The sequence below is a fragment of the Streptomyces arenae genome (assembly GCF_022343545.1).
Classification (GTDB): domain Bacteria; phylum Actinomycetota; class Actinomycetes; order Streptomycetales; family Streptomycetaceae; genus Streptomyces; species Streptomyces humi.
This window is the reverse complement of sequence record NZ_JAKQYH010000055.1, coordinates 1-57,123: the sequence shown is the minus strand read 5'-3', so window position 1 is coordinate 57,123 and position 57,123 is coordinate 1. Positions and strand designations below refer to the sequence as shown.

The 57,123-nt window shown below is 70.4% G+C and carries 47 protein-coding genes and 1 pseudogene (1 of these 48 only partly in view); 22 read left to right on the top strand and 26 right to left on the bottom strand.

The features are described 5' to 3' along the window. Both MB828_RS24725 and MB828_RS24720 read left to right on the top strand, forming a co-directional pair. Positions 1 to 299: the end of an ABC transporter ATP-binding protein gene (locus MB828_RS24725; RefSeq protein ID WP_301650151.1), read on the top strand. It extends 661 nt beyond the left edge of the window; the window shows 299 of its 960 coding nt (coding positions 662-960); its start codon lies beyond the left edge, outside the window; the stop codon is at positions 297 to 299. A 32-nt stretch (positions 300 to 331) separates the two neighbouring features. After that, entirely contained in the window at positions 332 to 1,102 is a 771-nt protein-coding gene (locus MB828_RS24720) for a DUF1707 SHOCT-like domain-containing protein (protein WP_301650150.1), read from the top strand. A 202-nt stretch (positions 1,103 to 1,304) separates the two neighbouring features. Here MB828_RS24720 and MB828_RS24715 read toward each other — a convergent pair whose 3' ends face one another. Beyond that, the gene (locus MB828_RS24715; protein ID WP_301650149.1) at positions 1,305 to 2,630 is read right to left on the bottom strand and encodes an SGNH/GDSL hydrolase family protein; all 1,326 of its coding nucleotides are present in this window, start codon (positions 2,628 to 2,630) and stop codon (positions 1,305 to 1,307) included. A 122-nt stretch (positions 2,631 to 2,752) separates the two neighbouring features. Between MB828_RS24715 and MB828_RS24710 the strand changes: the two genes are divergently transcribed. Both MB828_RS24710 and MB828_RS24705 read left to right on the top strand, forming a co-directional pair. Next, the gene (locus MB828_RS24710; RefSeq protein ID WP_133021668.1) at positions 2,753 to 4,135 is read left to right on the top strand and encodes a DUF445 domain-containing protein; all 1,383 of its coding nucleotides are present in this window, start codon (positions 2,753 to 2,755) and stop codon (positions 4,133 to 4,135) included. Between the two features lie 84 nt (positions 4,136 to 4,219). Beyond that, the gene (locus tag MB828_RS24705) at positions 4,220 to 5,686 is read left to right on the top strand and encodes an MFS transporter (protein WP_301650147.1); all 1,467 of its coding nucleotides are present in this window, start codon (positions 4,220 to 4,222) and stop codon (positions 5,684 to 5,686) included. A 92-nt stretch (positions 5,687 to 5,778) separates the two neighbouring features. Here the strand turns inward: MB828_RS24705 and MB828_RS24700 are convergent, their stop codons facing one another. Beyond that, positions 5,779 to 6,720, bottom strand: coding sequence for an AraC family transcriptional regulator (locus tag MB828_RS24700; RefSeq protein WP_301650146.1), 942 nt, complete (start codon positions 6,718 to 6,720; stop codon positions 5,779 to 5,781). Positions 6,721 to 6,820: 100 nt separating this feature from the next. Between MB828_RS24700 and MB828_RS24695 the strand changes: the two genes are divergently transcribed. After that, complete coding sequence (locus tag MB828_RS24695) at positions 6,821 to 7,732, top strand: MBL fold metallo-hydrolase (RefSeq protein WP_301650145.1); 912 nt, start codon at positions 6,821 to 6,823, stop codon at positions 7,730 to 7,732. 26 nt (positions 7,733 to 7,758) lie between these two features. Here MB828_RS24695 and MB828_RS24690 read toward each other — a convergent pair whose 3' ends face one another. Together MB828_RS24690 and MB828_RS24685 are read right to left on the bottom strand one after the other, a co-directional pair. Next, a complete protein-coding gene (locus MB828_RS24690) occupies positions 7,759 to 9,240 on the bottom strand; it encodes an alginate lyase family protein (protein ID WP_301650144.1) in 1,482 nt (493 codons plus the stop codon). A gap of 60 nt (positions 9,241 to 9,300) precedes the next feature. Then, entirely contained in the window at positions 9,301 to 9,795 is a 495-nt protein-coding gene (locus MB828_RS24685) for a hypothetical protein (protein ID WP_301650143.1), read from the bottom strand. 144 nt (positions 9,796 to 9,939) lie between these two features. On the opposite strand from MB828_RS24685, the gene MB828_RS24680 reads away from it, so the two are divergent. Beyond that, on the top strand, positions 9,940 to 10,896 hold the full coding sequence (locus MB828_RS24680) for a GlxA family transcriptional regulator (protein ID WP_301650142.1): 957 nt from the start codon (positions 9,940 to 9,942) through the stop codon (positions 10,894 to 10,896). Positions 10,897 to 11,037: 141 nt separating this feature from the next. Here the strand turns inward: MB828_RS24680 and MB828_RS24675 are convergent, their stop codons facing one another. From MB828_RS24675 to MB828_RS24650, 6 genes are all read right to left on the bottom strand, one after another. Further along, positions 11,038 to 11,340, bottom strand: a complete 303-nt coding sequence (locus MB828_RS24675) for a hypothetical protein (protein ID WP_133022321.1) — start codon at positions 11,338 to 11,340, stop codon at positions 11,038 to 11,040. 92 nt (positions 11,341 to 11,432) lie between these two features. Continuing rightward, a complete protein-coding gene (locus MB828_RS24670) occupies positions 11,433 to 12,701 on the bottom strand; it encodes a hypothetical protein (protein WP_301650141.1) in 1,269 nt (422 codons plus the stop codon). A gap of 29 nt (positions 12,702 to 12,730) precedes the next feature. Then, entirely contained in the window at positions 12,731 to 13,237 is a 507-nt protein-coding gene (locus tag MB828_RS24665) for a SigE family RNA polymerase sigma factor (RefSeq protein WP_133021675.1), read from the bottom strand. Between the two features lie 229 nt (positions 13,238 to 13,466). Further along, positions 13,467 to 14,009 (bottom strand): MOSC domain-containing protein, encoded by a 543-nt coding sequence (locus tag MB828_RS24660; protein ID WP_301650140.1) that lies wholly within the window; start codon positions 14,007 to 14,009, stop codon positions 13,467 to 13,469. 110 nt (positions 14,010 to 14,119) lie between these two features. Then, complete coding sequence (locus tag MB828_RS24655; protein WP_301650139.1) at positions 14,120 to 15,292, bottom strand: serine hydrolase domain-containing protein; 1,173 nt, start codon at positions 15,290 to 15,292, stop codon at positions 14,120 to 14,122. 81 nt (positions 15,293 to 15,373) lie between these two features. Then, positions 15,374 to 16,111, bottom strand: a complete 738-nt coding sequence (locus tag MB828_RS24650) for an SDR family oxidoreductase (RefSeq protein WP_301650138.1) — start codon at positions 16,109 to 16,111, stop codon at positions 15,374 to 15,376. A 104-nt stretch (positions 16,112 to 16,215) separates the two neighbouring features. Here MB828_RS24650 and MB828_RS24645 point away from each other — a divergent pair, with 104 nt between their 5' ends. Further along, positions 16,216 to 17,064, top strand: a complete 849-nt coding sequence (locus MB828_RS24645; RefSeq protein WP_301650137.1) for a LysR family transcriptional regulator — start codon at positions 16,216 to 16,218, stop codon at positions 17,062 to 17,064. A gap of 133 nt (positions 17,065 to 17,197) precedes the next feature. On the opposite strand, the gene MB828_RS24640 is transcribed toward MB828_RS24645, so the two are convergent. After that, positions 17,198 to 19,126 carry an N-acetylmuramoyl-L-alanine amidase gene (locus MB828_RS24640; protein WP_301650136.1) on the bottom strand — a complete coding sequence of 643 codons (1,929 nt, stop codon included), beginning with the start codon at positions 19,124 to 19,126 and terminating at the stop codon, positions 17,198 to 17,200. 411 nt (positions 19,127 to 19,537) lie between these two features. Here MB828_RS24640 and MB828_RS24635 point away from each other — a divergent pair, with 411 nt between their 5' ends. The 3 genes from MB828_RS24635 to MB828_RS24625 all read left to right on the top strand — a co-directional run bounded on the left by MB828_RS24635 (position 19,538) and on the right by MB828_RS24625 (position 21,893). After that, a complete protein-coding gene (locus MB828_RS24635) occupies positions 19,538 to 20,374 on the top strand; it encodes an alpha/beta fold hydrolase (RefSeq protein WP_301650135.1) in 837 nt (278 codons plus the stop codon). 187 nt (positions 20,375 to 20,561) lie between these two features. Then, positions 20,562 to 21,260, top strand: a complete 699-nt coding sequence (locus MB828_RS24630) for a hypothetical protein (protein ID WP_301650134.1) — start codon at positions 20,562 to 20,564, stop codon at positions 21,258 to 21,260. Positions 21,261 to 21,443: 183 nt separating this feature from the next. Further along, entirely contained in the window at positions 21,444 to 21,893 is a 450-nt protein-coding gene (locus MB828_RS24625; RefSeq protein ID WP_301650133.1) for a hypothetical protein, read from the top strand. Between the two features lie 5 nt (positions 21,894 to 21,898). On the opposite strand, the pseudogene MB828_RS24620 reads toward MB828_RS24625, so the two are convergent. From MB828_RS24620 to MB828_RS24610, 3 genes and pseudogenes are all read right to left on the bottom strand, one after another. Next, a pseudogene (locus MB828_RS24620) lies at positions 21,899 to 22,057 on the bottom strand (transposase); the annotation flags it as partial. A 199-nt stretch (positions 22,058 to 22,256) separates the two neighbouring features. After that, positions 22,257 to 22,451 carry a hypothetical protein gene (locus MB828_RS24615; RefSeq protein WP_301650132.1) on the bottom strand — a complete coding sequence of 65 codons (195 nt, stop codon included), beginning with the start codon at positions 22,449 to 22,451 and terminating at the stop codon, positions 22,257 to 22,259. An 8-nt stretch (positions 22,452 to 22,459) separates the two neighbouring features. Next, a complete protein-coding gene (locus tag MB828_RS24610) occupies positions 22,460 to 23,311 on the bottom strand; it encodes a helix-turn-helix domain-containing protein (RefSeq protein ID WP_301650131.1) in 852 nt (283 codons plus the stop codon). A 264-nt stretch (positions 23,312 to 23,575) separates the two neighbouring features. Between MB828_RS24610 and MB828_RS24605 the strand changes: the two genes are divergently transcribed. Next, positions 23,576 to 24,232: an ATP-binding protein gene (locus MB828_RS24605; RefSeq protein ID WP_301650130.1), complete on the top strand. Its 657-nt coding sequence runs from the start codon at positions 23,576 to 23,578 to the stop codon at positions 24,230 to 24,232. A 78-nt stretch (positions 24,233 to 24,310) separates the two neighbouring features. Here the strand turns inward: MB828_RS24605 and drmB are convergent, their stop codons facing one another. Genes drmB through MB828_RS24585 form a run of 4 tightly spaced genes read right to left on the bottom strand, consistent with a single transcriptional unit; the run spans position 24,311 to position 36,085 of the window. Continuing rightward, on the bottom strand, positions 24,311 to 26,176 hold the full coding sequence (drmB, locus tag MB828_RS24600) for a DUF1998 domain-containing protein (protein WP_301650129.1): 1,866 nt from the start codon (positions 26,174 to 26,176) through the stop codon (positions 24,311 to 24,313). Then, positions 26,173 to 29,427, bottom strand: a complete 3,255-nt coding sequence (locus MB828_RS24595) for a helicase-related protein (RefSeq protein ID WP_301650128.1) — start codon at positions 29,425 to 29,427, stop codon at positions 26,173 to 26,175. Before MB828_RS24595 ends, drmB begins: the two co-directional genes overlap by 4 nt. Continuing rightward, on the bottom strand, positions 29,424 to 31,328 hold the full coding sequence (locus MB828_RS24590) for a UvrD-helicase domain-containing protein (RefSeq protein ID WP_301650127.1): 1,905 nt from the start codon (positions 31,326 to 31,328) through the stop codon (positions 29,424 to 29,426). The genes MB828_RS24595 and MB828_RS24590 overlap by 4 nt, the downstream gene beginning before the upstream one ends. Further along, a complete protein-coding gene (locus tag MB828_RS24585) occupies positions 31,325 to 36,085 on the bottom strand; it encodes a DEAD/DEAH box helicase (RefSeq protein WP_301650126.1) in 4,761 nt (1,586 codons plus the stop codon). Before MB828_RS24585 ends, MB828_RS24590 begins: the two co-directional genes overlap by 4 nt. 976 nt (positions 36,086 to 37,061) lie before the next feature. Here MB828_RS24585 and MB828_RS24580 point away from each other — a divergent pair. Genes MB828_RS24580 through MB828_RS24570 form a run of 3 tightly spaced genes read left to right on the top strand, consistent with a single transcriptional unit; the run spans position 37,062 to position 41,089 of the window. Further along, positions 37,062 to 39,215, top strand: coding sequence for a helix-turn-helix transcriptional regulator (locus MB828_RS24580; protein WP_301650125.1), 2,154 nt, complete (start codon positions 37,062 to 37,064; stop codon positions 39,213 to 39,215). A 3-nt stretch (positions 39,216 to 39,218) separates the two neighbouring features. Then, positions 39,219 to 40,214 carry a hypothetical protein gene (locus MB828_RS24575; RefSeq protein WP_301650124.1) on the top strand — a complete coding sequence of 332 codons (996 nt, stop codon included), beginning with the start codon at positions 39,219 to 39,221 and terminating at the stop codon, positions 40,212 to 40,214. Next, complete coding sequence (locus MB828_RS24570) at positions 40,211 to 41,089, top strand: DUF6339 family protein (protein WP_301650123.1); 879 nt, start codon at positions 40,211 to 40,213, stop codon at positions 41,087 to 41,089. The genes MB828_RS24575 and MB828_RS24570 overlap by 4 nt, the downstream gene beginning before the upstream one ends. 18 nt (positions 41,090 to 41,107) lie before the next feature. On the opposite strand, the gene MB828_RS24565 is transcribed toward MB828_RS24570, so the two are convergent. The 4 genes from MB828_RS24565 to MB828_RS24550 form a co-directional block, all read right to left on the bottom strand. After that, positions 41,108 to 42,454, bottom strand: a complete 1,347-nt coding sequence (locus MB828_RS24565) for a DNA cytosine methyltransferase (protein ID WP_301650122.1) — start codon at positions 42,452 to 42,454, stop codon at positions 41,108 to 41,110. A gap of 11 nt (positions 42,455 to 42,465) precedes the next feature. Further along, positions 42,466 to 43,461 carry a DNA cytosine methyltransferase gene (locus MB828_RS24560; protein ID WP_301650121.1) on the bottom strand — a complete coding sequence of 332 codons (996 nt, stop codon included), beginning with the start codon at positions 43,459 to 43,461 and terminating at the stop codon, positions 42,466 to 42,468. Beyond that, positions 43,458 to 43,859: a very short patch repair endonuclease gene (locus MB828_RS24555; RefSeq protein ID WP_301650120.1), complete on the bottom strand. Its 402-nt coding sequence runs from the start codon at positions 43,857 to 43,859 to the stop codon at positions 43,458 to 43,460. The genes MB828_RS24560 and MB828_RS24555 overlap by 4 nt, the downstream gene beginning before the upstream one ends. Before the next feature lie 404 nt (positions 43,860 to 44,263). Next, a complete protein-coding gene (locus MB828_RS24550) occupies positions 44,264 to 45,286 on the bottom strand; it encodes a hypothetical protein (protein ID WP_301650119.1) in 1,023 nt (340 codons plus the stop codon). Between the two features lie 86 nt (positions 45,287 to 45,372). Here MB828_RS24550 and MB828_RS24545 point away from each other — a divergent pair, with 86 nt between their 5' ends. Then, a complete protein-coding gene (locus MB828_RS24545) occupies positions 45,373 to 45,663 on the top strand; it encodes a DUF1905 domain-containing protein (protein WP_301650118.1) in 291 nt (96 codons plus the stop codon). A gap of 84 nt (positions 45,664 to 45,747) precedes the next feature. Here the strand turns inward: MB828_RS24545 and MB828_RS24540 are convergent, their stop codons facing one another. Beyond that, positions 45,748 to 47,220 (bottom strand): beta-1,6-galactanase, encoded by a 1,473-nt coding sequence (locus MB828_RS24540; RefSeq protein ID WP_301650117.1) that lies wholly within the window; start codon positions 47,218 to 47,220, stop codon positions 45,748 to 45,750. 398 nt (positions 47,221 to 47,618) lie between these two features. On the opposite strand from MB828_RS24540, the gene MB828_RS24535 reads away from it, so the two are divergent. After that, complete coding sequence (locus MB828_RS24535; RefSeq protein WP_301650167.1) at positions 47,619 to 48,395, top strand: class E sortase; 777 nt, start codon at positions 47,619 to 47,621, stop codon at positions 48,393 to 48,395. Positions 48,396 to 48,846: 451 nt separating this feature from the next. After that, complete coding sequence (locus MB828_RS24530) at positions 48,847 to 49,452, top strand: hypothetical protein (RefSeq protein ID WP_301650116.1); 606 nt, start codon at positions 48,847 to 48,849, stop codon at positions 49,450 to 49,452. 135 nt (positions 49,453 to 49,587) lie between these two features. On the opposite strand, the gene MB828_RS24525 is transcribed toward MB828_RS24530, so the two are convergent. Then, positions 49,588 to 51,000, bottom strand: coding sequence for an MFS transporter (locus MB828_RS24525; RefSeq protein ID WP_301650115.1), 1,413 nt, complete (start codon positions 50,998 to 51,000; stop codon positions 49,588 to 49,590). 68 nt (positions 51,001 to 51,068) lie between these two features. Here MB828_RS24525 and MB828_RS24520 point away from each other — a divergent pair, with 68 nt between their 5' ends. From MB828_RS24520 to MB828_RS24505, 4 genes are all read left to right on the top strand, one after another. Beyond that, complete coding sequence (locus tag MB828_RS24520; RefSeq protein WP_207920457.1) at positions 51,069 to 51,596, top strand: winged helix-turn-helix transcriptional regulator; 528 nt, start codon at positions 51,069 to 51,071, stop codon at positions 51,594 to 51,596. An 88-nt stretch (positions 51,597 to 51,684) separates the two neighbouring features. Beyond that, the gene (locus tag MB828_RS24515) at positions 51,685 to 52,005 is read left to right on the top strand and encodes a DUF6412 domain-containing protein (RefSeq protein WP_301650114.1); all 321 of its coding nucleotides are present in this window, start codon (positions 51,685 to 51,687) and stop codon (positions 52,003 to 52,005) included. Between the two features lie 97 nt (positions 52,006 to 52,102). Next, positions 52,103 to 52,858, top strand: a complete 756-nt coding sequence (locus MB828_RS24510) for a YidC/Oxa1 family membrane protein insertase (RefSeq protein ID WP_301650113.1) — start codon at positions 52,103 to 52,105, stop codon at positions 52,856 to 52,858. 206 nt (positions 52,859 to 53,064) lie between these two features. Continuing rightward, a complete protein-coding gene (locus MB828_RS24505) occupies positions 53,065 to 53,922 on the top strand; it encodes a fumarylacetoacetate hydrolase family protein (RefSeq protein ID WP_301650112.1) in 858 nt (285 codons plus the stop codon). A gap of 94 nt (positions 53,923 to 54,016) precedes the next feature. Here the strand turns inward: MB828_RS24505 and MB828_RS24500 are convergent, their stop codons facing one another. Together MB828_RS24500 and MB828_RS24495 are read right to left on the bottom strand one after the other, a co-directional pair. Then, positions 54,017 to 54,517: a heme-degrading domain-containing protein gene (locus tag MB828_RS24500; RefSeq protein WP_301650111.1), complete on the bottom strand. Its 501-nt coding sequence runs from the start codon at positions 54,515 to 54,517 to the stop codon at positions 54,017 to 54,019. Next, on the bottom strand, positions 54,517 to 55,593 hold the full coding sequence (locus MB828_RS24495) for a Gfo/Idh/MocA family protein (protein ID WP_301650110.1): 1,077 nt from the start codon (positions 55,591 to 55,593) through the stop codon (positions 54,517 to 54,519). Before MB828_RS24495 ends, MB828_RS24500 begins: the two co-directional genes overlap by 1 nt. Positions 55,594 to 55,641: 48 nt before the next feature. On the opposite strand from MB828_RS24495, the gene MB828_RS24490 reads away from it, so the two are divergent. Further along, the gene (locus tag MB828_RS24490) at positions 55,642 to 56,793 is read left to right on the top strand and encodes an ROK family transcriptional regulator (RefSeq protein WP_430381421.1); all 1,152 of its coding nucleotides are present in this window, start codon (positions 55,642 to 55,644) and stop codon (positions 56,791 to 56,793) included. The last annotated feature ends 330 nt before the right edge of the window (positions 56,794 to 57,123 follow it).

Sequence of the window (57,123 nt, the reverse complement as noted above, 5' to 3'; positions counted from 1 at the left end):
TCGACCACGGGCGGCTGATGTACGACGGTCCGCTTGCCGGGCTGCACGAGGTGGGGGAGAGCGAACGGACCCTGGTGGTCGACCTGGAGCGGGAGCTCCCGCCGATCGAGGCGGGCGGGTCGGCGCGGGTGGTGCGGGTGGAGGGGCCGCGGCAGTGGCTGGCGTTCCCGGCGTCGGAGTCGGCGGCCCCTCTGGTGGCGCGGATCGCGGCGGAGTACCCGCTGGTGGACCTGTCCGTGCGGGAGCCGGACATCGAGTCGGTGATCGCGACGATCTACGCGGAGCGTACGACCGCGTAGTCCCGGCCGCCGGGAACTCGTAGTCTGCTGTCATGACCGACGATGCCCCGGAGTTGCGTGCCTCCGACGCCGATCGTGAACGAGTCGCCGAGATCCTCAGGGACGCCCTCGCGGAGGGGCGGCTCGACATGGCGGAGTTCGAGGAGCGGCTGGAGGCGACGTACCAGGCCCGTACGTACGGGGAGCTGGCGCCGATCACGAGGGATCTGCCGGCGACCGGCGCTCCCACGGTGTCGCTGACCAAGCCCCCGCTGGACGACGGCAGTTGGCGGAGCCGGATCGTGGGCGGCGAGGGCACCTCGTCCTGGGCGGTGGCCCTGCTCTCCGGTTTCCAGCGCAAGGGCCGCTGGACGGTGCCCCGGCGTTTCACCTGCTTCGCGCTCATGGGCGGCGGCGAGATCGACCTGCGCGAGGCGAACTTCGCGGACCGCGAGGTGGAGATCAACTGCGTGGCGGTGATGGGCGGGGTGAGCGTGATCGTGCCGCCGGGCGTCGAGGTGGTGATGCGGGGCATCGGCATCATGGGCGGCTTCGACCACCACGAGGAGGAGACGCTGCCGGATCCGGGCGCCCCCAGGGTGATCGTGACCGGCCTGGCGTTCTGGGGTGGCGTCGAGGTGGAGCACAAGGTGACGAAGGCAGAACGCCGCCGCCTCAAGGAAGAACGCCGCCAGGACAGACTGGCCCGCAGAGAGAACCGCCGAGAACTCCACGAGTCCCGCCACGACCTCCGCGAGCAACGCCGCGAACTCCGCGACGAACGCCGCGAAAACCGCCACCACCGCAGACACGACGACTACTGAGCAACGCCGATATCACCCCCACCACCGGCGGACCGAGGCGGAGCGGTTGTCTCACCGTCCGCGGCGACCGTTGGTGCGGTGACTGTCGACCAACACCAGGGCAGCCGACCCAGGGGCGCGGGGAACTGCGCGCTCAGCCCCCACGACCCCGCACCCGCCTTCACCGCTGTGGCGGATGGAGGGGGCGGTGGATCGACAGTCTCTACAGTGCCGCTGAGCTGCCGGCGGTCAGGTCGGGGAGGTTGAGGGTGGTGGCCATTTTTGTGAAGCCCTGGTTGTTGGGGTGGAGGTGGTCGCCGGAGTCGTAGTAGGGGCGAAGGCGGTCGGGGGCGTACGGGTCGCGCAGCGCCTTGTCGAAGTCGGTGACCGCGTCGTACACCCGGCCCGACCTGATCCGTTCGTTGATCTCCTGGCGCACCCGTTCCCTGGCCGGGGTCCAGCCCCGGTGGCCCCGGAACGGCATCAGGGTCGCCCCGACGACCCGGATCCCGTGGGCGTGGGCCGAGCGGACGAGCGCACGCAGCCCGCCGGTGACCGCGTCGGCGTCGGCGAGACCGGGGTTGCGGAGGATGTCGTTGATGCCGAGGTCGACGACGACCACCCTGACGTCGGGGCGGCCCAGCACGTCCCGGCTGAAGCGGCCGACGCCCCGCTCGTTCTCGGCGGGCCGCCCGAGCCCGTCCGCGAGGACCTGGTTGCCGCTGATCCCCTCGTTGACCACGCCGTAGCGCGGCACGCCCCCGCTGCCGCGCAGCCGTCCCGCCAGCACGTCGGGCCAGCGCCGGTTCGCGCCCGTCGTGGAGGTGACCCCGTCCGTCAGCGAGTCCCCGAACGCCACCAGCGTCCCGTCGGAGTCGTCGCTCAGCACGTCGAGGGCGGTGACGTAACGCCAGTACGGCGTCTGCCCGGTGTACGCGCCGCCGCCCGCGTCCTCCGTGCGGTCACCCGCCGCCGTGTACGAGATCTGACGGGCCCGCGGGTGGTAGGTGACAGGGCCGGACGCGGTGGGGGAGTAGGTGGTGACCAGCAGGTCCGCGCCGCGCGGCACCCGCAGCGCCACCGCGTCGCTGACGGCCTGCCCGCCCGCCGGTATGACCACGGAGACGGCCCCGCCGAAGGTGAGCCGCCGCATCGTCGCCGCGTCGGCCGCCGCCGTGCCGCGCCCCGCGGCGAGCGCGACGGACGCGTGGGTGAGGGTGAGCGCGGACTGCCCGTACAGGTTGGACAGGGTGACCCGGGCGCGCGTACCGGACATGCTGGTGTGGACGACGTTGCGCACGGAGCGGCCCGCGAGGCCGGTCCTCCCGGTGCCCGGTTCGCCGCCCACCGGGGCCGCGGCCCAGGAGCCGACCCAGGTGCCGGCGGAGACCGGCGCGGCCGAGGCGCCGTGCGGGCCGCCGCCCGGCACGGTGGTGGCCGTGGGCGTCCCGTCGTCGGCGGCCACGACGGCGTAGAGGGTGGCCGACAGGGCCACGATCAGGGCGACGACCGCTCCGAGCAGGGCGTACCCGTGGTGACGCCGGGTCATGCTGATGTGGCTCTCCTCGACCTGTGGGCGGCTCCGACCAACGGCGCCTGCCGCAATTTTCCCGAACATACAGACGACGGGAACTCTTGTTCCGTTCCGGGAGTAGGTCAGCAAGGGACAATATGTGCGGGATCACCGTGAGGGTGACCGGCTGCGGACGGGTGGAGCGGATGGCGGAACCTACGGAGACGGCGGACGGCGGGCCGGGCGGCCGGGCGGGCGCCGTACCGTCGTACAAGTCGATGAACGCCTTCACGCCCGCCGACGAGGAGCGTCAGCGAGGCGTGCGGCGGATGAAGACCACGGCGACCGGCCTGCTGCTGTTCGTCGCCCTGGTGTACGCGCTGGCGAAATGGGCGTCCGGTGCGGGCGCCGGCGCCTGGGCGGACTACGTGGCGGCGGCGGCCGAGGCGGGCATGGTCGGCGCGCTGGCCGACTGGTTCGCGGTGACCGCCCTGTTCCGGCACCCCCTCGGCCTGCCCATCCCGCACACCGCGATCATCCCCACGAAGAAGGATCAGCTGGGCGTCTCGCTGGGCGAGTTCGTCGGCGAGAACTTCCTCTCCCAGGACGTCGTACGGCAGCGGCTGCACGCCGTCGGCATCGGCAGCCGGCTCGGTGCGTGGCTCGCCGAGCCGAAGAACGCCGACCGGGTGACGGCCGAGCTGGCGACCGCGCTGCGCGGCGCCCTGACCGTGATGCGGGACTCGGACGTCCAGGCCGTGGTCGGCGAGGCGATCACCCGCCGGGCCGACGCCCAGGAGATCGGCCCCGGCATCGGCAAGATGCTGGAGCGGATCGTCGCCGACCAGGGCCACAAGCGGGTCGTGGACCTGGTCGTCAGCCGGGCCCACGACTGGCTGGTCACGCACGGCGACTCGGTGATGGACGCCGTGCAGGGCGGCGCGCCCGGCTGGACACCCCGGTTCGTGGACCGGCGGGTCGGCGAGCGCGTCTACAAGGAACTGCTGCGGTTCTGCGCCGAGATGCGGGACATGCCGTCCCACCCGGCGCGCGGTGCCCTGGACCGCTTCCTCACGGACTTCGCGAACGACCTCCAGTCCGACACCGACACCCGGGCCCGGGTCGAACGCCTCAAGGGCGAGGTCCTCGGCCGCGGCGAGGTGCAGGACCTGATCGCGTCCGCCTGGACGGCCGTACGGTCCATGATCGTCTCGGCGGCCGAGGACGAGCGCAGCGAACTGCGGCTGCGGGTGCGCGCCTCGCTGATCTCCCTGGGCGCCCGGATGGCCACGGAGCCCAAGGTCCAGGAGAAGGTCGACAGCTGGGTCGAGGGCGCGGCCGTGCACGTGGTGACCACGTACCGGAAGGAGATCACCTCGCTGATCACCGACACGGTGGCCGGCTGGGACGCCGAGCACACCACCCGGAAGATCGAGGCGCACATCGGGCGCGACCTCCAGTTCATCCGGATCAACGGCACGGTGGTCGGATCGCTGGCCGGCGTACTGATCTTCACCGTGTCACGGGCGCTGGGGGCGTAGCCGGCGCTCCGCGGGGCACTCGATCGGGCGGCTTTCGGTCATGGAGTCCCGGTCGAGGAGGCGTGTGTGGGTACGGCTACGGCTATGGGCGCGGATGAACACGGCGGACGGACGATCACCTCCCGTATCCCGGCCCGACTGGACCGGCTCCCGTGGTCCCGCTGGCACTGGACGATCGTCATCGGCCTGGGCACGGTCTGGATCCTGGACGGCCTGGAGGTCACGGTCGTCGGCAACATCGCGAGCCGTCTGTCGGAGCCGGGCAGCGGCCTGCCGATCTCCTCTTCGCAGGTCACCGGCACGGCCGCGGCTCTCTACGTGGCCGGTGCCTGTATCGGGGCGCTGTTCTGGGGGCGTCTGACCGACCGGTTCGGCCGCAAGAGACTCTTCATGATCACCCTGGCGGTGTACCTGGCCGCCACCGCCCTCACCTCCCTCTCCTTCGCCCCCTGGTGGTTCTTCCTCTTCCGGTTCCTGACCGGGTTCGGCATCGGCGGCGAGTACGCGGCGATCAACTCCGCGATCGACGAACTGATCCCGGCGCAGTACCGCGGCCGGGTGGACCTCGTCATCAACGGCAGTTTCTGGCTCGGCGCGATCGGCGGCTCGCTGCTGTCGATCGTCGCGCTGAACACGGACTTCCTGGCCAAGGACGTGGGCTGGCGGCTGACGTTCGCCCTCGGTGTCGTCCTCGGCCTGGTCATCCTCCTGGTACGGCGCAACGTCCCGGAGAGCCCGCGCTGGCTGCTGATCCACGGCCGGGACAAGGAGGCGGAGGACGTCGTCTCCTCGATCGAGCGGCGGATCGAGGCGGAGACGGGTGAGTCGCTCCCGGAGCCGGAGGGCGAGCTGGTGATCCACCAGCGCGGCAGCGTCACGTTCGCGGAGATCGCCCGCACGGTCTTCGGCAACTACCGGCGGCGGGCCGCCCTCGGCTTCTCCCTCTTCATAGGGCAGGCGTTCCTCTACAACGCGATCACCTTCGGCTTCGGCGCGATCCTCACGACGTTCTTCGACGTGCCGACGGGCGACACGGGTTACTACTTCGTGGTCATCGCGGTGGGCAACTTCCTCGGGCCGCTGCTGCTGGGCAAGCTGTTCGACACGGTCGGCAGGCGGGTGATGATCTCGTCGACGTACCTGCTGTCGGGGGTGCTGCTGTTCGTGACCGCGTGGCTGTTCGGCCGGGGGTCGCTGTCCGCGGGGACGCTCACGGCCTGCTGGTGCGTGGTGCTGTTCTTCGCGTCGGCGGGGGCGTCCAGCGCGTACCTCACGGTCTCCGAGATCTTCCCGATGGAGACCCGCGCGATGTCGATCGCGTTCTTCTACGCGCTGGGCACGGCTGCGGGCGGCATCAGCGGGCCGCTGCTGTTCGCCGACCTGACCGGGACCGGGAAGGTGTCGGACACGGTGCTGGCCTTCCAGATCGGCGCGGGCCTGATGTGTGCGGCGGGGCTGGTGGCGGCGCTGCTCGCGGTGAACGCGGAACGGCGGTCGCTGGAGGACGTGGCGACACCGCTGTCGGCTGCGCCGGGCCGGGCGCAGGCGTAGGAGGTGCGTCGCTGCGGGCGGGTGGGGGCCTGTCGCGCAGTTCCTCCCCCAGCCTTCGGCCGGGGGCACCCCCAGCGCCCCTTTCGGGGCCTTTACAGCCGTCCGTTTTCAAGGGTGCGGTTCGCTGACTCTGCTCGGTAGCGGCCCGGGGTGGTGCCGAACTCTCGTTGGAAGGCGTGGGAGAGGGCGTAGGGGCTGCCGTAGCCGACGCGGTCGGCGATCGTGGCCAGGGTGTCGGGGGTGTCCCTGAGCAGCCCGGCCGCGAGGATCAGCCGCCACCAGGTGAGGTAGGCCATCGGCGGGCGGCCCACCAGCGCGGTGAACCGGCGTGCCAGGGTGGGGCGGGAGACGCCCGTCTCCGCCGCCAGCCGGTCGTTGCTCCACGGCGCCGCCGGGTCGGAGTGCAGCGCCCGCAGGCCCGCGGCCGTCACCGGGTCGCCCAGCGCGGCGGGCCACACACCCGTGGTCGTCTCGCTCATCCAGGAGCGGATCATGTAGACGAGGAGCAGGTCGAGCAGGTTCGGCAGCGCGACGGCGGAACCGGGCCGCCGCTCGTCCAGCTCACCGGCGAGCAGCTCGATCGCCGCCCGTAGTTCGGGGTGGCTGCCCACCCGGTTGGGCAGGTGCACCACCTCGGGAAGCTCCGTCATCAGCGGATGCATCCGGCTGCAGTCGAGCCAGTACTTGCCGCACAGCATGTCCGTGCCGTCCCGGCCGCCGGGTGGCCGGGACCGCGGCCCGCTCTCCTCGATCCACCGCTCGAACGGCACCGCCCGCGCCGCGGCCCCCGCGTCCACCGGGGCGTCCGCGATCACGTGACCGGTGCCGTGCGGCAGCAGGATCGCGTCACCCGTCCCGAGGGACACCGGTTCGCCGCCGTCGGGCAGCAGCCAGCAGCCGCCCTGGAGGACGACGTGGAAGCCCGCGCCCTCGTACGCCTCCAGCCGCGTGCACCAGCTGCCCCCGATCCGCAGCCGGCGGGAGGAGGGGTGCCCGAGATGGACGACGGAGATCGCGTCGCTCACCACATCCATGGGCTCAGCGTACCTTCCGTGCACACCCGTGAGACGGACGCGTATCCCGCTGAGTCGTGGGCGCATTGAGATGCTCGAAACGGCTTCATAAGGTCGGGGTATGACGAATGAGACCGAGGGTGTGCGGCGCATGATGCTGGGAGACGTCGAGGTCGTCCGGGTGGTCGAGTGGCACCGGCCGTTCGTGCCCGCCGCCGACATGTTCCCGGACCTCCCCGCAGAGGCGTGGAAGGACAACGAGGACTGGCTGGCCCCGGACCACTGGGAGCCGGACGGCGGCCGGGCGGTGCTCGCCCTGGCGACCTGGGTGCTGCGCAGCGCGGGGAAGACCGTCCTCGTCGACACCGGAGTGGGCGCCGGACGCGACCGGCCGGGCATGGCGCCGTTCCACCGGCGCCAGGGCGATCTGCTCGGCCGGCTGGCGCGGGCCGGCGTGCACCCGCTGGACGTCGACGTCGTCGTCAACACCCACCTCCACGTCGACCACGTCGGCTGGAACACCGTTGACGCGGACGGGGAATGGGTGCCGACGTTCCCCAGGGCCCAGTACCTCGTCCCGGCCGCCGACGACTTCCACTTCGGCCCGGACAACGCCTACGCGAACGGCGAGCGGGAGGTCGACCGTCTCATCTACGAGGACAGCGTCGCGCCCGTCCACCGGGCCGGACTGTCCGTGCTGTGGGACGGCGCCCACCGCATCGACGAACACCTCACCCTGGAGTCCGCGCCCGGCCACACCCCCGGCTCGGCCGTGCTCCGGCTCGCCTCCGGCGGCGACCGGGCGGTCTTCGCCGGCGACCTGCTGCACAGCCCCCTGCAGATCCTCCACCCCTGCTGCAACAGCAACGGGTGCGCGGACCCGGAACAGGCGGTGGCCAGCCGGCGCCGGATCCTCGCACGGGCCGCCGACGAATGGGAACTGCTCCTCCCCGCGCACTTCGGCGGCGCGGGCGCCCTGGAGGTCCGGCGGGCCGGCGACGGCTTCGCCCTCGGCCCGTGGGCCGCCTGCTGACCGGGCCGTCCCCCCGATCCGGCCGCCTACTGACGGGCCCGGGTCCGCCTGCGCAGCAACAGCAGCCCGCCGGCCAGGGCGGTGATCCCGGTGGCCGCGGTCCAGGCGACGACGTCACCGGACCCGGTGGCGGCGAGGTCACCGCGCTCACCCTGGGCCGACGGCGCGGAGGAGGCCGACGCGGACGCGGACGTGGGTGCCGACGCTGACGCGGACCCCGCCGCCGAGGCCGACGCCGTCGGACCGGGCGCCGCCGACGTGGCCGTCACACCGCCTGCCGTGCTCGCCCGGTCCCGGGTGAACGCCAGGGTTCCGAAGCCCAGTTGGTCGTAGCCGCCGCTGTTCGGGCCGTAGTCCCCGCCGCCGCCCTCCGGTGCGGCCCGCCCCGCGATCCGGGTGACGTACGTCGCCGGCAGCCCCCGCCGCCTGGTGTAGTGGTTGGCGATCATCGCCCAGATGGGGCGGGTCATGGCCGGGTCGACGGCCGCCGCGGCGCTCACCGTCTCGCTGCCCGACCAGCCTCCGACCGCGCCCTTGCGCCGGGTGCTCGCGGTGAACGGCACCTGGCCGCCCATGCTCCACTTGGCCACGTACTGCGCCCCCTTGAGGAAGCGGCTGTCGTCGTAGCCGTACAGGTCGATGCCCTGGTTCCAGGCCATCTCGCAGAACGTGCCCATCAGGCCGACGCCGAGCAGCGCGTGCCCCTGGTCGCGGCCCGCCTCCAGCCACTCGGCCAGCCCGTCGTCGTACACCACGGGGATCGCGTTCCTGACCGCCCCGAGACCGGCGCCGTTCTTGAAGTAGTCGACGGCGCGGGCGATCTGGGCGCGGTCGTCGCAGAGGATGCCGGTGGCGAGGACGCAGGCCATGTTGGCGAGGTCCCAGTTGGTCCAGTAGTTGGAGACGACCGCGTTGTTGTGCCGGACCAGGAAGTCGTCGCTCATCGCCCCGAACCGCTTGCCGAGCATCTCCTGGAACCGGGCCAGCTCGAAGTCGCCGTGGTCGCGGACGAGTTCGGCGGCGTTCGCGAACTGGTAGCCGTACAGGCCTGCGGCCAGGAACCGGTCGGCGGAGCCGCTGACCGCGGTGAGCGTGGACGACCAGGCGTTCAGGATGGCGACGGCGGTGTCCGCGTGGGCGCTCTCGCCGGTGACGTGGTAGCGCAGGGCGTTCTGGTACGCGGCGTGGATGTCGTTGTAGAGGAGGGAGTAGTTCTCCGGGGTGCCCGAGCCCCGGTACACGACGGCCTGCGGCCGCGGCTGCCAGCCGCTCTGCGCGTGCCGGTTGGCGGTCAGCCTGGCGAACCCGGCCGTGTAGGGGGCGGCGCCCGCCTTCACCTTGGCGGCCATGCGGTCGAGATCGGTACGGGTGTGCAGCAGGCCGGGGTGGACGAGGGACGCGGACCCGGCGGCGGACACGGGACCGCCCGCCGCGGCGATCCCCGCGGCGGCCCCCACCGCCACTCCCGAGGCCTTCAGCATGGTCCGGCGGCTGATCTGTCGAGTCATGTGCATGCCCCGGGAGACGGACGGGCCCGCCCTCCGATAACAGAAACCCCGGAAGTCGCCTCAGGCGCCCGTGGTGGACCCCGGCCGGACGATCATCAGTACCGTCACGACGGCCCACAGAAGGTTGAACAGACCGGTGAACATGGCCAGTTGCACGGTCGCCTGCCGGGTCACGGCCCCGCTTCCGGCTGTGGTCCCGGTTCCGGTTCCGGCTCCGCTCCCGGCCTCGACCAGTGCGGTCTGCTGGGGCAGGACCAGTGCGACGAGGACGAGCGCCGCGAGGGCCGTGAGCGCGATCGACGTGATCAGCCAGGCGCTGCCCAGCACGTGCATGTTGCTCGCCGTGGCGAACCCGAACACCGGGACGACGACGCCGACGAGCGCGTACGCCCGGCAGATCCGGTGCAGCAGCCTCAGAGTCTCGGCGGCCCGGAGGTCGTCCGGCGCCTCCAGGGCACGCCGGGCGGCGGGCGGGAACATGCTGGCGGCCACGGTGACGGGACCGATCGCGACGATCGCGGCGAGGACGTGGACGGCGAGGAGGAACTTGGTCACGGCCCCGACCGTAGGCGGCGGGCTGATCTTGCAGAAGCGGCGATACTGCCATGGTTCGACGGATTCCCGCCAGGGACGGACGGCTGGGCCGTGGCAGCCGGATCCCTCGTTGGCGGCAATCCGTCGGACAGCTATGTTCCTGCCATGCACACCGTCGCCGTCCTCGTCCTGGACCAGGTCATCCCCTCCGACTTCACCGTGCCGATCGACACCTTCGGCTGGGCCCGGCTGCCCGACGGACGGGACGCCTACCGGGTACGGGTGTGCGGGCCCGCGGCCGAGGTGACCGCGGCGGGCGGCGCGTTCACGGTCAGGGCGCCGTACGGGCTGGACGCGCTGGCCGACGCGGACACGATCATCGTGCCGGGGGTCGCGGACCCCGCCGTCGCGCCGCCCGCCGAGGTCGCCGACGCCCTGCGCACGGCCGCGGCGAACGGCACGCGGATCGCGTCGGTCTGCGTCGGGGCGTTCGTCCTCGCCGCCACCGGTCTGCTCGACGGCCTGCGCGCGACCACGCACTGGGCCGCGGCCGACACCCTGGCCGCCCTGTACCCGGGGATCGAGGTGGACCCGAACGTGCTCTACGTGGACAACGGCCAGTTCCTGACCTCGGCGGGCGCGGCGGCCGCCATGGACATGTGCCTGCACCTGGTGCGCAGGGACTACGGCTCGGCGGTCGCCGCGCACACCGCGCGGATGTCGGTGATGCCGCTGGAACGAGAGGGCGGCCAGGCCCAGTTCATCGTCCACGACCAGCCGCCGGCGCCCGCCGGGGCCGGCCTGGAGCCGCTGCTGAACTGGCTGGAGGACAACTGCGACCGGGACCTGACCCTGGAGGAGGTCGCGGCACGGGCCGGCATGAGCACCCGCACCCTCAACCGCCGCTTCCGCGAGCAGGCCGGCACCACGCCGTTGCAGTGGCTGCACCGGGCCCGGGTGCGCCGGGCCCAGCACCTGCTGGAGACCACCGGCCACCCCGTCGAGCGCATCGCGGCCCAGTCGGGCTTCGGCTCCCCGACGGCCTTCCGGGAACGCTTCCGCAGGGTGGTCGGCACGAGCCCGCAGGCCTACCGACGGTCGTTCCGCAGCCCGGCCGGCTAGCCGCCGGCCACCGACACGGGGCCTCGGCCCGGCGGTCGTCGCGGAGGGTCAGGCGCGGCGGTCGTCGCGGGGGGTCAGGCGCGGCGGTCGTCGTGGGCGGCGGTCGTCTTGGGTGGTCAGCCCGGCCTTCGTCGCGGGTGGTCAGGCGCGGCGGTCGGCGACGGCCCAGGACGCCAGTGCCACCGCGCCCGCCACGCCGAACACGGACGGCCAGGCGCCGACCTTCTTCGCCAGCGGATGCGACCCGGCGAACGCGGCGACGTACGCGGCGGACAACGCCCCCGCCGCCTTGCCGCCCGCCCGCTGCCGCCACTGCTGCGCGGCCGCGGCCCCGGCGACGGCCAGCACGGCTCCGCCCAGTGGCCGCTGCTTCGTCCAACGGGCCACGCCGTACCCTCCGACGAGCCCACCCGCGGCGATCACCGAACTGGGAACCCTGGCCATTGCGCTCTCCCTCATGTCTGGATCTCCCGAGGCTAACCCGGCGACGACCCCACCGGGCGGACCTGAGTCGACCCGTGTCAACCCCCGTGACGTCAGGCCCTCCACCGCGGGCTGAGGGCGATCGCCCGGAGCTGCTTCATGGTCAGGGCCGGAGCGGTGCGGGTGGCGGCGGTCCGCTGGGACCCCGAGTTGAAGGCGCTGATCACCACGCGGAACCCGTCCGTGCGCAGGGTGTCGGCGGTCCACATGACGACCCCGGCACCCCCCTTCTCGCCGGGCGCCTTCCGCTCCGCGACCAGGGTCCCGTCGGGCAGGGTCTCGGACCCGGAGCCGAACAGCTGACCCGCGACGTCCGACATGTCCGGCTGCACGTTGATCTGCACGAGGCTCCTGCCGTGCCCGTCGTCGACGACCACGTACGTGAACTGGTCGTCGTCGCTGCCGCGCGCCACCACCTTCAGCCCCTTGGGAATCAGCGAGGCGAGGGTCTGCCGGATCCCCTTGGCGCCCTGCCCGGCGGTGGGGGGCTCCTGGGTCTGCCGGGGGTCCTCGGGGATGGCGTCGACGACCCCCCGCCACTCCTTCGCGGCCGCCAGTACCTTCAACTGCGCCGCGGACAGCGGCGGTTCCTGCCGGCTGATCGGCGCGTCCTTCTCCGCCGCCGCGTTCCACTCGCTGACGGAGACGTGATGGCCGTCCGGGGTGACCAGGTTCGCCGTCCAGAGCTTCGTGTCCACGCGCCGGTCCGGGTACTCGTACCCCTTCACGACGGTGACGACGGAGGCGTCGGGCAGATGGCTGGTGACGCAACTGTCGTACGGGATGTAGATCTTGTCGGGGCACTGGGTGACCTGCCGGGCGTCGGTCCCGCCGGGCAGCACCCGGTTCACGGCGACACTGATGGCGGCGGCACCGTGCCCGTCGTCGTACACCAACTGCGCGTACGGATCCACGAGCGGATCCTCCGGGTCGACGCCGCGCCCCTCGGCCTGGCGGACCTTTCCCGCGGGCAGCAGCTTCTCCAGCGTGCCGATCATGTCGTCCGAGGTGACCGGGCGCCCGGCGGAGGGGGACGCGGTGACGTGCGGGTTCGTGCTCACCGCGGCGGGCGGCCGGGTGGACGACGAGCCGCCCCAGGACACCGCCACCGCGCCGCCCACGCCGACCAGCGCCACCCCCGCCGCGCCGCCCAGCACTGCGGCTCGCCGGCGCCGCCGCAGCCGCCGCCCCTGGGCCGTGCCGGCGTCGGCGAGCGCGGCCCGGTCGGTGTCGAAACCGCCGCCGGTGCGACGCAGGGCGGCGGAGAGCTCACGTTCGAAGGGATCGCTGTCGCTGTCGCTGTGCTGCTGCTCGACGGGCATGACGAACCACCGCTTCCACAAGGTTGAGGTCAGGAACGGGCGTACTCGGCGAGGTCCTCGCCCAGCAGCTCGCGCAGCCGTGCCAGGGCCCGCACGCACCGGGTTCGGACGGCGGCCGAACTCACGTTGAGCACGTCCGCGGTCTCCTGTATCGACCGGTCCTCCCAGTACCGCAGGACGACCACGGCCCGGTCCTTGGCGGGCAGCCGGGCGAGCGCGTCCAGAAGGGTCAGCCGCAGGGACGGATCGGCGCCGGCCTCCACCACGTCGGGGAACGAGTCCCGCGCCCGTTCCCGGCTGCTGAACCGCCGCCGGTGCGCGAGGAAGGTCCGGGTCAGGACGGTCTGCGCGTACCCGGCGGGGTTCCCGACGCGGGACACGCGCCCCCAGCGGACGTAGATCTGCCCGAGGGCCTCCTGCACCAGGTCCTCGGCGAGGTGGGTGTCCCCGGCGGTGAGCAGACAGGCGGACCGGTACAGATGCCCGGCCCGAGCCGCGGCGAACTCGACGTAGCCCTCCACCGCCGTGTGCCCCATCCGCGAGCTCCCCCGTCCCCGTCCGGTCCCCGGCGCCGTGCCGTCTCCGGTGTCGCGCCGTCTCCGGCGTTCTGCTGTGTCACCTCATTGATGCGGTGGGCCGGGGAAAATGTTTCAGGAGACACAAAGAAATCTCAGAGGGGACGCACGGCCCGAACCCGTCGGTCCCTGGCCGAACCCTTCGGTCCCTGGCCGAACTCATCGGCTCCTGCCCGAACTCCTCGGATTCTCAGACCTGTTCCAGTGGGCGGTGGTCGCCGGCGGGCAGCTCCACCCGGATCGCGTCCCCCGGGCGCACCACACCCCCCACCTTCACCACACTCATCACCCCGGCCTTGCGGACGACCTGCCCGTCCTCGCCCCGCCCGACGACCTGCTTCAGCAGCCCCGCCTGGAAGCCGTCGATCTGCCGGCACGGATTGCGCAGCCCGGTCACTTCGACGACGGCCTCCGCCCCGATCCGCAGCAGCGTCCCGGTCGGCAGCCCCAGCAGCCCGACACCACGGGTGGTGATGTTCTCCCCGAGCTCCCCGGCCGTCACCCGGAAGCCGACGCCCCGCACCTCCTCGAACAACTCCTCGTGGATGAGGTGCACTTGCCGCAGGTTCGGCTGGGTCGGATCCTGCGCCACCCGGGACCGGTGCCGCACGGTCACCCCCGCGTGCACATCCCCTTCCACCCCGAGCCCGGCGAGCAGCGTGATGCTCTCCCGGTTCGGCTTCGTGAAGGAGTAGACGTCATTACAGCTGACAGCGACCACGACCCCGTTCATGGAACCGACTCTAACCACGCCCTCACCCGGGCGGAAGATCGGAGACGGGGCTGGGATCGGAGACGGGGCTGGGCCCGGGCCGGGGTCACGCCACGGTGCCCCGCGCCCGTTCAGGCCAGCGCGGCCCGTACCGCCTCGACGAGTGAGGCCGCACGCGTGTCCTCGCCGCCCTCGACGATGCTGTTCATGACGTAACCGAAGGCGACGCCGTGCTCGGGGTCGGCGAAACCCAGCGAGCCGCCCCGGCCGGGATGCCCGAAGGCACGCGGACCGGTCAGGGGGTTCGTCTCGACGGGCAGCATGTACCCGGAGGCGAAGCGGACCGGGAACATGATGACCTTGTCCACCCCGGCGGCCTGCTCCGCGGTCGCCGCCGCGAGAGTCTCCGGGCTGAACAGCCGTACCCCGTCCACCTCGCCGATCAACGCGGCGTACATCCGTGCCAGGCCGCGCGCGGTGCCTATGCCGTTGGAGGCGGGGATCTCGGCGGCCTGCACCTCGGCGGAGTTGAAGTCGATCTCGGCGGGATCTGTGAGCGCGAAGGCCCGGTTGCTCAGCGACCCGGGATCCTGCAGCGCGGCGACGTACTCGCGGGCCTCGGCCGGCACGGCGTCCAGCGGCACGGTGCTCAGGTCGAACTCCGGCTTCGGGTACACCATCCGGCTGACCCGCGCCCGCTCGGCCGCCGGCAGCCCGATGAAGAAGTCCAGCCCGAGCGGTCCGGCGACCTCCTCGGCGAAGAACCGGCCGGGCGTACGGCCGGACACCCGCCGGATCACCTCCCCGACCAGCCACCCGTAGGTCCGCCCGTGGTACCCGTGCGCGGTACCCGGCTCCCACTGCGGCCGTTGCGCGGCCAGCGCGGCCACCATCGCGTCCCATCCCAGCGCGTCGGCGAGCGGCACCGGCCGGTCCAGCGCGACCAGTCCGGCCCGGTGCGACAGCAACCACCGCACCGGAACACCCGACTTGCCGTTCGCCGCGAACTCCGGCCAGTACGCGGCCACCGGAGCGTCGAGGTCCAACTCCCCGCGCTGCGCGAGCAGATGGGCGGCGGTGGCGGTGGCTCCCTTGGTCGCCGAGTACACGAGCTGCAAGGTGTCCCGCTCCCAGGGCCGCCCGGTGTCCGGATCGGCGACCCCACCCCACAGGTCCACCACCGGCCGCCCGCCCCGGTACACGCACAGGGCCGCCCCGACGTCCCCCCGCTGCTCGAAGTTGGCTGCGAACGCCTCCCGGACGCCCTCGAACCCGACCGCGACTTCCCCGTGGATCAGCGTCATGCCCACATCATGGCATCGGGACCGTCCGGACGGGCGGCCGCGGGCGGAACGGACTCCGCACGCCGCCCGCCCCCTCCCGTGTCACCACGGCACCACCCCTTCGTCGTCGAAGAAGCCGCCGGTCGGGCCGGAGTCGGGCAGCGTCGCGAGCCGGATCGCGATCGCCGCGCCCTGCGCCGGGGTGCGCACGCCACGGAAACCGTTGAGGTCGGTCGCGCAGTAGCCGGGGCAGCCCGCGTTGATCAGGATGTTCGTGTCGCTCAACTCCTTCGCGTACTGGACGGTGACGGCGTTCAGGAACGTCTTCGACGGCGAGTAGGCCACGGCGATCGGGCCCACCTCGGCGCCGGGGGTGGACTGGAGGGTCAGTGAGCCGACGCTGCTGGACATGTTGACGATCCGCGGTGCCGCCGAGCGGCGCAGCAACGGCAGCATCGCGTTGGTGACCCGGATGACCCCGATGACGTTGGTCTCCACGGCCGCCCGTACCGCCCCGACGTCGGCGGTGGTGGGCTGCTGCCCCATGCCACCGGTGATCCCGGCGTTGTTCACCAGCACGTCGAGCCGGCCGGCGCGCTCCTCGACCAGCGCGGCGGCAGCGGCCACGCTCGCGTCGTCGGTCACGTCCAGCGGCACGCCGAACGCGTCCACGCCGGCCGCCCGCAGCTTCGCCACGGCACCCTCGCGGGCCTCCTCGTCCCGGGCGCCGACCCCGACCTGCCAGCCGAGGGCGCCGAGCCCCGCCGCGATCTCGTACCCGATGCCCTTGTTCGCACCGGTCACCAGCGCGATCGTCTGTTCATTCGCCTGTTCGCTCATACCGTCGATCCTGGCCGCGGCGGGGCCGCCCCGGCCAACACCGATCGGGTGGGCGGCGATACCCGCCGGGTATCGATCCCGGCCGACCGCAGTAGCATGGCCGGGTGGAGACGCGTGAGCTGCGCTATTTCGTGGCCGTCGCCGAGGAACTGCACTTCGGCAGGGCGGCCGAGCGGCTCGGGATCGCCCAGCCCTCGCTGTCCCGGGCGATCGGCCTGCTGGAACGGCGCCTCGGAGCGACCCTGCTGGAACGCACCAGCCGCACGGTCACCCTGACCGACGCGGGTTCGGTGCTCCTGCGCGAGGCCCGCGCCGCCCTGGACGCCGTGGCGGCGGCCGAGCGCCGCACCCGCCGCGCCGCTCTCGCCGCGACCGGCGAACCCGGCGTGGTCCTCGCCACGAAGGCCGGCGCGTCCGGCGAACTCCTGGCGAAACTCCTCGACGCCTACGCCGCCGAACCCGACGCGGTCACCGTCGACCTCCTGCTGTGCGGCATCGGCGAACAGGAACACATGCTGCGCGACGGCCGAGCCGACGTGGCGCTGCTGCACCTGCCGTTCGACTCCACGGCAGGCCTCGACACCGAGGAACTCCGTACCGAGAACCAGGTGGTGCTGCTGCCCGCCGGGCATCCCCTGACCACCCGGCCCCACGTCCACGCGGCCGAGGTCACCGGCCTGCCCGACCTGCCGCTGCCGCGCTGGCCGGAGCCCGACGGCACGTACCCGGACGGCCCCGGCCCCCGGGCCCACGACCACGCACAGCTGTACCAGCTGATCGCGCTGGGCCGCGCCTGCTGGATCGCACCGGAGTCCAGCCGGGCCCAGCTCCGCGACGACGTGGTCGCCGTACCCGTCCTGGACGCGCCACCGGTCACGACCGTCATCGCCTGGCCGCCGCACAGCCGGTCGAGAGCCGTAGCGGGCCTGGTCCGAGCGGCGACGGCCCTGTGACGACCGCCCCTGTGACGGCGGCCCTGTGACGACCGTCCTGTGGCCACCGCCCTCTGACGGCGGCCCCGTGACGGCGGCCCCGTGACGGCGGCCGGGCGCCCGGCCGCCGTCGCCGCTGTGGGCGTGGTGGCCGTCAGCCGTCCGTGGCGGTGACGTCCGAGGCGTACACGAGGCCCACCCGGTGGTTGTACTGGATGGTGTACATGGCCTTCGCACCGGTGACGACCGTCCCGCTGGAGGGGAAGAAGTCGTCCGTGAGGGACGGCGCCACGGTGGCCACGTAGGCCTGGCCGGCCGGGACGGTGTACATGCTGAGCGGCGCCTGCGTCGACGGCGACAGGCCCGCCGGGTACTCGGCGGCGTCCGGGTAGCTGGAGCCGTACACCGCCACCGGGGAGTCACCGGCCGCCGTGATCACCTTCACCCCGTGCGCGGGCGCGGTGTTGCAGCCGTGCGGGTTGAAGAACCACACCTTGGAGCCGCTGTACCAGACGGCGGTCCAGTCCCCGTCCTGATCGGCGACCACGAACTGCTGGCCGGCCGCGGCCGTGCTGCCCCAGTCGTTGATCCGGTCGGTGCCGGCCGCGCCGGGGTGCAGCGCCTGGTCCCCGAAGAGGGGCGCGGTGTCGCTCGGCGCGGTGCGCAGGTACACGAAGTCCGACGGCTGCTGCGTCTCGGTGCACGCGGTGGTGGCGCCGGTCGGGTCGTCGGAGGGGCAGATCTGCACGGTCTGCGGGTTCTCCTGGAACCGCGGGGCGATGGTGACGACCGAGCCGACGGGGCCGACGCCGTGCCGCCCGGTGCGGGCACCGAGCAGGCTCATCAGGCGGTTCCAGTCCCAGGACGGTCCCGGGTCCCAGTGCATGCCGGAGACCAGGGACGACTTCGGCCCGGCGACGTTGTCGTGGCCGATGACGTGCTGCCGGTCCAGCGGTATGCCGAAACGCGCGGCGAGGTACGCGACCAGGTCGGCCGTGGCCTCGTACTGCGCCTCGGTGTACCAGGTGGCACCGTGCGCGGCGTAGCCCTCGTGCTCGATGCCGATGGAGTGCATGTTGGTGGAGTAGTTGCCCGCGTGGAAGGCGAGGTCCTTCGTGGGCACCATCTGGGTCACCGCACCGTCGGAGGACCGCATGACGTAGTGCGCCGCGGAGCCGCCCGCCTGCTGGAAGAGGCTGACGGCGGTGTCGTACGACGTCTCGGTGTCGTGGATGACGATGCTGTCGATCCGGATGCCGTTGGCGGGGCGGTTGGAGACCTGCCCGTTCGACGGCGCCGCCGGGACGAAGGTGCACGCGACGGTGGCGGGGCACTCGGTGTCCGTGGTCGCCGCCGACTTCAGGTCCAGCAGGGCCAACTGAGCGGTGTCCGGGGTGACATCACTGTCGGCCGCCAGCTTCACGCGCGCGCCGTCGGCCGTGGTGCGGCCGACGCCCTTCTTGATGGTGGCGAACACCCGCCCGGCGAAGGCGGAGGCGCCCTGCTGGTCGCCCGCCTGGCTGTAACGGGCAACAGCCGCGTACCAGTTGCCGGGATCCGCGGACACGGACCCGGTGGCGGCCCGCTGGTACGAGGCGAGCAGCGCCGCGCCGCCCCGGATGTTGGCCGACGGGTCCTCGCGCAGCTCGTCGGCCGACAGCCCGGTCAGCCTCGCGGCGGCCTGGAGGGTGTGCAGGGCCGGGGCGGCGGCCAGCTGCTTCAGGTCCCGGCGGCCCGCCGCGCCCGCGTCACCGCCGGCCATCATCGCGGGGGTGACGTCCGTCAGGTGCATCGGCCCGTAACCGCCGTCGGTGCTGTACTGCCCGGCGTGGGTGTCCCAGGCCGACTCCTGGTAGGCCAGCGCCAGCAGTACCTGACGCGGGACGTGGTAGGCGTCGGCGGCGGCCGTGAAGTCGGCCTGCAGACCGCTCACTTCACCCCCGGCGCCACCGGTGCCACCGGCGGCCAGGGCCGGCACCGGCAGGGCCGCCCCGCCCCCGACCGTGAGCGCGGCGACCGCGGTCAACAGGGCCGCGCGACGGCGCTTCGACGCGCCCGCGCGTCTGGGATTGCTTGTTCTCATGAAAAGGTCCCCGGACTTCGGAGGATCGAATGACGCAATGAAGGATGCGTACGACGGGACATCGGTTCACCGACCGGACCGACACGCACAACGCCCGTGCCCCGCACGGGCCGTGTCCGTCGGCATCCGAAAGCGGATGATCCCGCTGACGGCGAAGACACGTCAACCCGAGCCTGGCGGCGCCGACTTGAACACCACGCCACCTCGTACGCGCCGCAGGCCACCGCGACCGCCGCCTCGGCACGCACGGACACGCACGCCACTGCCGATTAGGCGCCCACCCCCCGAGACCGTTCCTACCCCTACCCCGACCCCCACCCCTCTCGTCGGCATTGACAAGTGAGACTAACGCCGTTAGCTTCAAGCTAACAACGTTAGCCAGCTGGTCGTAACCGAGATCCGAGGGGCGTCATGACCGAGTACCTGGCCGTCGAGGGCGGCACGATCGCATACGAGGTGGCGGGGTCCGGCCCGCTGGTCGTTCTCGCGCACGGCATGGGCGACAGCCGCGCCGCGTACCGCGCGGTGATGCCCCGGCTGGTGGCGGCGGGCCACCGGGTCGCCGCGGTCGACCTGCGCGGCTGCGGCGAGTCGAGCGTCGACTGGCCGGACTGGAGCCGCACCGCCATCGCCGGCGACCTGCTCGCCGTCATCCGCCACCTGGGCGGCCCGGCCGTGCTCGTCGGCCACTCGATCTCGGGCGGCGCCGCCACGATCGCGGCGGCGCAGGAGCCCTCGCTGGTCACCGCGGTCGTCGAGCTGGCGCCGTTCACCCGCAAGCAGTCGCTCCGCCTCGGCGACCTGCGGGTCAGGCGTTTCCGGCAGGGCATGCTGCGCCTGCTGGGCACGGGCGTGTTCGGCAGCGCGCGGCTGTGGCGCTCGTACCTCGACGTGGCCTACCCCGGCGTGAGGCCGGCCGACTGGACCGAGCGGATCGGCCGCATCGACGCGCTGCTGCACGAGCCGGGCCGGATGAAGGCGATGCAGCGCATGGGCCGCACCACCCCGGCGGACGCCGGCGCGCGCCTCGGCGACGTCCGCTGCCCGGTCCTGGTCGTGATGGGCACCCTCGACCCCGACTGGGCCGACCCGCACGCCGAGGGCACGGCGATCACCGAGGCCCTACCGCCCGGCCTCGGCCACCTGGAACTGATCGAGGGCGCGGGCCACTACCCCCACGACCAGTACCCGAACGAGGTGGTCACCCTCATGCTCACCTTCCTCCACCGGGACCCGGCCCGCGCCTAGGGCCGGCCTGGATCCGACGGTCCCGTCCGCCCTGCTGGCCACCGCGAGCCGACGACTGAAGCGCGGCTTCCTTCGCCGACCGGGGGCTGCGGGCCATGTGAGGACGCGTTCCCTCGGGCCCCTCTACGATCCCGGAAGACGGCGTCGGCAAGGGAGGCGAACAGTGCGCCCGGATCGGGATCTCCGCGTGGGAGACATAGTCAGAGTCTCCTGCCCCGACACCCCCGCACGAGTCACCGACAAGTCTCCCCACCACGTCTCCATCGAATGGCCCTGGTGGGCGGTCGACCCGGACTCCGACTGGATCCACTGGAACGGTCAGGTGGCGCTGCCCCATGACCCGTCGTCGTACGAAGGACAGACCGGACTCTTCCGCACCACCCCACCGCTGGACACCCTGGAGCCCGGCACCACCTGCCGAGTCGGCATTCCTCCCACTCTCGTCCACGTGATCGCCGTCGACCGCTTCGACCCACCCTTGGAGACCGGTCGCCTGCCTCGCCCACGACGCCACGTCGTGCTCCTCCGTGCCGGTCACTCACACGACCCCGAACGGGAGGAACAGGGGGAGGAGTTCGACCCGGACGACGACATCCCGATCACCTTCGACCTGGTCTTCCGCCCGTACGCCTGCCTGACACCCGGCGACGAGGTGGCCGACGCGGCGGGTCGTGCCTGGCGCTTCGACACACCATGGGACTGGCGCCCCTTCGACGGCGCGGAGCCCCACGAACCTCACTGGCCCCTCACCCTCCTGACCCGAGGAAGCCACCCGGCCGATCCGGAAATGGCTGTCACCGTCACCGCCGCGACGAAGGTCGGCTCACATCACGAGGAACTGGCCCGCTGGTCGGAACTCGCCCAGGCGACCGCGCCGCCCCCGTGAACTGCCAAACCCCCGACAACGGCCCTATGAACCCGTAACAGGATCTTGCTGAAGTGCCGTGGTCGGGTGTGACTGGTGTGAGGAAGCCTCCGATCTCGGAGGAGCCGCCCTGATCCGGGCCGCGCGCCGGCCACTTCGTTCGGTCAACCCCCGGCTGCCTCCTGCAGGAGCCACACTGAGCGGATGAGTTCTGGAATAGCATCTGACCTGGTCGTCGGCCTTGTACCGCTCCTCGGTGTGAGTATTGGTGCAGCAGCGACATTGCTCGTGCAGCGCAGCGCGGCCCGGGAGTCGCGAGCACGAATCGCCGAGGAGGGGCGCGCCGCACACCGTGCCGAAGTCAAGGCCGCGATCTCCAGCTACCTGGAGGCAGCACACAAACTGCAAGGTGAGCTGGATGCCCGGGAGCGCGGGGAAGCCGCACCAGCTATCAAGGGCCTTGTTGAACGACTTTGGCTGGCCGAGAAGCAGGTCGAGATCATTAGTTCAGATGATCTTCAACGACCCCTCATCGCACACAACAGGGCACTGCACGATGTGTCCCGCGACCCGGCGCAGTACCCGGACTGGTGGGTACACCTGGAACCGCTTCAGGCAGACCTGCTCCGTGCGGTAAAGAGGGAACTGCGCTAAGAGCTCGGGATGCCGTCGACCAGGTTGAGGGCCCGGGTGACGTCGTTGACGTCGGCGGCGGTCGTGACGACGTGCAGCGGGGTGCCCTTGCCGTCGCAGATCAGGTGGGGCTTGCTGCCTGTCTTCCGCCGGTCGACCGGCGACGGACCGGTCGCGGCTCCCCCCTCTTCGCGCGGACGTGGGAGCACAGCACACACGCACAGCACAACCTGCCGACGCCTCTGCACCACGGCCCCCGCTCATCCCCTGTGGCTCGTCCGTACTGACCAACTGTCGCAGTGAGCACGCATGTTGCCAACATCGGGCAGTGCTCGAAGAGGCGGGTCGTTCCGGGCATCACAGAGCCGGCGTTCGCTCCGGGGCTCACCTCAGCAAGTGGTCCGCCTTGCCGGCCTTGATGTCGAGGATCATGGTCCGCAGAGCATCCTGACTGTCCGTGATGAAACGGTCCTCCTGGCCGTTCACAGCTATGAAGGCGTTGCCGGAGCCGTCCACGCCCAGCCGGAAGCACGAGTTGCCTTCCCCGCAGAACGGCTCTTCCCACTGAATCTCTGGCATGACGTCTCCTAGAGTTCGCGAGCGATAGCGTGGATGAAGGCTCTTGAGTCGTCGGGGGACAGCGCCAGTTCCTCCAACCGGTCCAAGTGAGCCCGGTACTTGGTCAATTCTGCCTCTCCATAGAGGAAGTCCGGGCCGTGGGAGTTGTCGATCTGCACGGTGTCCAGCTGTTCCGTCGGTCCTTCCGCGTACAGAACGGTCTGCCCCGCGCCTGGAAAGGCGCCGCTGGTGAAGGGGACGACCAGAACCGTTCGACCGTCCCTCTCGGACTGGTCCAGCAGGTGTTCGAGCTGCGCGCGGCTGACCCTGGGGCCTCCGAACTGCATCCGTAGTGCCGCCTCGTGCACGATTCCGGTAAAGGCGGGCGCAGCCTCGGAAGCGAGCACCTCCTGGCGGTTGTTGCGGTGAGCCGCCCTCAACGTCACCTCGTGCTCGGGTAGCTGTGGAAGAACGGCGCGGAAAACCGCGAGGGCGTAGTCGGTGGTTTGGAACAGCCCGGGAATGTGCACCGTGCAGGCGGTGCGCATGCGAATGGCCTGCCACTCCAACTCGGCGATGTCCAATAGTCCTTGAGGAAGGCTGCCGCGATACCGCTCCCACCAGCCCGAGGCGCTGGGTGACGCCATTTCGACCAGGGCGGCCACGTACTTCTCGTCGTCGCAACGGCAGTGGTGCGCCAGGGTGCGCAGACGCTCCTCACTGATGCTCCGGACCCCGGACTCCATGTTGGAGATCTTTCCTCGGTCCACACCCAAGAGGTTCGCGGCCTGCTCCGCGGACATGCCCGCGGTCGTCCGCATCCTACGCAACTCGTGACCGAGGCGCCTCTGACGTTGCGTCGGTACTGCCCGCGGGGCCATGTCGATCCTTCCGTTCCGGCTCGGAGAGCAGTCTGCCGTGCTGGGCGGCTCGCGATCCACGATCGAGCTAATTTGCCGAAGGTGGTGGCGAATTTGCCAAGCGATCTCATAGCTTGGACATCGCGCCGCTCACGCACAGCGAGCAGAAGCGCATCGCGTACGCCCCCTGCTCTCTCCTGCCCTGGGAGGGGTGGCCTGCGCCAGGGTGACAGGCCACTGCTTCACGAGCAGCGCAACGAGACAGGTGAACAAGGGAGTTGGGACATGGACTGCGGTGGGTGTATGCCGAGAAGGCCTTGGGATCTATCTTTTTCCGCCGAGCCGGCGGAGGTGTCGGCGTTGCGGCGCTTGCTTCGGACTCATCTGCGCCTTTGGGGACTGGCAGAGCTGACGGAGTCGGCCCAGCTCTGCATGAGCGAACTCGTTTCCAACGTCATCACTCACGTAGGCCCCGGTACCCCGACGACGCTGGCCGTCTCCGTCAACGGTACGTGCCTGCGTATCGAAGTCCATGATCCCGACACTCGGGCCTTACCGCGTCTGATCGAATCGACGGGCGATGCCGAGGCGGGGCGCGGTATGGCCCTCGTGGCCTCGATGTCCGAGCGTTGGGGCGTCCAGCTCCTGCCCGACCGCAAGATCACGTGGGTCGAACTCGCGTCGGGACTGACGGAGGGGAACGGCCACACCAAGGATGTCCGAGTCTCGAGAGCCACGAGTTGTCTGCACCTCTACAACGCCGACCTGCCGGCCGAGCTGCCGGGATCGAGCAGGCTGAGCGTCATCGCCACGGAGAAGGTGGCGATCGACGTCATCGCCGACCTTCTCCACTGGCTTCGAGCCCATGGCTACGACGCCGATGAGGCGCTCGACCGCGCCCAGACGCAGTTCGAGGCGGAAACGCTACGACCCGCACGGTGACGGAAGGCTCCCTGACTCGTGACGCGGGTGAAGACGCCGATTTCCGTGGCGGCGTCTTCACCAACGTGGGCGTGGACGTCAGGAATTCAGGATGCCGGCGAAGAAGCCCACTTGGGGGTCGTCAGGGGTTCCGACGAGCAACGCGCGGTCCAGGAGGATGTTGTTGTGCTCGCAACTCGTCTCAGGGAGCATCACGCAGGCATGGCAGGCTGCCAGGTTTATTCCACCGGCGCCGGAGGCCTCGGTCTCCATGCACAGCGGGTCCGAGGAGCACCACTCGGCGCGGCGGACGGCGGAACGGACCGTACGAGCGAGAATCTCCGGCTCACCTTGAGCGACCAGGCCACCCAGGCTGCCCGCGGAGTCGCTCGTCGCCGTATAGATGAGCACCCCGGCCATGTCGTCGGCTGCGTACAGCCGCTCGCGCAGGGACGCGGCCGGATAGCCCGCCTCCAGGCTCCACTCGTTGATGAGGACGTGGGCAAGGGTGTGCAACAGCACCATGCGAGGGGTGGCCGGAGAGGGGACGACGCGGCTCGGCTCTTCGGCCCGCTGCTCCAGCACACGCTGGTGGGCCGATCGCATCCGTTCGATCCGGTCTGTCACCGCCGGAGCCTTCTCCCAGGCGTCCAGCCGGTCCTCGTCCAGCCGGAGGAAGACTCCCTCGCCCCGTACCTCCATGGCGGGGAGCCAACGCAGGGGGCGTTCGGACAGGGGCATCTCCTTGGAGTCGGTCGTCGACTCGGCGTCGACGAGCCGGGTGAACGCCTTGAGGGCGCGCACCTCGCGGAGCTTCTTGACCAGCATCGGGCCGGCGACACCGAGTGGATCGAGCACGCTCTGGGCGCCCAACGGGGTCTCGCAGACGAACTGCTCGTCGCGGGTGTGCTCGCTCTCGTCGTTGCCCGCGCGGAGACGCTCGTACTCCTTGTTGCGAAGGGCACGGTAGCGATGGTCGAAGGTGGGGGTCGCCTCGCCGTCGGGATCCTCTTCGCGTTCCGCGTCGAGCAGCGCCATCACCTCGTCCAGCGGCACGGGACACTTTCCCTTGAACACGCCTTTGAGATAGATCTCGACGTGGTCGCGCTCGTCGTACTCACGAAGCGCGTCCCAGTGTTCCGCCAGTGGATCCGAGCGGCCGTCGCTCCACGGCGGGATGGAGAGCGCAGACTTCAGCACCGGTTGCCATACCGCGGAAGAACCGCGTTGCAACGTGCGCAGGGGATGTCCGCACTCCTGAACGGGGGCGGAGGCACCGAGCCATGGACGGGGGCCTCGGCACTTGAGGCCAAGGTCCTTGAGCGCGTTCCTGCGGAAGGAGCCCTCCATCGAGACCTCGGGAGCCTGCCCACAGGTGCAGGAGACCAGGATGGACCGGAGCGAGGCAGTGTGCCCGGACGTGCGCAACTTGAGCTTTCCCCCGCACTGTGCTGTCGGCGAGGCGCCGCGGTCTTTGGAGCGGTGCACCCACTGCCAGTACGGAAACTCGCCGAGGTGCCCGGCTTCGCACGCGACGATGAAGCGGGAGGGGACCAGCTCGACCTCACACGTGCCGCAGACGCTTTTACCGGCGGGCGGGTTGAAATCGCGGTGCCGCTGCAGGTCGTTGCACTCCGGGCAGGAGTGCATCAACGGAAACCGTCGGACCCGGAGACCGTCCCTGCTCGTGTCGTCGGAAGCGGGCGGCAGCCGGAAGTAGTCGACGTCGAGCAACCGGGCCAGGCGCCGTTCATGGATCCGCGGGGACTCGTCACGACTCCAGCTCTGCTCGGCCTCGTCGAGCCCTGAGACGATGAAGGACTCATGATCGACGGCGATCAGCGAGCCTACGCCGTAGGTGGTGATCGCCTGGGCACGACGGACCGCGCCTCGCCGTGGCAGGTTGTGGGGGGGTGCGGCGCCGTTCGTACCGGTCCGGCGACGACGGGCGGGCGGCGGGGTCATCGGGTTCCCTCCATGAACAGGGCGGTCTCGGAGTCGACGTCACGCAGGCTCCACAACGTGGACCACGCGTCCACGTCCTCGGACTCGTCGTCGTAGGCCTTCAGCAGCGAAGGAGTACGACGGCCTCTTTGGGGCTCGAACAGCAGGCCGCTGTGGATGTCGGCTTCCTCGCACCACCACTCGACGAACTCGTCGAAGGCCTGGGACACGGCGTCGCTCTCCTCCGGGGTGACCGCCTCGACGCGTTGCAGGAGGATCGACTTGATGCGGTCGCGAAGCACGTCTTCATAGGACTCGACGTGGCCGGCACCCTCGTTGGGTCGGGCCGCCGGGATCATGATGCGGGCGAGTGCGACGATCACCGCGTGCAGGCCCCGGTCACGGGCGCGGGCGGAGAAGGGAGTGACTGAGGTGGACTCGACCTCGCGGTACAGAGCCGAGTGGAAATGCTGGAAGCTCTCGTAGTGGGAACGGTCCCTGGAACGCGTTGAGTTGAGCATGACCGCAACCAGGCCAGGGTGCGCGCGGCCGACCCGGCTGGTGGCCTGGATGTACTCGGCGGTCGTCTGCGGTTGGCCCATCACGGCCATGAGACCGAGACGGTCCACGTCCACGCCGACCGCGATCATGTTGGTGGCCAGGAGGACGTCCACGGCGTCGTCGTCGGGCCACCGCTTCTCGATGCCCCTGAGGCGGGTGGGGATCTCGCTGGCGTCGATACGGCTCGTCAACTCCGAATAGTTGGCGACCGAGCGGACTTCCACCCCCTCGCGCGCAGCCAGCAGCTCCAGATAGGCCACCACGTCGTCATGGACCTGGAGTTCGGCCGCGGACAGCAGCCGGAGACTGTTGAAGTAGCCGACGAGACTCCAGTACGCGTCGCGCACCTTGTCCTCGGTCTTTGCCTGTTTGGCACGGTGCAGCAGGGTGGCGTACGTACGGATCAACAGGGTGGACTGACTGGTGCCGGGAGCCAGGAGGCCGACGTATCGTCGGCTCGCCTTCTCCTCGCGCGGTGTCTCCACCGCGAACCACGAGTCGCGGGCATCCAGGCCGGCGGGCGGGAACTGCCGTACCTTGCGGGCGAAGAGGTGGCGTCCCTGCTCGGCGGCGCGACGGATGGTCGCTGTGGAGGCGATCACCTTGGGTTGGTCGGCCAGGGCGTCCACGGCAGTCTCGTAGAGGCCGGTGAGAGTTCCCAGCGGCCCGGAGATCAGGTGCAGTTCGTCCTGGACGATCAGCTCCGGGGGAGGGGTGCCATCGGTCGGGTCGTCGAGGTTGAAGAGTGCGGAGGTGGCGGGCCGCCACGGCATCGACGCGAACTTGTCCACGGTCGCGATCACCAGGGTCGGCCGTGCGTCGTACACCGCCTCGTCGATCAGGTGGACGGGCAGGCCGTCGGCGAAGTCGCAGCCCACGCCGGGGCATCGGACGTACATCCGCTTGGCGTCCTCGTCGACTTCGTAGTTCCGTGCGTCGAGGCGGGTCCCGCACCAGGGGCAGGCGTGCAACTGGACGGGATTCTCGGTGGCGAGGCGCTTGTCGAGGTTCCTCTGCAGTTCGTCGAGCTTCAGGCCGGCGGCGGCCAGTGTGTTGGGCGTGGCGGAACGCCCCACCCACATGCCGACGGAGAACTCCTCATGGCCCAGCTCGGGCGTCCGGCGTCGCATATGCTCCATGGCGCAGAGCAGAATCGCCGCCCGCTCGAACTGCTGAAGGGTGAGCAACCGCAGCGTGTAGCGCATGAGGACGGTGACCCCACCGCCGTCCGAACCCTTACGGATGCGACGCAAGAACGACGTGAGGGCGATCAATCCGAGGTAGGCCTCTGTCTTGCCACCGCCGGTGGGGAACCACAGCAGGTCGGACACCTGCCGATCGTCGTGCGCGGGGTCGTCGATGCCGGCCAGGCAGAGCAGCAGGAACGCGATCTGGAACGGGCGCCAGCGGCCGGCGGCCGGGACGGGGGCGCCCACCCGGCCGTCCTTCACCCACTTGCTGCGGGCGCGCTGTTCCGCCATGGCACGGTTGGCGAGGCGGAACGCACGCATGAGGTCGGGCTTGGTCCGCAGCAGCTCGATGCCTTCACGGATACGGTCGAGCGCCTCGCGGCAGGCGCTCACCTGGTCCCGGGCGGGCTTCTCGTGAACGGTGCCCGTCAGCGCCTCCGCCTCGGCCGACTTACGGCCGATCCAATGTTCGTATCCGGTGGCCAGCCCTTCCAGAGCGGCCAGGACCTCGGCATCGGACTGCTCGGCCAGCCCCAGCATCGACAGTGCCGAGCTGTCGATCTCCGGGTTGGAGTCGGTCAGCAGCACCTCCACCGTGGGCACGAACTGGCTTCGCACCTCGGGGACAGCGGGCGTCACGGCCTCGGTCATACCGATCGGCTGGGGAGTCCAGTCCCACTCGGCGGCGCATCCGTGGCCGACCGCGAAGGTCGGGGCGTGGCGGTGCAGCAATCGACTCGTGGCGATCTCGGGGTCGTGGGCGGCGGCCGGGGCCGGACGCTCGACGAAGGCGGTGGAGCCGTCGGCGGCCCGGACCGTCAGACCGCACTGGAACAAGGAGAAGGCGTCCTGAAGATCCCGCTCACCGACTTTCTGCCTATTGATCAGCGTGACCGTGACCGTGACGGTGTTGTTGGCTCGATCGAAGGGGCGGACGTTGACGTGCAACGCGGCTTCCGGGGTGAGTTCGATCGTTTGCTTCGGATCAGGTTGGGTCACATCGATGTGCTGGTCGGGGAGGTCGAGTTCCTTGCGCCGCCACTGCTCCCGCTGGTCGGCGGTGGTACGGGCCTCGGCGCGGCGGGCCGGGACGGGCTTGCCGTCGGCGTCGGTGGGTTCGTAGACGGCCGCGCGTGCGGCGACCACGATGACTTCGCTTATGGTCGGGCAGACTGCGAAGGTGAGACCCATCGAGGAAGGACGCCTGTCCCCTGATGCGCCCACCTCCTGCGCGGTACCGGACTCCTCGACGTCTTCCCGGGTGAGCAGAGGGGCAGCGTCCAGACCTTCCTGCTCGGCCGCGTCCTCGTCCTTCCGTTCCTTCGCGGCTTTGTCCGCCGCACGCGGATACAGCACGCCGGTCAGATAGCGGTCGATCGGCGCGTCCTGGGTGAGTACCTCGTCCCGATCATCCGGCTCGGCGTTCTCGGCAGGGCCGAGGAGTTCACGGCGGAGCCCCATCAGAAGTTCCTCGTCCCGGACCCGGTAGTGCTCGGCATGGGGACCTGCCACCTGCGTCATGCGCGCTGCTCCTCGTAGTCGTCGGCTCTCCGGTACCGGCCGATGCCGGTGATCCGCGGGGCGATCCACACGCCTCGCTCACCGAGTTCGGCGTTCGTTCCGGCGGCGGTACTGCCCGTCACGGTCTCCAGGGTGTCGATCCGCAGGTCGTGGATCTCGTCGGGCCACCAAGGGTCCCAGGTGCGGTTGACCTTCTGTACCTGGAAAAGGTCCTCGCGGAACCGCTGCGAGGCCTCCCCGATCTCCTTGCCGTCGTGCATCAGGGCGTACGGCGGGCTCTCGACCTCGCTCATCGGCAGGTCGTGGCGCTTGCGCAGCAGCACCTCCTGGCCGGGGCGCACCTGTTCCAGGAGATACGCCTGCGTGGCGACGGCGTCACCCTGCTGGCCGGGCGGGTCGTCCCGGCAGACGTCACCCGCCTCGGCGACGATCCCGTACCTGTCGTACGACCGCCACGACCCGAGATAGCGACGGCCGTTGCGCCGGCTCCCCGCCCGCTTGAAGTGCGGCAGTTCAGGAGGAGCCACGTGGTACAGATCCTGGCGGGCACGGGTCATGGCCACGTACAGGGCGCGGGCTTCGGCAGGAAGGTCCAAGTCGTCCTGGTGCCGCTTGTGGAGCTCAGCAAGGGTCGATGGCGTCAGGACGATCACCCGGTCGAACTCCAGGCCCTTGGCCCGGTGCACCGTCGAGACGACGATGCGGGCGCTCTCCGGGTCCGCCGCTTCGTCCGGGAACCTGCCGTCGGCGACCGCGCGGCGCAGTCGGTCCAGATCGAGCACCCCGCGCCCCGCTCCACGCGCGACCCTGCGCAGCACTGTCCACAGGGCGGCGGCGTCAGGTTCGTAGGGAAGAGGGATTTCCGAGAGGAGCGTACGGAACCGGTCCTCGGTGAGGCCGGTCGCCTCCGTGCGACGCAGCAGCTCGGCCACCCAGTACGGCACCGGACGCTCCTCCAGCGGGCGCCGTAGCCGGTGGTCGATGCCGTGCGCGTGCAGCAGGCCGGAAACCACGAGTGCCTGCTGATTGTCACGGGTGAGGACGGCGCAAGTCTCGGAGAGCTCCCGCAGGCCGTCCAGGGTGAACTCGTCGTCGAGGTCGCCCATGCCGTTCGCCGGATCCAGGAGGAGATCACGCAGCTCGTCGTAGAGCCTCCCGGCCTCGTTCGGATCGGTGACCTGCTGGAGAAGGGGGCCGTGCGCCAGAGCGATCCGGGCCTCGGCCGTGGTGGCCCGGAAATTCCTCGTGAGACGCAGCTCCACCAAGTCGTCAGGGTAGGAACAGCGCAGCCAGTCGAAGAACCGACCGGTCTCGTCGGCGCGTTCGTCCAGGTCCTCGATCTGGAAGCCGTACACGGACTGGGCGGCGTCTCCAACGACGGTGAACCCGCAACTCTCCTGGTACCGGTCGAGTAGCGTCTCTACCAGCTCACGGCGCCCGCCCAGCAGGTCCTGAACCTCGTCGATCACGACATGAGCGGGCGGCACCGCATCGCCCACCTCCAGCGCACCCTTCTCGATCGCGCGGGTCGCGGCCGCGATCCGCTCGTCGAAGTCGACCGCACCCCACTCGCCGTCCGGGTGTGCCTGGAGGAGCACCTCATAGGCCCACGCGTCGAAGGTACGGGCCCGTACCCGGTGGGCTCGTTCCCCGTGTCGAGAGATCCGTTCGCGCAGTTCCCGGGCCGCCGCTCGGGAGAAGGTGAGCACCAGGATCTCGGCAGCCTCCAGCGCCTGTTCGGGGTCCTCGTGACCGCACAGCGCGTCGAGCCGGCGCACCAGGGTGTGTGTCTTGCCCGCCCCGGCGCCCGCGGTGACCAGGACACGCGCGTCCCACGGCTGCTCGACTACGGCCAGCTGCTCGTCAGTGAGCGGAGGGCTGTCCTGGTAGACGTCGGTCACTTCCGGCTCCAGAGGTGCTCGAACTGGGTGAAGGCGAGGTGCGTGTCGAAGTTGGCGATGTTGTCGCTGACGTTGAGGATCAGACAGCTTTCCTTGCCGCCGTTCAGCGGTCCGCGCAGTCCGCGACCGATCATCTGCTGGTACACGTTGGTGCTGTAGACCGGCCTGGCCACCACCACGACACGAGTGGCAGGTGCGTCGAATCCCTGGGTGAGCACACCGTAGTTGGTGAGGACTCGGATGCGTCCGTTTCGGAAGTTCTCGATGCGGTTGCGGCGGTCCTGCGTGCTGGTCGTCGAGTCCACGGCGGCGGACGGGACACCGCGGTCGTTCAGCATGGCGGCCAGGTATTTGGCGTGGTCGACGGAGGTGGCGAAAAGCAACGTCGGCCAGTCGTCGCGCAGTTCGGCCACCGAGTCGACGATGCGCCGACTGCGTGCGTGGTCGTCGGCGAGCCGCTGTTCGGCGGAGCGAGAGAGCACGGCCATGCGGTCGGCGTGCGTCTTCTCGTCCCGGGTCAGTTCGATATGGCCGCCCTCAAGGGTGCGGTGCTCGACCTGGGCGAGCATGCCCCAGTCCTGGAGATCGCGATACGGGTCTCCCGACGGGAAGACTCCCTGGTCGAGTCGCCGATTGCCGAAGCGGCTGACCAGACGGCGGGTCTCCTCCTCGTTGGTGTTCCGGAACGGGGTGGCGGTCAGGCCGAGCAGATGCCGGCCGGTCTCGTACTGGGTGAGGCCCAGCCGGCTCAGGATCTCGGTGTACCGCTTGGAGATGGCGGTGTGCGCCTCGTCCACGATCACCAACGCGGCTTGGCGCAACCAGGCGTACTGGTCGGTGGCCAGGCAGCGTTCCAGCTTGGCATCGGTGGCGACGACAAGGTGCGGGTGATCGACTACGTTCCCGACCTCGCTGGTGCTCCACAGCCGGCTGATGGTGAGCGGGCGTTCGGCGCCCACCTTGCTCCAGACGAACTTCCAGCTTTGGACAGCCTGTTCGCACAGCTCTTCGGTCTGCGCGATCCACAGCAGTGGACCCTTGAGATCTCCCACCCGCTTCACCCAACGGATCACGGCCTCAGCAGTGACTCGGGTCTTGCCGGCGCCGGTCGGCAGGGACAGCATGCCGCGTTGCGGAGCCAGCCGATCGAGCATCGTGGAGATGTTCCGGACCAGGTCCTCCTGGTAGTCGTGGAGGCGGGGGAAGTCCCGGGGGCCGTCGACGGTCTCGAACGGAGGCAGGGACGGGGTCCTCGAACCGGCGAACGAGATGGGCAGCCTCATCTCCGACACGAACGCAATGGCTGCTGACGAGCCCCCGTACGCGACCGGCGCATTGGGAAAACGCGCCTGGATGTCCCGGGCGTGCTGCTGGAGCACTCCGTCACCGTGTGCGTTGAACGCCATCTGCGCGATTCGGCGCCCGGACGGATCCACACCGTCGGTCGCCTGCATCTCGGCCTCCATCAGCCCCTCGGGGAGGCCGGCCCGGAGGGCGTCGGCACCGATCAGCAGCTCGATCTTGGCCACCACGTCCGCGGCTTCGCGCACCGCCTTTTGCGCTGCCTTCAGCTCGCTGTCACGCGCCATGCGGTCCTGGTGCTCCAGGACCGCGCGGCAACCGGCGGCGCCGAGTCCGAGGCCGAGTTCGCGGTCGATGAGGCGAAGCATCGGCTCGGGCTCCAGCGGCATGCGGACCTTGACGGTGCCGTCCTGGCGCACGGCGTCCAGAGGGGAGGCGTGCGTGCCATTGGGCGTACGGACGACCTCCTCCAGCTCGCTGCACCGTTGCACCATGCTGTTCCGTTGCCCGCTGTTCAGGCGCTGCCGCAGGGCAGGGAACAGCTCGACCAGAGGAACAGGGTCACCCTCCGGTTCTTCACGGGTCTCCCGGCTGATCACGTCGGCATAGCGGAGCATCCCCCACTTCTCGATCATCAGCTCGGCATCCTCGGCGGTCGGTACGAGGAGTGCAGGGAGCTGTTCGGCACGGAGCGCCCGGTACTGAGCGGCACCGACGGCGATCGTGATCTCGGCGTCGGGGCGGGTGCCCCAGACATCGCCGATCCGGCATCGGGTCAGCGAGTCCTCGGGGAAGTCCGCGCCGAACCGGGTCAGCATCACGTAGGTGGTGCCGACGAAGGAATCGTCCTCGCTGCGGGTCACCTCGTCGAGGAGCATGTCCCAGTGGTCGATGGGGACCTCTTCGACAGTGGTCGGGAGCCGCAGCCTACGAGCCTTCTCAGGGGAGATTTCGGCGACCGGCAGCACGTCCCGGTAGTCGGCGAGCTGAGGGCCTACGGCTTCCTTCAGCGGCTTGATCCCCTGGGAGGTGACGGCCGTCCCGTACTTCCACAGCATCCACCGGATCGGTGAGGCCACCGCATGGCGGGTGCTGCTCTGCGCGCCGATCTGACGGATCCAGTTGTCCACCACTGCGTCGTCGGGCAACACCTTCAGGAAGGCCGCGCGGGACTCTTCGGAGAGGGCACGGAAGAGGTGGAGCGGACCGCCGATCGCCGCGCCCTCGACCTTCATCCGACTCAGTGTCGGGCGCGGGGCACGACTGTCCAACCCACGCAGGTAGGCGGCATGGACGGCTTCGCGGTATTCCTCGAACCACTCTTCGCCCGCCTGGGGCTGCACCCCACCGGACGGTCGCTCCCGCAGACCGACCTGGGGGAAGAACGGGGTGTCGTCGGAGTGGAACTTCAAGTCGACGGCGACGCTCGGGTCACGCTTCGCATCGACGACATCACCTGGCAGCATGCAGTTCTCGACCGGCCGGAACCGCCCATCGGCCGTCCGCACCCGGAGTGTCGAGCGCGGAGCGGGCACCCGCTCCAGGACCTTGTGGGCCAGCCGACGGACCCCCGCCTGGCGGAACAACTCCCAGAAGCGCTCCCAGTCCGAGTCGCTGTAGTGATCGAAGCCCTGATCGAGCACGCTGACGAACCTGCCCTCGATATCGGCCTCCCGAATGCCCAGGGTGTTGAGGGCATGAGCGAGTGACGGATCCTGTGCAAGTTCGTCGACCACGTACACCAGGGCCTCACGCAGCCCACCCTGGTCGGCCCGGCGGAACACCCTGCCGGGCACGGGGGCGACGAGACCGTGCTCCTCGGTGAGCACGATGTGGGCCTTGCGGGCCTCCTCCGCGTAGGGGGACTGAGCCTCGATCATGTTGGCGAGGATTCGCACGGCCACCGCCGACCCCTCGGGGGTCTTGCTTTCGACCAAGGCTTCCAGCCACTCGCGGACGTCGGTCCTCTCGTGCCCGGCCGCGCCGATGATGTGCTCGACCTTTCCGGAGCGTAGTGCGTCCGCCTCGACGCTTGGGTGCAGCCAGTTCGAGGGGCGCCCGGGGCATTGGTTCCACATCCGCAGCCAACTGGACAGTTTCTTCAGGTCCCTGTCGAGCCGCGGGTGGATCCGCAGTTCCGTGGGAACGCGCAGGACGCCGTCCTGGTCGGGCAGGGACGGCCGATCTGCGGTTCGGGCCCAGATCTCACGGGTCAGAAACTCGTCGGCCCAGCTGATCGATTCCTTGACACGGCCAGGCAGCAGGGGGAGGTAGGCGGCGGGGTCCTCGGCGGGTGCCAGGGAGGGAAGGGAGTCGACGACCAGCTGCGCCGCCACCCGGATCATCTCCTGGTTGAAGGGGGAGGAGTCGAGGAGGTTCTGCCTGTCCTCGTTGGTCTTCCAGGCTCCGTTGAGGATGCCGCTCAACGACATCTCGTACTTGGTCGGGAAGAAAGACCAGAACGTACCGCGGCCACGGGTCCGCGAATTGACGAACAAGCCACTTTCCGGATCCTTCTCCAAGGCCGGAACACCCCATGAAAGGTCGAGTGAGAGCCGGCCGTGGAGTTCGCCGGCGTCCTCCCGGGCTGCCGGACCGGGGGTATGAGTGGTGGTGAACACCCGCCAGCGGATGGTGTTGGTTGCCCCGTTTCTCTCCTCGGTCACGGTGTGCAGGTCGCCGGCCTGTCGAGTGGTCAGGATCCGGCGAGCCGGCGGGAGATGACGACGGTCCTCAAGGACGACCCTCGCGACATGTGGAGAGAAGAGCTGGAAGCCCACGGGGAACTCATCGCGCGGCTCGCCGTTCTCCTTGGCGCGACCGCCGTGCATGTCCAGCCCGAGCCGTCGGTCCGCCTTCGGCAGCAAGGGCAGGCGTACGACGGTGGTTGCCCAGGTCAGCAGCTCGTGCAGGACAGGGTCGGCGGTGCGCTCTGCCTGCACGTCGAGTGGACGGGCCATCCGCAGCACAGGGGCGTCGAATTTCTGACCGTAACGAGCGGCCACGCCGGGCACGTTTTTGATTTGCTCGAACGACCAGGCGCGGTCGAACCCGAAACTTCCGGTACTGCTGAAGAACTCCGGGGCGTCGGTCACCACGAGTACCGACTTAACGCCTACTCCGAATCTCCCGATCTGCCCTCCACGCTTCTTCGACGTACTCATTCGAAGAATGGTTTCCGCCCCCTCGGGAGTTACGGGATTTCCTTCGTTCGCGCAGTAAAGATGTTTTGCTGTGAGAACGACTTGGATTCGACCTCCAGGCTCATCTGCGATTTCGTCGGCGGCATTCTGGACAAGTTCAAAAAGCTGGCGATCGCCATATCCACCCTGAGCGATGCGGCGCTCTCCATTGGCGTGTTCAGCTACGAGTCCGGGGTCCACGGCATAGGTTTGCAGGACGCGGGAAGACTGCTCAATGACGGTTTGAATGACCGGAGGGGAAGAAGATGGCATGTCCAGCACTCCTGAAGGTGTCAAGCAGTAGGACGAAGGTGTGCTTGACGGGCCGGCTGTCGATTCCGCAACAGCCGGCCCGTGGGTGTGCGAGTGGTGCCTCAAGGCGTGGCGAAGGTGGCCTGCCAATCTGTCTGTGCTGGTGAGGCCGCACTCAGGTGGGACTCCGAGGAGCTCCTGACTCCGCGGGTGACGTTGCAGGGTGGTCAGGCCGAGGGCGTGGTGTCGTCGGGGGGTTCCTGAAAATACTGAGCCATGCAAGGAAATCTATTGACAAAATCATCTGCGCACGGGTGACCCTTAAGGATGTCTGCCGCCGCCTTCATTTCCACCTCCCCAATCGCAATGTCAAGTTCGAGGCGGCTCCGACCGCGGTCTGAATCCAAGTCGTATCCGTAGTACTCGTCCATTAAGAATCCCCCTGTCGGTATGGTTGCCGCAGGGGTGCGATGAAGCGAAAATGCCCCCCCCGTGGAAAAATAGGTGTACGAAATCTCTGGGACGCAAACCAAACGTCCTCACTGGAAATCAGGGTAGCAGGTTGCAACCCCATGTAGCCAGTGCCTCTATTTTTGATTGAGGAGGGGCTTGGGTCGAGGTTAGGATAGACCTGTGGCTTTTGGCTCTCGGTCAATTTTGGGCAGAGTTCTGTCCTGCCGCCCGATCCCCCTCGAATTTGCATTCAGGTTCACCGGCGGGGCGAAACTTTTCGCCGTTCCTCATATTATCTGGCGCCAGTCGTGGCGGTCAACCCCTATCGCTCCCAACTCCGCCTGGCCGGTCGGGAGTTGAGGGCCCTCCATGGGGAGAATGGATGCAAATGCGGTCAAAGCCGGGCAACTCGGTCTGTCTGCTTAAGCGGTCGGAAGGTCCGGGCTCGATCAACTGTTGGTTGACAGTGTTCAACTCGTCAAATTAGCCTCCTGGTCTACGACATGCGAGCTGCATGCGGCTCCAGGGGAAGAGCAGGTGGCACGTGGATACAGGCGAGGAGTTCGGGCCCTGGTTGGCTCGACAGCTCAAGCTCGCGGGAAAGACTCAGGCTGAACTGGCCGACGAGCTCCAGCTCACTCGGGCCGCCGTGTCCGCCTGGATCACGGGCCGGTCGACGCCTCGCACCACCGTGATGACGGACATCGCAAAGGCGCTCGGTACCGACGTCGGGACGGTTCATACCCGCACGACTGACACCCAGGCCGGCCTCCCAGTGACCTGGTACCACCGCCCGGGTTATCACGACGGTGGCCGCGACATGGGGAATGCCGCAGCCTTCGCCTTCGACGCCGACGTGCAGGTCCTCGCCCGCGAGACCTGCCAGAACAGCCTGGACGAGCGCCTTACGGAGAACGGCCGCCCGGTCCGGGTCCGCTACACCCTGCACGAGCTCACCGGTGAGACCCTGGAGTCCTTCCGTGAGGCGATCCTCTGGAACGATCTCTTCCCGCACTACTCCGCCGTCTCGGAGGCCGCCGCCAATCAGAAGGTCGGCCGGGTCGTGGACGCCGGGGTGCGCGACATGTACGAGAAGGGCCGGTTGGTCCTGCTGCGTGTGGACGACTACAACGCTTCCGGGCTCATCGGCGACGACTACGAGGACGGCAAGTTCGCCGCGGTGGTCAGGCGACAGTTGGAGAGCCTCAAGTCCGGTCCCAGCGCGGGTGGTTCCTACGGCCTGGGCAAGGCGACGCTGTGGGCCACCAGCGCCCTCGGACTCGTGCTCATCAACTCCACTCTGTCCGTGCCTCACGAAGGACGTACCGAAAGAAGGGTCATCGGCCGTCTCGAACTGCCGTGGCGGGAAGTGGACGGCGAGCCGTACGCGGGCCCGGCGTGGTTCGGGCGCCCCGATCCCGATTCGCCTGGTGCGATGGTCGCCCGTTCCTGGTGGGCGGACGAGGAGACCGTCGCACGCCTGCATCTGACCAGGGAGAGCGACGAACCCGGTACCTCCTTCCTCATCGTCGGCGCGCACGATGTCGCCAGCCTTGAGAGCAGGTCCGACTCCGACGACGAGACCGGCGGTGTCGAGGACGGCGACGAGGACACGCGGGACATCCGCAAGATGCACGGTCGCCTGGTAGAAGCGCTGGGACGTGACTTCTGGGCCGCGATGACCGGCGGCGGCAGCAGGCTTCCTCTCCTGGAAGTCTCTGTCCGTGCCTTCCAGAACGGCAAGGAGGTCGTGCCGGAGAAGCAGGTCGACCCCTCTGCCGAGCAGCCTGCCCGGACTCGTGCTCTCAGGGCGCACTACGAAGGCACCACGGTGGACCGCCTCACCGAGGCCGGGCAGGTCGCGGCGCGGAACGTCCCGTTGAAGCTGCCGCTCTCCGGTGGTTCCCACGGGACGCTCGGCACGCACCAGGCGGTCCTGCTGGTCACCGAGGCCGAGGGGGACAGGGAAGGAGACGGGGGAAAGAACCAGGTGCACTCGCTGCGCGGCAACCGCATGACCGTCAGGAGGGCCGGCGTTCCGAGACTGCCGCTCGGGACCAACCCCTTCCAGGCCGTTCTGCTGGTGGGCGAGGCCGCCGGAGAAACAGCTCCCTTTGCAAAGGAGGCCGAGGAATTTCTTCGTGCGGCGGAACCGCCTGAGCATGACCGCTGGGGACAGACGGAGGAGCTGACTCTGCGCTGGTCCCCGTCCGCGTATCGGCGGATCAGCGCGCTGACGGCTGAGGTCAACAATGCCGTCAGGGAACTTGTCGCGCGTCCGAAGCGCAGCAGCAGCCGCGAGGGCGGTGAGGCCGTGCGCAAGGCGTTGACCGTGAGAACGAGGCCGAAGGCCAAGGCCCCCGCCGGGCCGGTGGTTCCGGTGCTGGACACTCTCGATGCGACAGTCGGCGACGGGGGAGAGTGGCGGATCACCGCCGAAGTGAGCATCCCGCGTGGCGACGAGATCGTCCCGATGGTGCCGATCGCGCAACTGGATGTGCGGTCCGGAGGCCGTCCGAAGCTGGAGTGGGCGGAACTCGTGGCTGTCGAGGGTTGCGAGGTGGAGGACGGGACCCTGCGCTTCACTCCCGGCGTGCGTCGAGCGAAGTTCCAGGGATTCACCGATGTGAGCAGTCACCCGGTCAGGACCACGCTCACCCGCCTGGTCGTCGAACTCCGTGCGGGAAAGGGGGAGTGACGCGTGAAGATCTACCCGTACAAGCGGCTCAACCGGCCGGTCACTCTCAGAGTGACCTCGGTCTCCCTCAAGCTCTCGGACGGCACTCGCGACCAACTGGAGACCACCGCGTACTCAACCCAGCAGCAATCCGTCGCGCTCGGCATTGCCGGCCACACCGACTGGGTGAGCGCCACGATCGGCCTCTCGGCGACACTGCCACCTGGGGCGAACGCGCCGGATGCCGCCTGGTCCGATCTGCGTGTTCTGGCCGTGCTGACCGATGGCGAGACCAACGTTCGTACCTCTGCGGATCTCACGCTTGACGCCGAGGGCGGACGGGACTGGTCGGGATCGCTGGAGGTGCTCCGTGACGACCACTTGGGTCGCGCCTCCCTCGCCGTGTACGCCGTCGGAACGGTGGACGGAGTGCGCGGACGGTCGATTGCCGAGACCGACCGGAGCTGGATCGTCGACACAGTCTCCGACGAGCCGGTTCGGGGACTCCAACTGGACGTCCAGACAGCGTCGTTCAAGCGAAGCTCGCGGGAGTGGCTCCAGGTCTACGCAGACGCACCCTGGATCGTGGACGTCTCCGCGAGAGTCCCCACGGTGTTCGTGAACACCGACATCGAGGGGGTTATCGGCCTGCTGGACAGCAACGGTTCGGGAGTGGACAGCAAGGTACGTGACCTTCTGGTCGCCCAGATGGCGACCGACGTCTGGACCGCTGTGTTCCACGGCGCCATCGGCGATCTGGAGGTGGAACCCGGAGGCGGCCCGGTCTTCCCGACCGATTGGCAGGGCGAGGTGCTGCGGGAGATGCTCCCGGACGTCGTCCCCGGCGTCCACGTCGAGGAGGCCCTACGGCAGGTGCACCGCCGGCGTACCGGCGAATCGGGCTGGGTCGAGCTGCAGACCCGTATCCACTACGCGGCGGTCCGCCGTGCCGATGCCACCAAGGCGCTTGCCTATGTGATCCGCAGCCTGGAACAGATGAACCGCGAGAGTGAGACGTGATCAGCCAACCGAACCACGTACCGGAGCGGCTTGCGCTGCTAGCCACCTCGGCCGTCGACCCGTTCCTCACCGAAGAACTGCTCAGAGGCGAACAGGTTCACGGCGGCATCGACCTCGCCAAGGTCGTCGAACCGCTTCCCGAGGACGACGCTCGATGGTGGGTCGAGCCGATCCGAAGCCTGGTGGAAGACGCCATGTTCGAGTTCCGGGAGGACCGCACCCGAGCCGACGCATGGCTCGCGCCACGGCTCCACGCCACGCTTCGCCTTACCCGGCGAGAAGCGGCGGACAAGCGTCTGTGGAACCACCTGGCCCTGGCGGTGGCTCCCGACTACGTCGCTTGGCGGCACCTGTCGGAGCCGACGGCGGCTAGGCCGCAAAGGCGCATCGCAGCGGAGCGCTTCCGTGGTCCTGCGGACCGGCAGTGCTTCTCCCGTCTGTGGTGGGCGGCTGAGCTCTTCCGGAACGGGGCGGACTACGAGCCGGTCGAGGTTGCCTGCGGAAATCAGGATCTCATCCACACCGTTCTCCGGAGTGGGCTCGTCGACCACCGGCCCACCGCACAGGCTTTGGTCCGTCTCCTGAAGGCCGGCCAGATCTCCGGCGGGCGAGAGGTCGTCGGCCTGAGCGTCGCGATCAACGCGGCTGGTGCGACCCTCATCTACGACACCCTGGCGCCGGACCAGCCCCGCGACCCGGTCCATCTTCGGGCATGGATCGCGGAAGCGGAATCAGCACCACCGGTCGAGCGGTACGAACTCCCGAAGGGGCCCGACGAGGACCCTGTTCCGGAGGCGTCCGTGGCCGCGCTCACCAGCTACTTCGCGGAGCTGTTTGAGACCGCACCGGTCAGGGGCCGGAAGACCGCGGATTGACCTGGTGCGGCGGTCGGGCTACTTGGTCGCCGCCTTCTTGCTCTTGCGTGGGCGCATGGAAGAAGGCGGCGGCACCTGGTCCTTGGCCTGCGGGCACCTGTCGGTGCAGTGGTCGGGCGCGCCGCAGCCATCGCTTCTCAGCTTGGCCCGCTGCTCCTCGGTGGCCGGCTGCCACGGCTTCCTCAGCGCCTCCAGGTCCGGCTTGGGAAGTCCGAGGGCGGAACTCAGCAGGTGCGCACCGAACAGGGGCGGTACGGCGTTGCCCACCTGCTGAGCCTGCGCCGTACCGGACCACGGATAGTCCGGAGGGAAGCTCTGCAGCATGCCCGCTTCGTTCATGCTGAACCGCGGTCCTTCGTAGACGACCTTCTCGTTGAGGTGCTCGAAAACCACGAAGCGGGAGATACGGCCGGTGACAGTGGTGGCGGGCTGCTGGTCGGTCCGCACTCCACGCCTCCCCGGATGACCCGAACTGCCGTAGTTCGAACGGACCAGGAAGGGAGTGACACGCCCGGGATGTGAGCCCACCGGGTCTGAAAGGGCATCACGCATTGACCGCCAGGGAAGCCTGTTCTCGTCGCTCCCCGACGTGGCGCCGTCGTCAAGCGTCGGTTGAAGGACCTGGTCAGGTGGGCTCGTCCCGTTGGTCCGGTTCCATTCCTTAGCATCGTAGGAACGGTGGGTGGGGGATGGGAGCGAAGGCTCGCCGAGCCCTTCGCGCCGAGCGATCAACACCGCGCGTGATCGCGTCTGCGGTACCCCGTAGGTCTCCGTGTCCAGAACTCCGACGACAACCTGGTACCTGGTCCCGTCGGGGAGCCCTGTCTCGGCCAGTACCTTGGCGTAGTGCTCCCACAGCGGAGCCACTGCGGGGACCTGCTCCAGGACGATCACGTCGTACGGTCGGTTCTCACGGTTGGGGCTCCGCGTCGCCTGAATCGCGTACCGGAGAGGTTCGAGGACCAGGGCGGTGCGTGGATCGGGGAGATCCTTGAGTTCTTCGTCGATCTCCTTGTCGGAGTCACCTGGCATCAGACGGTCGATGTACTTCTTGACCCTGTCCAGGGCCTGGCGCCCGGCGCCGTGCCCGGCCACCGAGTACGTCTGGCACGGGGGGCCGCCGGCGAGCACGTTGATCTCCGGCGGCAACGACTCGAAGGCGTCCCTACGTACCGCGCTCACATCTGCGTGAAGGGTGTCCAGCCCGGCGGCGTACCGGGTCAGGCAGGCGCTTTTGTCCCACTCGACGCCGAGACTCGGGATGTCGAGCGAGTGACCGGCGACGTCCAGCCCTCCGGGACCTGCGAAGAGGTCGAGGACGAAAGGCTGGTCGAGGATGGACTTGTGGGACGCCGTGCTGGTCATGTGGCCGAAGTCTAGCCGGCAGCGGGGACTGCTGGATCCCGAATCAGCGCTGCGGCGACAGCCCTCCCCAGCGCCTCGCCCACCGGTGGTGGTGTCGCGTGCCCGACCTGGCGGTATCGGGCGGTCTTGCGGCCGGTGATCGCCCAGGTCTCGGGAAAACCCTGCAGCAGGGCGGCCTGCTCAACCGTGATCTTCACCATGTTGTCCCTGCCGAGCTCGGGGTTCCAGACGAAGTCCGCGTCGGGGACGACGTCGCCCACAGTGTGACCGTTGACACCCATGGTCGCCCAGGTCCGCTTGGCTCCCGTCGGTCCGAGGTCCGCGCCGCCCCGGTTCTTCGAGCCGCCGACCAGAGTGGGTGCCGGTCGATCGGCCTGGGCGACCCAGCGGGCGGCGTCCGGCCAACCCCGCGAGGCCATGGTCGGTCCCAGAACGGCGCCGACCGTCGTGGGCTGCTGCACGGTCGGTGCCGGTGGCCGGAATGCCGCGGCCCACTGCTGCTCGATGGCGACGAGGACGCCCTGCTTGCGGTTCTGGGGCACGCCGAAGTCGACCGCGTTCACAACGAACCAGCTGAACTCGTATCCCAAGTGGGCCAGTTCGGCTCGCGCGAAATCGCGGAACTGCTCGTAGGCGTCGGAGTGCGCGAGTCCGGGCACGTTCTCGATGAGCACCGCACGAGGCCTGATCGCATGGACGAGATAGACGGTGGCCGTCAGCAAGCGCTCCTCGGCTCCAGAATCGGCGCGTCCGACGGTCGCGCTCGACTTCACCCTCGGCAGGCCGGCCGAGAGGAGATCCACGTCGAGGCTCTCGGGGTGCTCCGCCGGGTCGAAGTCCATCAGGTCGGTGCGAAGAACGTTCCAGTGCGGGCGGTTGGCCCGCAGAGTGTCGACGGCGAGATCGTCCTCGTCCAACAGCAGGCGCGGCTCGAAACCCGCCTGCTCCAGTCCCAGGGCGAGCCCACCCGCCCCGGAGCACACGTCGACGAAAGTCAGTCCGCTCATTTTCTTCTCCCCCGCGTCCCTTCGGCCCGGCGTCGCTCCACGGCCGCCGCCACGCGCACGGCCACTTCCCCGGGAGCTTCATGCTCCCAGAAACGCAGCACCGTCCAGCCTTCCGCGACCAGATGCTCGGTCGTCTCCCGGTCGCGGGCCATGTTTCGATCAAGCTTGCGGCGCCACCAGTCCGCATTGGCCTTCGGGTGAGTGGCGTGCTGGGGGCAGCCGTGCCAGAAGCAGCCGTCGATGAGGACGGCGACCTTGGCCCGAGTGAAGGCCACGTCGATCCGTCGTCGGGGCATGCCCGGCACGGGATATTCCACGCGATAACGCAGTCCGGCCGCATGCAACAGCCGCCGTACGGCCAGCTCTGCCGCCGTGTCTTTGCTCACCTGCTTGCTCATGCGGGCGGACACGGCGAGAGAGGAGGGGACGACATGTGGCACGGGAGTATTTTGCCGGCGCGGCCGGACCGGCGTGCAACCGAGGAAGAACCTGCCCTACTGGAGGGGTGTCCTCGCTGACGGGGCCACCCGCTTCCTTGTCAGTGTCGTGCCTCCACGCCCCGCCTCAAGGGCGCTCCCGCTCCGCTGCGCTCCGCGTCCGCGTCGGCTTCGCCGATGGCCCTGCGGGCCACCCTTGACCCGGGCCGCTCCGGCACGGGGGAGAAGCGAGCGGGCGGCCCGGGGAAAGTGGGCGGCTTGCGATGGTGTGCCTCAGAGGTGGGCTGCGGTCGTGGCCGGGGTGGGGAGCGCGTCGGGTCGTCCGGGCACGCCGGGTGGGTCCGGCGGCAGCAGCCTCAGGGTGGTTACGCGCCGTGGCAGGCGTCGTAGCGCTGGTTCTGGCCGCACCAGCAGTCCGAGGTGCGCTGAGGGGGCCAGGTCACCGCTCGGCCGCGGGCCGCGAGGATTGTGGCGTACTGGGGGAGGAGGGTGGGGTCCGACGGGGAGGAGAGTTCTGAGGCTGCGAAGGCCTCGTAGGAGGGGACCGTTCCCGTGACGATGCCCAGGTTGGGGGTGCCGGAGGTGGAGAGTTCCCGGAGGGAGGACTCTATGGTCGAGAGGTGTTCGTCGTGGGAGGGGTACTCCGTGGCCAGGTCCGGGTACGCCGAGAGGAGTTCCCGGAGTTCGTCCGCCGGCCAGTGCAGCACCGCCACCGGGAAGGGGCGGGAGAGGGCCTCTCGGTAGGCGCCGAGTTCTGCCTGGAGGCGGGAGATCTCCGCTTCCAGTTCCGCCGGGTTGTCCGAGCCCAGGGACCACACCCGCTTCGGGTCGTGGAGTTCGTCCAGGGAGACCGAGGAAGAGTGGGACGAGTGGAGGGTGTCGGCGCGGGCGTCCCAGTCGTCGTGGGGGAGGCCGAGCATGCGGCGGACCCTGTGCCGGCCGAACAGCACCGGGTGCGTCGCGTACGGGGGTTCCGCCACGTCCGTGAGGAGGAGGGTCGCCGCCTCCGTGAACGTCTCGTGCGCCGCTTCCAGTTCGTCGTGGGATTCCAGGGACTCCGCGACGATGACCCAGGGGGCCGGATCCCGGGGGGCCGTGGCACGGACGCCGTCGATGATCGCCCGGGCCTCGGCCTCGTGGTCGTACTCCCAGAGGTTCGAGGCCTTCAGCGCCCGGACCAGCGGCGCGTTCTCCAGGGTGTCCTGCGCGGACAGCAGGCGGTCGTAGAGCGCGGTGGCGGCGGGGCGGGCGTCGGCCAGTTCCAGGTGGGCCGCGGCCTGGAGGAGGAGGGCTTCGGCGTCCTCGGGGTACAGGCCGGCGGTCCGCTCCAGGCGTGCCGCTTCGGCGGTGTGGTCGACGACGTTCTCGGCAGGCGTGTCGGGGCGCATGAACGACACCGTACTGCCCGGCGGTGACAAAGAAGAGACAGGGATGGGGGGCAGTCGGTGCGGTCGGGAGCGAGGGGAGTCGTTCGGTGCGGTTCGAGTTCGGTGGGTGTGTCGTGGAGTGGCGGGGGCCCGCTCCTTATTACTTCCTGCCGGTGCCGGAGGAGGAGTGCGAGGAGATCCGGGCGGTGGCGGCCATGGCCTCGTACGGCTGGGGGGTCGTTCCCGTTGAGGTGACCTTGGGCGGGGTCGTGTTCGAGACGTCCCTGTTTCCCAAGGACGGCGGGTATCTGTTGCCGCTCAAGAGCGCGGTGCGCAGGCCGCAGGGGCTGGGCGCGGGGGACGAGGTGCGGGTGGAGCTGCGGGTGCGGCTCGGGTAGGCGCCCGACATGCGTCGTGACGGCGGGACGCGGTGAGCGTGGCGGCGGGGCACGGGGAGGGCGTGGTCCCGCCGCCGGTTGGGGTCAGATCGTCACGCCGTCGATCTGCAGGGTCTGCACCGCCTTGGCCGCGACCGACACCGCCACCGTCTTCCCTGAGAGGTAGGTGTCCGAGTACGACTTGTACGCGTCGCCGCCCGTGGTCACCGTGTTCCAGCGCGGAACCAGGCCGTTCGTGCCGCCCGTCACCGTCGTGAAGCCGGAGAGGTTGAAGGTGAAGGTCTGGGCGGAGGTGGCCGTGTTCAGGGCGACGATCACCAGGCGCTTCGCGGAGGAGTCGTAGGCCGCGACCGCGTTGCTCACGCCCGTGTCGAGGATCTTCATCCCGGGGCGGATGTGCCGGCTGAACTGCGCCATCACGTAGTACTTGGTGGTGATGGCGCCCGCGGTCAGGGTGCTCGCGTCGTACGCGATCATCGCCCAGTTCGTGGACGGGTCCATGACCTGCCAGTAGACCCACGCGGTGGGGTGCAGCCAGCGGAAGTCGTAGAGCAGGTTGAAGGCCATGGTGTAGCCGGTGCCGTCGTTGTCGCCGGTCTCGGAGTTCCACAGGGCCTTGCCGGCCGTCGTGACGACGTCCGTGTAGAGCAGGTCGCGGCGGCCGCCGGAGCCCTGGTAGCCGTGGACGTTGACGCGGTCCACATAGCCCTTCGTGGTGGAGGAGAAGGCGCTCCAGGTGGTGCGGGCGAGGTCGTAGCTGGTCTCGTCGGAGGCGGAGATCTTGGTGCTGGTGAGGCCCCGGCTGTTCAACTCGCTGCGTAGATAGGGGAGTACGGCCGCCTGGACCGTCGAGTCGATGTGGCAGCCCTCCTGGGTGCCGGTCGCCGTCCACCAGGAGGACGAGGGCTCGTTGAAGGCCTCCACCGTCGCGAAGTTCACGCCCCAGTTGTTCTTGGCGTACAGGGCGACCGAGGCCAGGTGGGAGGCGTGCTGGCGGTAGTTCCAGGACTGGAGGTTGTTGCCGCCGTCGGCGGCGCCGGACGGGTTGTGGTTGAGGCACATCCACCACATGGGGGAGTTGGCGAAGAGTTCGGCCGTCGCGCCGCGGTTCACCGCCTTGACGAGCATCGCGCGCTGGGTCGCGTCCGCGGTCCAGTCCCAGGCCGAGGAGGTGGGGTCCTCGTTGTTCCAGTCCTGCCAGTAGCCCTCGATCTGCTTGTACGCGGGGATGTTGGCGGAGGCCACCATGCTCTCGCCGCTCACGGTGTTCCAGCTGCACGCGCCCAGGTTGTAGCGGGCGATGTTCAGGCCCAGGCCGGGCAGCGAAGTGCTGTTGTACGTCGTCGACTTGGTGGTGAAGAAGATGTCGGCGAAGTCGTCCCGGGTGCCGAAGACGTTGCCCCACCAGGCGAGGGACGTGCCCCAGCCCTCCCACGTGCCCCACGACGTCGACGGGCTGACGGTGATCGTCGCGTCGGCGCGGGCCGTGCCGGTGGCCAGGGCGCTGCCCAGGATGCCGCCTCCGGCGGCGGCCAGGAGTGTTCTGCGTCGGATCATGGCTGTTTCTCAACCTCTCCGTGCGGCTCAAACACCGGTTCCCGGACCGGCGTTGACTCGTCCCCCCGCATGCCAACACGAAGCATCAGGTGTGGCGTGTGGGGTTGTCGAGGGTTGCGACAGTGCTTTCTAAAACCCGTGGAGGAAGTGATCGTGGGGAGGGGTGGGGACGGGAAGCCCTACGGCTCTGGTGAGTTGGCCGCGATCGCCTTATCGTGCGGGCCCAACCGGGCGTCGGCGGGAGGTGTGCGGTGCGGCGGGTGTGGTGGGTGCGGCGGGTGTGGCGGGTGCGGGGGGTGCGGGGGGTGCCGCGAGTCGTGGGGCACGGTGACCGGCGGTGGTGGGCGCGGCGACGGCGGGCGGGACGCGGAACGGTGGGGCAGGCGGCGGTGGGACGGATGCCGGTGGGGCGGCGGGTGCTGTGGAGCGGGGGTGAACTCCTCGTCACCGTCGGCGTGGTGCTCATGCTGCTGGTCGTGCACCAGCTGTGGTGGACCAACCGGGAGGCGAAGCGGGGCGCCGAGCGGAAGGTGGAGGCACTGGAACGGGAGTGGGGGAGCGCGGGGGGTTCCGGGGGTGCGGGCGACGGGGCGAAGGGCGGCTCCGGTACGACCGGTTCCGCGTCGTCCACCGGTACCGGCACCGGTAGCGGCGGCGGTACCGGCAGCGGTGCCGGGCGGCGGCAGTCGTCGTACACCACCCGGGTCGTCGCCTCGCAGGCCTACGCCGTGCTCGTCGTCCCGCGCCTCGGTCTGCGCGTGCCCGTCGCCGAGGGCGTCAGCAAACCGAACGTGCTCAACCACGGGTACGTCGGTCACTATCCCGGCACCCAACAGCCGGGCCAGGCTGGGAACTTCGCGGTCGCCGGGCACCGGAACACGCACGGGGAGCCGTTCCGGTACCTCCCCCGGCTCCGGCGGAAGGACACCGTCGAGGTCGAGACGAGGGCGGCGACCTACACGTACGTCGTCGACCAGATCCTGCCGCAGACCTCGTCCCGGGACTCGGGGGTCATCAGGCCCGTACCGCGCTCGATCGTGAAGCCGTCGTACGGGTACAAGGAGCCGGGGTACTACATCACCCTCACCACCTGCACGCCCGAGTTCACCTCGCGGTACCGGATGGTGGTGTGGGGGAAGCTGGTCTCGACGCGGCCGCGGGCGGGGAGCGGGTGAGCGCCCAATTCCCGTCGCCGTAGCGGCCCGACGGGTGCAGGGGGGGCAGGGGGAGGGCGTCGAGTGGGGCGGTGCCGAAGCCTGGCCGGCGGCTCGTGGTCCCGACGAGGCTCGTGCTTGCGACGCGGCTCGTGGTACCGATGCGGCTCGTGCTCGCGACGTGGCTCGTGGTCCCGACGTGGCTCGTGCTTGCGACGTGGCTCGTGGTCCCGACAGGCGACGGGTGACCGCATCGCCTACCGTGAGATGGTCCAGTGAGCCCGTGGTCCACGGCCTCGGAGTGCTCACGTCCGCAGTCGCGGACCTGTCCGGTGGGGGCCACGGGGGGTACCGGCCGGCCCACTGCCTCGCCCAGGGTCGTAGGACCATGTGGGGGACCTTCAGGCATGCGTGCAGAGGACATAGTCATGCGTGCGGAGGACATGGCGGCGGCCCGAGAACCGGAGGGATCATGACCATGTCCCGCCTGTCCCTGAAAGCCACGCTGTGCATGTTCGTCGCGTTGCTGACGGCAGCGCTGTGGACCCAGCCCGCGAGCGCGTACACCTGGGCCCGAAGAGTCACCGTCTACAACGCCTCCGGTCTCTGCGTCCAGGGAGACGCGGGCATCGACCACAAGAAACCCGGCGTGCTGTCCGGCGACCTCGCCTACTCGGAGACCTACGCGTTCACGCAGGGCTGCGGTACGGGGCTGAACTCGCCCGACGGCTGGGCCGCCACCCGAGTGACCGTCTTCCGGTGGAACGGGTCCGCCTGGGCGGCCTGCCGTACCAGCGGCTGGAAGGTCGGCGCCACGGGCGTGAACCAGTGGGGTGCGTGGGGTCCGGCGCAGGTCTTCGACTGGGGCGGCTGGGCTTCGTGCGGGGCGGGCTTCTACGGGGCGCAGGCCAGGGCCCTGGTCTGGGACGGCTCCCAGTGGCGTGGCGGCAACGTCTGGTCGGGGTTCGAGCAGGCCTCGCCCACGGGGTTCGCGAGCATGCGGCAGCCCGCGCCCGGTTCCGCTCCCGCCGCGCAGTCCGACGTACCCGCGTTCCGCCCGGCGGCACAGTCCCGGTGACGGGCGGGAGCAGGCGGCGGACGGGAGCTGGGGTGGAGGCCGCCGCCGGGCGGACCGCCGCTCCCGCTAGCGCGTACCCGCCGTTCCGGCCGGCGCGTACCCGCCGTTCCGGCCGGCGCGTACCCGCCGCTCCCGCTAGTGCGCCCGCTCCCGTAGCGCCATCACACCCGCCGCCCCCAGCGCCGCCACGCCCGCCGACACCACCATCGCCACGTCCGCGCCGTGGGCCAGGCCGCCCCCGGTGGACGTGGCGATGGCGATCGTCAGGGCCACGCCCGCGCAGGAGCCGATGTAGCGGAACGTCTGCTGGGCGCCCGAGCCCATCGCGGCGCGGGCGGCCGGGACCGACTCCACCGCCAGCAGGGGCAGCGCCGCGTTGAGGAGGCCGCTGCCCGCCCCGCCGAGCACCAGACCGGGCAGGAGGCGGGGCCAGGAACCGGCGTCCAGCGCGCCCAGCATGGCCAGCGCGCCGCCCGCGTGCAGCAGGAAACCGGCGGCCAGCTGCCAGCGCGGGGCGACCCGGCCGGCCAGCCGCTTCGCCTGCAACGCCACCGCGAAGGACAGGCCGGACCAGAGCAGGAACAGCCACGCCGTGTCCATCGCGGACATGCCCAGCGTCTGCTGGAGCAGCGCCGGCAGGAAGCTGAACAGGCCGATCACCGTCAGACCCGTGACGAGACCGGCGAGGGAGGAGGACAGGAAGCGCGGGGTGCGGAAGAGGGCCAGGTCGATCATCGGGGTCGGCGCGAAACGGCGCTCGATCACGGTGAACAGCGCCAGCAGGACCACCGTCGCCGCCAGCAGCAGGCCGACCTGCGGCCGCAGCCAGCCGTCCCGGCCCAGCGTCAGGGCCGCGACCAGGGACACCAGCGCCAGCCCGAAGGCCAGCGCCCCGGCGACGTCCGGGCGGCCGCCGCGCGGGGAACGGGACTCCGTCAGCGTCCGGACGGAGAGGGCCGCCACCAGTAGGGCCGCCGCGCCCAGCACGGCGTACGCCACCCGCCAGTTCGGCATCGCCCCCGCCACCAGCGGGCCGAGCGCGATGCCGCCGCTCACGAACGCGCCCCACACGCCCGTCGCGTGCAGCCGGCCGCGCGGGGTCGGGAACGCGGCCACCAGCAGGCCCAGGCTGCTCGCCAGGATCGCCGCGCTCGCCGCGCCCTGCGCCACCCGCGCCAGGGTGAACGCCCAGGTGGAGGTGGTGAGGCCGCCCAGGGCCGTGGTCAGGCCGAGGGCCAGGGTGCCGGCGACGAAGACGCGGCGGCGCCCGTAGTCGTCGGCGAGGCTGCCCGCCACGAGGAGGAGGGCGGCGAGGCCGAGCGGGGTGCCGTTCAGCAGCCAGGCCTGCGCGGACAGCGGGGTGTGCAGGGCGGTGGCCGTTTCGCGGAGCGTGACCACCGGGGCCGTGTACGTCATCAGGGCCACGGCGGTCGCGGCGCTGGTGAGGGCCAGGGTGGCACGGGCGCTTCGGGACGGGGCCGAGTCCGTGCCGGGCGGTGCGCCCACGGCACTCCCCGAGGGGAGGGTTCTTTCATTGAACCTAGTCATGGCGGTACCGTAACACCATCGGTTCGTTCATTGAACCTTGGACAGAGAAGTTGACTAAGGTGGTCGGCATGGCACTGGGCAAGGACTACGTGACGCAGGAGTGCTCGATCGCCCGCGCGCTGGAGGTCGTCGGCGAGCGCTGGACCCTGCTCGTCGTCCGCGACGCGCTCTACGGCGTGCGGCGCTACAACGACTTCCTCGTCCACCTCGGCATCCCGCGCGCCGTGCTGTCGGCCCGCCTGAGGACGCTCACCGAGGAGGGGATCCTGGAGAAGCGCCGGTACCAGGAGTCGCCGCCCCGCGACGAGTACGTCGTCACCGACCGGGGGATCGCGCTCTGGCCCACCCTGCGGGCCCTCGCCCTCTGGGGACGCGAGCACCTCATGGACCGCCGGCTGCGCTACTTCCGGCACGTCGAGTGCGGGACCGAACTCGGCCCGTACGGCGAATGTCCCGCCTGCGGAACCGTCGTACCCGTCGCGGACGTTCTCATCACGCCGGGACCGGGACTCGACCCCGACCCGGCCGACCCGGTCAGCCGCGCGCTCCTCAAGCCGAAGCGGCTCCTGGAGCCGCTGGAGACAGATCCGGTATAACGGCGGTACGAGCAGTACAGGCAAGCGAAGAGCGGTGCACAGGCGGTACGAGCGGTACAACGGCGTTGCGAGGGAGGGGGGTTCGGAGATGCGGGTGCACGGCCGTCAGGTCCTGTCGTCGCGTCCCGCCGCCCTGCTCCTGCTGCTGCTGTTCGACCTCCTGCTGCTCGACTCCGGCAGCCTCTTCACCACCGTCGCGCTCGCCGCGACCGCCGCCGTCGGCTCGGCCCTCGCCGTCAGCTGCCTGCTCGCCGCGCGGTCCGCGCCCGCCGTCCCGCCCACCCGGGTCCGTACGGCGATACGCGACCGGGCCCGCCGCACCGCCTTCCTCGCCCAGTGCGATCCGGACGCGAAGGGCCGCACCAGGCCACGAGCACCCGGGCACGCCCTCCGGGCGACCACCGCGTAAGGCATCCGGAACCCGTTCCGGGTGCCCTCGCGCGGGTCGTCATGCCGTCCCACCTCTTCATCACGGCACGACGAGACCCCTTGGAGGGCTCCCACCCATGTCCGTTTTCGCCGGCCTGGTCGAGCGGCTCGCCGACCTGCTCCAGCCGCTCTTCCACGCCTCCGCGGCCGCCGCCGCGATCGTCCTGTTCACCGCGCTCGTACGACTGCTCGTGCACCCCCTGTCCCGGGCCGCAGCCCGGGGCCAGCGGGCCCGGGCCGCGCTCCAGCCCAGAGTCGCCGAACTGCGCAGGAAGCACGGGAAGGACCAGCAGGCCCTCCAGCGGGCCGTGCTGGAACTGCACGCCGAGGAGAAGGTCTCCCCGCTGTCCGGCTGCCTGCCGGGGCTGCTTCAGCTGCCCGCCTTCTTCCTCCTCTACCACCTCTTCTCCAGCCCCACGCTCGGCGGCCGGGCGGGCGGCCTGCTCTCCCACGACCTGCTGGGGGCTCCCCTCGGCGGAAGGGGGACCGACCTCCTCGGTACCGGGTTCGGAAGCTCCGCCAGCCTGGTCTACCTGGGGCTGTTCGTCCTCGTCGCGGCCGTCGCCACCTTCAACTTCCTGCGCGCCAGGCGTACGGCGGCGGAGGCGGCGGTGAGCGGCGCGGAGGGCGGCGCGGAGGGCGGCGCGGAGGGCGGCGCGGAGGGCGGCGCGGACGTCGAGCAGGTGCCGGGGCTGGGCGCGGTCGCCAAGGTCGCGCCGTACCTGTCGTACTTCACGCTGTTCACCGTCGCCGTGGTGCCGCTGGCGGCCGCGCTGTACGTGGTGACCAGTACGGCCTGGAGCGCGGTGGAACGCGCCGTGCTGTACCGGTGAGGAACCGGACGGCGGACCGGACGGCGCGGGATCGTAGGCCGCGGGACCGGACGGCGCCTGGACCGGACGGCGCGAGGCCGGGCGGCTGCGGTCCAGTACGTGAACAGGCTCTTGCCCGTTGCATGCCCATCTTGGAGGATCGACCAGTCCTCCGATGGCTGCACCCATCGGGCGGGCGCACGCTATCAAGGGAGATGGTGACGACCATGAAGCTGCTGCGAGTCGGTACGACGGGGGCGGAGCGGCCCGCGCTGCTCGACGCCGAGGGGGTCCTGCGGGACCTGTCCGGTGTCGTGGACGACATCGACGGGGCGCTGCTCGCCGACGACGCCGCCCTCGCCCGGGTCAGGGCCGCCGCCGACGCCGGGGAGCTGCCCGCGCTCGACGCGACCGGGCTGCGGATCGGACCGCCGCTGGGGCGGATCGGCAAGGTCGTCTGCATCGGCCTCAACTACCACGACCACGCCCGCGAGACCGGCGCCGAGCCGCCGGCCGAGCCGGTCGTCTTCTTCAAGGCCGCGGACACGGTCGTCGGGCCGAACGACACCGTGCTGGTGCCGCGCGGGTCGGTGAAGACCGACTGGGAGGTCGAACTCGCGGTCGTCATCGGGCGCACGGCCCGCTACCTGTCCGACGACGAGGATCCGCTGGCGTACGTCGCCGGGTACGCGGTCGCGCACGACGTCTCCGAGCGGGAGTTCCAGATCGAGCGGGGCGGGACCTGGGACAAGGGGAAGAACTGCGAGACGTTCAACCCGCTGGGGCCGTGGCTGGTGACGGCCGACGAGGTCGGGGACCCGCAGGGACTGTCGCTGCGGCTCTGGGTGAACGGGGAGCTGAAGCAGGACGGGACGACCGCCGAGCAGATCTTCTCGGTCGCCGAAGTCGTGCGGTACGTCAGCCAGTTCATGGTGCTGTACCCGGGTGACGTCATCAACACCGGGACTCCGGCGGGGGTCGCGCTGGGCGCGCCCGAGCCGAAGCCGTTCCTGCGGGGCGGGGACGTGGTGGAGCTGGAGATCGCCGGGCTCGGCCGTCAGAGGCAGGAGTTCAAGGACGCGTAGGCGCTCCGCTGGAAGGGCCGGGGAACCGCGCCGGTCGGTCGTCTGCGGGTCGACTGTGGCCGGTCGCGCAGTTCCCCGCGCCCCTTTTTTTCGGCTACGCCTTCAAATATGCCTCTAGGGCCTCCACCACGAAGCGGTGGTCCTGGAGTTGGGGGAGGCCCGAGACGGTCACCGAGCCGATCACGCCGACGTTCTCGACGGTGATCGGGAAGGAGCCGCCGTGGGCCGCGTACTCGTCGGGGTCCAGGCGGGAGGACTCCTCGAAGGTCGTGCCCTTGGCGCGGAACCGGGCCCCCACCAGGTAGGAGGCCGCGCCGTAGCGCTCCACCACCCGGCGCTTGCGGGCGATCCAGGCGTCGTTGTCCGGGGTGGAGCCGGGCAGGGCCGCGTGGAAGAGCTGCTGGCCCGCGCGGTGGATGTCGACGGCCACGGGGGCCTGGCGCTCCCGGGCCAGCTCCACCAGCAGGGAGCCCAGGGCCCACGCGTCGTCGTTGGTGAACTGCCGGAAGACCAGGCGCTGTTCCTGCTTCTCCAACTCCTCTACCGACGGGGTGAGTTCGGGAGTGGACCGCGGGGTGATCTGCGGGTGGTGCATCAGAGGGTCACCGTCACTTTCTCGACCGCCGAACGGCGGGCTGCTTCCAGTACGTCCAGGGTGTCCGCCGCCTCCAGGGCGGTCACCGGGTTGGGGCCCTCGCCGCGCAGGGCCCGGGCCACGGCCGCGTAGTACGCGGGGTAGTCGCCGGGCAGGGTGGGGACGGCCCGGCCGCCGCCGGTCAGCGGGGACTCCCCGGCGCCGACCCGGCCGTACAGGGACTCCGGCTCGGCGCCCCAGCCGTCCGCGGTGCCCGGCCGGTCGCCCTCGCGCAGCGCCGCCTCCTGCGGGTCGAGGCCGTACTTGACGTAACCCGCCTTCGAGCCGAGGACCCGGAAGCGCGGGCCGAGCTGGGCCGCCGTCGCGGAGACGTAGAGGTGGGAGCGGACGCCGTTCGCGTGGGTGAGCGCGATGAACGTGTCGTCGTCGGTCTCGGCGCCGTCCCGGCGGATCACCGACTCGGCGTACACCTCGGTCGCCGGGCCGAAGAGCGTCAGGGCCTGGTCGACGACGTGGCTGCCGAGGTCGTAGAGGAGACCTCCGATCTCTGCCGGGTCGCCGGACTCGCGCCAGCCGCCCTTGGGCTGCGGGCGCCAGCGCTCGAAGCGGGACTCGAAGCGCCATGCCTCGCCCAGTTCGCCGTCCGCCAGCAGCTTGCGCAGGGTCAGGAAGTCGTTGTCCCAGCGGCGGTTCTGGAAGACCGAGAGCAGCAGCCCGCGCTCCTCGGCGAGGGCGGCCAGCTCACGGGCCTCGGCGGCGGTGCCGGCGACCGGCTTGTCCACCACGACCGGCAGGCCCGCCTTGAGGGCGGTCGTCGCCAGCGGGACGTGGGTCTTGTTCGGGGACGCGATGACGATCAGGTCGAGGCCGTCGGCCCGGTCGAACAGGTCGTCCGGGGTGGCGACCGTCCGGACGCCGGTGAACTCGGCCTTCGCCTGCGCCTGCCGCTCGGGGTTCGAGGTGACCACCGTGTCCAGGGCGAGGCCCTCGGTGGCGGCGATCAGCGGGGCGTGGAAGACGGATCCGGCGAGGCCGTAGCCGATGAGGCCGACGCGCAGGGGAGTGGCAGCTGTCATGCCTCCCACTTTCGCAACGCTGTTGCCAAAGTGCAAGTGGCGGGGACAATGGGTGGCGTGAACAGGACGAGGAGCGGCGCGGGAAGCGGCACGCCGAGCCGTACGAGGGGCGGGCCGGGCCAGGCCGGGGCGAATCTGCTCGCCGTGCGCAGCCACAACACCGCGCTGGTGCTGGACCTGCTGCGGACCGCCGGGAGCGAGGGCATCAGCCGGCTCGAACTGGCCGAGCGCACCGGGCTCACGCCCCAGGCCGTCAGCAAGATCACCGCCCGGCTGCGCGAGGCGGGCCTCGCGGCGGAGGCCGGACGGCGCGCGTCCACCGGGGGCAAGCCGGCCACCGTACTGCGGCTGGTGCCGGAGGCCGGACACGCGGTGGGGGTGCACCTCGACCGGGACGGGCTGCGGGCGGTGCTGGTGGACCTCGACGGGAGGGTGGTGGCGGAGCGGCGCGCGGAACTGGACCTGGGGGCGGGTGCGACGGCCGTGGTGGGGGCGCTCGCGGAGGCGGCCGGGGAGCTGATCGCGGACGGGGGCGACGCGCTGCTCGGGGTCGGGGTCGCCGCGCCCGGTCCGCTCGACCACGGCCACGGGGTGCTGCACCGGGTCACCGGGTTCCCCGAGTGGGACGGCTTTCCGCTGCGGGACGCGCTCGCGGAGCGGTTGGGGGTACCGGTCGTCGTCGACAAGGACACCAACGCGGCCGCCCTCGGACTCGCCGTCGGCGGCGAGGGCGGTTCCTTCGCCTACCTGCACCTCGGTACGGGTCTCGGCGCCGGACTGGTGATCGGCGGCAGCGTGCACCGGGGGCCGCGCACGGGGGCGGGGGAGTTCGGGCACCAGGTCATCCAGCTGGACGGGCCGCCGTGCCACTGCGGCAACCGGGGCTGCATCGAGGCGCTGTGCCTGGCGGCGGTGGACCGGGCGGAACCGGCCGAGGCGGCACGGGTGCTGGGAGCGGGGGCCGCGAACCTGGCCGGGCTGCTCGACATCGACCAGGTGCTGCTCGGCGGCCGTACGATCGCCGCCGCGCCGGAGACCTTCGTACGCGGGGTCGCCGCCGTCCTCGACGAACGCGCCCGGCGCGAGGGCGCCCTCGGCACCACCGTCCCCGTCCGCCTCGTCCCCGGCGGCGACCGCACGGTCGCGGAAGGCGCGGCCCAACTACTCCTGGCCCCCCTCTTCGGCCGGGCGGACGGCTGACGGGGGCGGCGGCCGAGGGGGCGGCGGCCGACGGGGGCGGCCGGCAGCTGACCGGGGACTGACGGGGACCGACTGGGAGATCAACCGGGGGACTGATGGGACCGAGTGGGTGACCGGATGGGGGACTGGCCGGAGTCCGGCCCGGTGATCGATCGAGGGGGGCGGCTGGTCGGCGATTGAGCAGGGGGGCGACATGGGCTGGCCGAAGCCCGAGCGGGGGACCGATGGGCGCTGGCCGAAGTCTGACCGGGTGACAGACGGGGGCTGGCCGAAGCCCGAGCGGCGGACCGACGGGGGCTGGCCGAAGCTCGGACGGAGGGGCGGTGGGGG

Coding starts and splice junctions, on each gene's coding strand:
- MB828_RS24530 (WP_301650116.1), top strand. CDS start 48,847: ATGACCATGTCCCGCCTGTCCCTGAAAGCCACGCTGTGCATGTTCGTC.
- MB828_RS24585 (WP_301650126.1), bottom strand. CDS start 36,085: ATGCCATCTTCTTCCCCTCCGGTCATTCAAACCGTCATTGAGCAGTCT.
- MB828_RS24695 (WP_301650145.1), top strand. CDS start 6,821: ATGACGAATGAGACCGAGGGTGTGCGGCGCATGATGCTGGGAGACGTC.
- MB828_RS24625 (WP_301650133.1), top strand. CDS start 21,444: ATGAGTTCTGGAATAGCATCTGACCTGGTCGTCGGCCTTGTACCGCTC.
- MB828_RS24610 (WP_301650131.1), bottom strand. CDS start 23,311: ATGGCCCCGCGGGCAGTACCGACGCAACGTCAGAGGCGCCTCGGTCAC.
- MB828_RS24660 (WP_301650140.1), bottom strand. CDS start 14,009: ATGAACGGGGTCGTGGTCGCTGTCAGCTGTAATGACGTCTACTCCTTC.
- MB828_RS24500 (WP_301650111.1), bottom strand. CDS start 54,517: ATGCACCACCCGCAGATCACCCCGCGGTCCACTCCCGAACTCACCCCG.
- MB828_RS24710 (WP_133021668.1), top strand. CDS start 2,753: ATGTGCGGGATCACCGTGAGGGTGACCGGCTGCGGACGGGTGGAGCGG.
- MB828_RS24505 (WP_301650112.1), top strand. CDS start 53,065: ATGAAGCTGCTGCGAGTCGGTACGACGGGGGCGGAGCGGCCCGCGCTG.
- MB828_RS24665 (WP_133021675.1), bottom strand. CDS start 13,237: ATGGGGCACACGGCGGTGGAGGGCTACGTCGAGTTCGCCGCGGCTCGG.
- MB828_RS24690 (WP_301650144.1), bottom strand. CDS start 9,240: ATGACTCGACAGATCAGCCGCCGGACCATGCTGAAGGCCTCGGGAGTG.
- MB828_RS24525 (WP_301650115.1), bottom strand. CDS start 51,000: ATGACTAGGTTCAATGAAAGAACCCTCCCCTCGGGGAGTGCCGTGGGC.
- MB828_RS24635 (WP_301650135.1), top strand. CDS start 19,538: ATGACCGAGTACCTGGCCGTCGAGGGCGGCACGATCGCATACGAGGTG.
- MB828_RS24515 (WP_301650114.1), top strand. CDS start 51,685: ATGCGGGTGCACGGCCGTCAGGTCCTGTCGTCGCGTCCCGCCGCCCTG.
- MB828_RS24550 (WP_301650119.1), bottom strand. CDS start 45,286: ATGCGCCCCGACACGCCTGCCGAGAACGTCGTCGACCACACCGCCGAA.
- MB828_RS24595 (WP_301650128.1), bottom strand. CDS start 29,427: ATGACGCAGGTGGCAGGTCCCCATGCCGAGCACTACCGGGTCCGGGAC.
- MB828_RS24540 (WP_301650117.1), bottom strand. CDS start 47,220: ATGATCCGACGCAGAACACTCCTGGCCGCCGCCGGAGGCGGCATCCTG.
- MB828_RS24720 (WP_301650150.1), top strand. CDS start 332: ATGACCGACGATGCCCCGGAGTTGCGTGCCTCCGACGCCGATCGTGAA.
- drmB (WP_301650129.1), bottom strand. CDS start 26,176: ATGACCCCGCCGCCCGCCCGTCGTCGCCGGACCGGTACGAACGGCGCC.
- MB828_RS24560 (WP_301650121.1), bottom strand. CDS start 43,461: ATGAGCGGACTGACTTTCGTCGACGTGTGCTCCGGGGCGGGTGGGCTC.
- MB828_RS24705 (WP_301650147.1), top strand. CDS start 4,220: ATGGGCGCGGATGAACACGGCGGACGGACGATCACCTCCCGTATCCCG.
- MB828_RS24535 (WP_301650167.1), top strand. CDS start 47,619: ATGCCGGTGGGGCGGCGGGTGCTGTGGAGCGGGGGTGAACTCCTCGTC.
- MB828_RS24670 (WP_301650141.1), bottom strand. CDS start 12,701: ATGCCCGTCGAGCAGCAGCACAGCGACAGCGACAGCGATCCCTTCGAA.
- MB828_RS24715 (WP_301650149.1), bottom strand. CDS start 2,630: ATGACCCGGCGTCACCACGGGTACGCCCTGCTCGGAGCGGTCGTCGCC.
- MB828_RS24520 (WP_207920457.1), top strand. CDS start 51,069: ATGGCACTGGGCAAGGACTACGTGACGCAGGAGTGCTCGATCGCCCGC.
- MB828_RS24605 (WP_301650130.1), top strand. CDS start 23,576: ATGGACTGCGGTGGGTGTATGCCGAGAAGGCCTTGGGATCTATCTTTT.
- MB828_RS24495 (WP_301650110.1), bottom strand. CDS start 55,593: ATGACAGCTGCCACTCCCCTGCGCGTCGGCCTCATCGGCTACGGCCTC.
- MB828_RS24640 (WP_301650136.1), bottom strand. CDS start 19,126: ATGAGAACAAGCAATCCCAGACGCGCGGGCGCGTCGAAGCGCCGTCGC.
- MB828_RS24650 (WP_301650138.1), bottom strand. CDS start 16,111: ATGAGCGAACAGGCGAATGAACAGACGATCGCGCTGGTGACCGGTGCG.
- MB828_RS24565 (WP_301650122.1), bottom strand. CDS start 42,454: ATGACCAGCACGGCGTCCCACAAGTCCATCCTCGACCAGCCTTTCGTC.
- MB828_RS24490 (WP_430381421.1), top strand. CDS start 55,642: ATGGGTGGCGTGAACAGGACGAGGAGCGGCGCGGGAAGCGGCACGCCG.
- MB828_RS24510 (WP_301650113.1), top strand. CDS start 52,103: ATGTCCGTTTTCGCCGGCCTGGTCGAGCGGCTCGCCGACCTGCTCCAG.
- MB828_RS24655 (WP_301650139.1), bottom strand. CDS start 15,292: ATGACGCTGATCCACGGGGAAGTCGCGGTCGGGTTCGAGGGCGTCCGG.
- MB828_RS24555 (WP_301650120.1), bottom strand. CDS start 43,859: ATGAGCAAGCAGGTGAGCAAAGACACGGCGGCAGAGCTGGCCGTACGG.
- MB828_RS24700 (WP_301650146.1), bottom strand. CDS start 6,720: ATGGATGTGGTGAGCGACGCGATCTCCGTCGTCCATCTCGGGCACCCC.
- MB828_RS24680 (WP_301650142.1), top strand. CDS start 9,940: ATGCACACCGTCGCCGTCCTCGTCCTGGACCAGGTCATCCCCTCCGAC.
- MB828_RS24615 (WP_301650132.1), bottom strand. CDS start 22,451: ATGCCAGAGATTCAGTGGGAAGAGCCGTTCTGCGGGGAAGGCAACTCG.
- MB828_RS24675 (WP_133022321.1), bottom strand. CDS start 11,340: ATGGCCAGGGTTCCCAGTTCGGTGATCGCCGCGGGTGGGCTCGTCGGA.